Annotated in this window: 57 protein-coding genes, 6 tRNA genes, 1 rRNA gene and 3 pseudogenes (1 of these 67 cut by a window edge); 48 read left to right on the top strand and 19 right to left on the bottom strand. The window is 59.4% G+C overall.

All coding sequences use genetic code 11. From position 1 onward, the window contains the following. From rplN to BC380_RS00735, 24 genes are all read left to right on the top strand, one after another. On the top strand, nucleotides 1-59 hold the end of the coding sequence (gene rplN / locus BC380_RS00860) for a 50S ribosomal protein L14 (RefSeq protein WP_075047744.1). The gene continues 310 nt to the left of window position 1, outside the view; 59 of the gene's 369 nt are visible here — the last part of the coding sequence; its start codon lies off the left edge, out of view; its stop codon occupies nucleotides 57-59. Beyond that, nucleotides 56-628: a 50S ribosomal protein L5 gene (rplE, locus tag BC380_RS01325; RefSeq protein ID WP_075047743.1), complete on the top strand. Its 573-nt coding sequence runs from the start codon at nucleotides 56-58 to the stop codon at nucleotides 626-628. The genes rplN and rplE overlap by 4 nt, the downstream gene beginning before the upstream one ends. Continuing rightward, on the top strand, nucleotides 628-933 hold the full coding sequence (rpsN, locus tag BC380_RS00850) for a 30S ribosomal protein S14 (RefSeq protein WP_075047742.1): 306 nt from the start codon (nucleotides 628-630) through the stop codon (nucleotides 931-933). The genes rplE and rpsN overlap by 1 nt, the downstream gene beginning before the upstream one ends. Before the next feature lie 3 nt (nucleotides 934-936). Next, entirely contained in the window at nucleotides 937-1344 is a 408-nt protein-coding gene (gene rpsH / locus BC380_RS01320; RefSeq protein WP_075047741.1) for a 30S ribosomal protein S8, read from the top strand. Nucleotides 1345-1525: 181 nt separating this feature from the next. Then, a complete protein-coding gene (gene rplF, locus BC380_RS00840) occupies nucleotides 1526-1897 on the top strand; it encodes a 50S ribosomal protein L6 (protein ID WP_222702546.1) in 372 nt (123 codons plus the stop codon). After that, the gene (locus BC380_RS01315) at nucleotides 1894-2208 is read left to right on the top strand and encodes a 50S ribosomal protein L18 (RefSeq protein ID WP_075047740.1); all 315 of its coding nucleotides are present in this window, start codon (nucleotides 1894-1896) and stop codon (nucleotides 2206-2208) included. The genes rplF and BC380_RS01315 overlap by 4 nt, the downstream gene beginning before the upstream one ends. Nucleotides 2209-2261: 53 nt before the next feature. Further along, nucleotides 2262-2675, top strand: a complete 414-nt coding sequence (locus BC380_RS00830) for a 30S ribosomal protein S5 (protein ID WP_245634866.1) — start codon at nucleotides 2262-2264, stop codon at nucleotides 2673-2675. After that, nucleotides 2672-2872 (top strand): uL30 family ribosomal protein, encoded by a 201-nt coding sequence (locus BC380_RS01310; RefSeq protein ID WP_075047738.1) that lies wholly within the window; start codon nucleotides 2672-2674, stop codon nucleotides 2870-2872. The genes BC380_RS00830 and BC380_RS01310 overlap by 4 nt, the downstream gene beginning before the upstream one ends. Then, nucleotides 2869-3255, top strand: coding sequence for a 50S ribosomal protein L15 (gene rplO / locus BC380_RS00820; protein ID WP_075047737.1), 387 nt, complete (start codon nucleotides 2869-2871; stop codon nucleotides 3253-3255). Before BC380_RS01310 ends, rplO begins: the two co-directional genes overlap by 4 nt. An 81-nt stretch (nucleotides 3256-3336) precedes the next feature. Beyond that, entirely contained in the window at nucleotides 3337-3603 is a 267-nt protein-coding gene (gene infA / locus BC380_RS00815) for a translation initiation factor IF-1 (protein ID WP_075047769.1), read from the top strand. Nucleotides 3604-3607: 4 nt separating this feature from the next. After that, complete coding sequence (rpmJ, locus tag BC380_RS00810; protein ID WP_075047736.1) at nucleotides 3608-3724, top strand: 50S ribosomal protein L36; 117 nt, start codon at nucleotides 3608-3610, stop codon at nucleotides 3722-3724. Further along, a complete protein-coding gene (locus BC380_RS00805) occupies nucleotides 3685-4089 on the top strand; it encodes a ribosomal protein uS13 (protein WP_320408706.1) in 405 nt (134 codons plus the stop codon). The genes rpmJ and BC380_RS00805 overlap by 40 nt, the downstream gene beginning before the upstream one ends. Continuing rightward, a complete protein-coding gene (rpsK, locus tag BC380_RS00800) occupies nucleotides 4089-4481 on the top strand; it encodes a 30S ribosomal protein S11 (protein ID WP_075047768.1) in 393 nt (130 codons plus the stop codon). Before BC380_RS00805 ends, rpsK begins: the two co-directional genes overlap by 1 nt. Before the next feature lies 1 nt (nucleotide 4482). Beyond that, nucleotides 4483-5091 (top strand): 30S ribosomal protein S4, encoded by a 609-nt coding sequence (rpsD, locus tag BC380_RS00795; RefSeq protein WP_075047734.1) that lies wholly within the window; start codon nucleotides 4483-4485, stop codon nucleotides 5089-5091. Continuing rightward, the gene (locus BC380_RS01305) at nucleotides 5085-5750 is read left to right on the top strand and encodes a DNA-directed RNA polymerase subunit alpha (protein ID WP_075047733.1); all 666 of its coding nucleotides are present in this window, start codon (nucleotides 5085-5087) and stop codon (nucleotides 5748-5750) included. Before rpsD ends, BC380_RS01305 begins: the two co-directional genes overlap by 7 nt. Nucleotides 5751-6033: 283 nt before the next feature. After that, on the top strand, nucleotides 6034-6549 hold the full coding sequence (locus tag BC380_RS01300; RefSeq protein ID WP_075047731.1) for a shikimate kinase: 516 nt from the start codon (nucleotides 6034-6036) through the stop codon (nucleotides 6547-6549). Continuing rightward, the gene (locus BC380_RS01295) at nucleotides 6519-7643 is read left to right on the top strand and encodes a 3-dehydroquinate synthase (protein ID WP_148702249.1); all 1125 of its coding nucleotides are present in this window, start codon (nucleotides 6519-6521) and stop codon (nucleotides 7641-7643) included. The genes BC380_RS01300 and BC380_RS01295 overlap by 31 nt, the downstream gene beginning before the upstream one ends. Beyond that, nucleotides 7585-8250, top strand: coding sequence for an ATP phosphoribosyltransferase (gene hisG / locus BC380_RS00770; protein WP_320408705.1), 666 nt, complete (start codon nucleotides 7585-7587; stop codon nucleotides 8248-8250). Before BC380_RS01295 ends, hisG begins: the two co-directional genes overlap by 59 nt. Before the next feature lie 14 nt (nucleotides 8251-8264). Beyond that, a complete protein-coding gene (locus BC380_RS01290; protein ID WP_075047729.1) occupies nucleotides 8265-8888 on the top strand; it encodes an imidazoleglycerol-phosphate dehydratase in 624 nt (207 codons plus the stop codon). Then, on the top strand, nucleotides 8818-9480 hold the full coding sequence (hisH, locus tag BC380_RS01285) for an imidazole glycerol phosphate synthase subunit HisH (protein WP_148702247.1): 663 nt from the start codon (nucleotides 8818-8820) through the stop codon (nucleotides 9478-9480). Before BC380_RS01290 ends, hisH begins: the two co-directional genes overlap by 71 nt. After that, complete coding sequence (locus BC380_RS01280) at nucleotides 9450-10202, top strand: HisA/HisF-related TIM barrel protein (protein WP_148702246.1); 753 nt, start codon at nucleotides 9450-9452, stop codon at nucleotides 10200-10202. The genes hisH and BC380_RS01280 overlap by 31 nt, the downstream gene beginning before the upstream one ends. Then, the gene (locus BC380_RS01275; RefSeq protein ID WP_148702245.1) at nucleotides 10133-10960 is read left to right on the top strand and encodes a HisA/HisF-related TIM barrel protein; all 828 of its coding nucleotides are present in this window, start codon (nucleotides 10133-10135) and stop codon (nucleotides 10958-10960) included. The genes BC380_RS01280 and BC380_RS01275 overlap by 70 nt, the downstream gene beginning before the upstream one ends. Next, a complete protein-coding gene (gene hisE, locus BC380_RS01270; protein WP_420885282.1) occupies nucleotides 10845-11603 on the top strand; it encodes a phosphoribosyl-ATP diphosphatase in 759 nt (252 codons plus the stop codon). Before BC380_RS01275 ends, hisE begins: the two co-directional genes overlap by 116 nt. Nucleotides 11604-11961: 358 nt before the next feature. Continuing rightward, nucleotides 11962-12033 (top strand) — tRNA-Tyr (locus BC380_RS00735). On the opposite strand, the gene BC380_RS00730 is transcribed toward BC380_RS00735, so the two are convergent. Beyond that, nucleotides 12034-12105: transfer RNA gene (locus BC380_RS00730), tRNA-Lys, on the bottom strand. It abuts the tRNA gene before it with no gap. A 370-nt stretch (nucleotides 12106-12475) separates the two neighbouring features. Between BC380_RS00730 and dnaX the strand changes: the two genes are divergently transcribed. The 7 genes from dnaX (at nucleotide 12476) to BC380_RS00670 (ending at nucleotide 20597) form a co-directional block, all read left to right on the top strand. Then, complete coding sequence (gene dnaX, locus BC380_RS01265; protein WP_148702242.1) at nucleotides 12476-13666, top strand: DNA polymerase III subunit gamma/tau; 1191 nt, start codon at nucleotides 12476-12478, stop codon at nucleotides 13664-13666. A 78-nt stretch (nucleotides 13667-13744) separates the two neighbouring features. Continuing rightward, nucleotides 13745-14014, top strand: coding sequence for a nucleoside-diphosphate kinase (locus BC380_RS00715; RefSeq protein ID WP_148702241.1), 270 nt, complete (start codon nucleotides 13745-13747; stop codon nucleotides 14012-14014). Nucleotides 14015-15270: 1256 nt separating this feature from the next. Next, nucleotides 15271-16488: a GTPase gene (locus tag BC380_RS01260; RefSeq protein ID WP_075047720.1), complete on the top strand. Its 1218-nt coding sequence runs from the start codon at nucleotides 15271-15273 to the stop codon at nucleotides 16486-16488. 41 nt (nucleotides 16489-16529) lie between these two features. Next, the gene (locus BC380_RS01255; RefSeq protein ID WP_148702239.1) at nucleotides 16530-17306 is read left to right on the top strand and encodes an ATP phosphoribosyltransferase regulatory subunit; all 777 of its coding nucleotides are present in this window, start codon (nucleotides 16530-16532) and stop codon (nucleotides 17304-17306) included. 282 nt (nucleotides 17307-17588) lie between these two features. Then, a tRNA-Met gene (locus BC380_RS00685) sits at nucleotides 17589-17661 on the top strand. Between the two features lie 1578 nt (nucleotides 17662-19239). Then, complete coding sequence (locus BC380_RS01250; RefSeq protein WP_148702256.1) at nucleotides 19240-19452, top strand: aminotransferase class V-fold PLP-dependent enzyme; 213 nt, start codon at nucleotides 19240-19242, stop codon at nucleotides 19450-19452. A 743-nt stretch (nucleotides 19453-20195) separates the two neighbouring features. Then, complete coding sequence (locus tag BC380_RS00670) at nucleotides 20196-20597, top strand: iron-sulfur cluster assembly scaffold protein (protein ID WP_245634865.1); 402 nt, start codon at nucleotides 20196-20198, stop codon at nucleotides 20595-20597. 522 nt (nucleotides 20598-21119) lie between these two features. Here the strand turns inward: BC380_RS00670 and BC380_RS00660 are convergent. After that, a pseudogene (locus BC380_RS00660) lies at nucleotides 21120-21278 on the bottom strand (peptide chain release factor-like protein); the annotation flags it as partial. A gap of 929 nt (nucleotides 21279-22207) precedes the next feature. Between BC380_RS00660 and dapA the strand changes: the two are divergent. Further along, nucleotides 22208-23137, top strand: a complete 930-nt coding sequence (gene dapA, locus BC380_RS00645; protein WP_075047711.1) for a 4-hydroxy-tetrahydrodipicolinate synthase — start codon at nucleotides 22208-22210, stop codon at nucleotides 23135-23137. Here dapA and BC380_RS00640 read toward each other — a convergent pair. The 6 genes from BC380_RS00640 to BC380_RS01240 all read right to left on the bottom strand — a co-directional run bounded on the left by BC380_RS00640 (nucleotide 23114) and on the right by BC380_RS01240 (nucleotide 25820). Next, nucleotides 23114-23320, bottom strand: a complete 207-nt coding sequence (locus tag BC380_RS00640; protein WP_075047710.1) for a cold-shock protein — start codon at nucleotides 23318-23320, stop codon at nucleotides 23114-23116. The two genes, dapA and BC380_RS00640, sit on opposite strands and share 24 nt — an antisense overlap. A gap of 44 nt (nucleotides 23321-23364) precedes the next feature. Then, nucleotides 23365-23529 (bottom strand): 50S ribosomal protein L33, encoded by a 165-nt coding sequence (rpmG, locus tag BC380_RS00635; protein ID WP_075047709.1) that lies wholly within the window; start codon nucleotides 23527-23529, stop codon nucleotides 23365-23367. Further along, nucleotides 23522-23731: a bL28 family ribosomal protein gene (locus tag BC380_RS00630; RefSeq protein ID WP_075047708.1), complete on the bottom strand. Its 210-nt coding sequence runs from the start codon at nucleotides 23729-23731 to the stop codon at nucleotides 23522-23524. The genes rpmG and BC380_RS00630 overlap by 8 nt, the downstream gene beginning before the upstream one ends. Nucleotides 23732-23760: 29 nt before the next feature. Then, nucleotides 23761-23831, bottom strand: a tRNA-Met gene (locus tag BC380_RS00625). A 751-nt stretch (nucleotides 23832-24582) separates the two neighbouring features. Next, nucleotides 24583-25407, bottom strand: coding sequence for a hypothetical protein (locus tag BC380_RS01245; protein ID WP_187148780.1), 825 nt, complete (start codon nucleotides 25405-25407; stop codon nucleotides 24583-24585). Between the two features lie 167 nt (nucleotides 25408-25574). Then, nucleotides 25575-25820: a glutamine amidotransferase-related protein gene (locus BC380_RS01240; RefSeq protein WP_075047706.1), complete on the bottom strand. Its 246-nt coding sequence runs from the start codon at nucleotides 25818-25820 to the stop codon at nucleotides 25575-25577. Nucleotides 25821-26313: 493 nt separating this feature from the next. Here BC380_RS01240 and BC380_RS00605 point away from each other — a divergent pair. The 3 genes from BC380_RS00605 to BC380_RS01235 all read left to right on the top strand — a co-directional run bounded on the left by BC380_RS00605 (nucleotide 26314) and on the right by BC380_RS01235 (nucleotide 29322). Further along, nucleotides 26314-26384, top strand: a tRNA-OTHER gene (locus BC380_RS00605). Nucleotides 26385-26389: 5 nt separating this feature from the next. After that, nucleotides 26390-26460, top strand: a tRNA-OTHER gene (locus BC380_RS00600). 1188 nt (nucleotides 26461-27648) lie between these two features. Next, nucleotides 27649-29322, top strand: a complete 1674-nt coding sequence (locus BC380_RS01235; RefSeq protein WP_075047702.1) for an aspartate kinase — start codon at nucleotides 27649-27651, stop codon at nucleotides 29320-29322. A gap of 370 nt (nucleotides 29323-29692) precedes the next feature. On the opposite strand, the gene BC380_RS00580 is transcribed toward BC380_RS01235, so the two are convergent. After that, nucleotides 29693-30517 (bottom strand): 2,3,4,5-tetrahydropyridine-2,6-dicarboxylate N-succinyltransferase, encoded by an 825-nt coding sequence (locus BC380_RS00580; protein WP_075047701.1) that lies wholly within the window; start codon nucleotides 30515-30517, stop codon nucleotides 29693-29695. Between the two features lie 120 nt (nucleotides 30518-30637). Between BC380_RS00580 and rpsB the strand changes: the two genes are divergently transcribed. Continuing rightward, the gene (gene rpsB, locus BC380_RS01230) at nucleotides 30638-31294 is read left to right on the top strand and encodes a 30S ribosomal protein S2 (RefSeq protein WP_148702237.1); all 657 of its coding nucleotides are present in this window, start codon (nucleotides 30638-30640) and stop codon (nucleotides 31292-31294) included. Nucleotides 31295-31889: 595 nt separating this feature from the next. Here the strand turns inward: rpsB and BC380_RS01225 are convergent. Then, a complete protein-coding gene (locus tag BC380_RS01225; protein ID WP_075047697.1) occupies nucleotides 31890-32321 on the bottom strand; it encodes an SsrA-binding protein in 432 nt (143 codons plus the stop codon). A 472-nt stretch (nucleotides 32322-32793) separates the two neighbouring features. Between BC380_RS01225 and aroC the strand changes: the two genes are divergently transcribed. The 11 genes and pseudogenes from aroC to BC380_RS01200 all read left to right on the top strand — a co-directional run. Then, nucleotides 32794-33882: a chorismate synthase gene (gene aroC, locus BC380_RS01220; RefSeq protein ID WP_075047695.1), complete on the top strand. Its 1089-nt coding sequence runs from the start codon at nucleotides 32794-32796 to the stop codon at nucleotides 33880-33882. A 253-nt stretch (nucleotides 33883-34135) separates the two neighbouring features. Further along, a complete protein-coding gene (infC, locus tag BC380_RS00545; RefSeq protein ID WP_148702236.1) occupies nucleotides 34136-34801 on the top strand; it encodes a translation initiation factor IF-3 in 666 nt (221 codons plus the stop codon). A gap of 1 nt (nucleotide 34802) precedes the next feature. Continuing rightward, the gene (locus tag BC380_RS00540; RefSeq protein WP_075047694.1) at nucleotides 34803-34982 is read left to right on the top strand and encodes a large ribosomal subunit protein bL35; all 180 of its coding nucleotides are present in this window, start codon (nucleotides 34803-34805) and stop codon (nucleotides 34980-34982) included. Between the two features lie 12 nt (nucleotides 34983-34994). After that, complete coding sequence (gene rplT / locus BC380_RS00535) at nucleotides 34995-35327, top strand: 50S ribosomal protein L20 (RefSeq protein WP_075047693.1); 333 nt, start codon at nucleotides 34995-34997, stop codon at nucleotides 35325-35327. Nucleotides 35328-37128: 1801 nt separating this feature from the next. Continuing rightward, nucleotides 37129-38598, top strand: coding sequence for a GTP-binding protein (locus tag BC380_RS01215; protein ID WP_075047691.1), 1470 nt, complete (start codon nucleotides 37129-37131; stop codon nucleotides 38596-38598). A gap of 3011 nt (nucleotides 38599-41609) precedes the next feature. After that, a complete protein-coding gene (locus BC380_RS01210) occupies nucleotides 41610-41954 on the top strand; it encodes a 30S ribosomal protein S6 (protein WP_075047684.1) in 345 nt (114 codons plus the stop codon). A gap of 107 nt (nucleotides 41955-42061) precedes the next feature. Beyond that, nucleotides 42062-42232, top strand: a pseudogene (gene rpsR / locus BC380_RS01050) (30S ribosomal protein S18); the annotation flags it as partial. Further along, nucleotides 42222-42665, top strand: coding sequence for a bL9 family ribosomal protein (locus BC380_RS01065; RefSeq protein WP_148702234.1), 444 nt, complete (start codon nucleotides 42222-42224; stop codon nucleotides 42663-42665). The pseudogene rpsR and the gene BC380_RS01065, both read left to right, overlap by 11 nt. Beyond that, nucleotides 42647-44032 (top strand): replicative DNA helicase, encoded by a 1386-nt coding sequence (gene dnaB / locus BC380_RS00475; RefSeq protein ID WP_281179019.1) that lies wholly within the window; start codon nucleotides 42647-42649, stop codon nucleotides 44030-44032. The genes BC380_RS01065 and dnaB overlap by 19 nt, the downstream gene beginning before the upstream one ends. Further along, complete coding sequence (locus tag BC380_RS01205) at nucleotides 44025-45245, top strand: homoserine dehydrogenase (RefSeq protein ID WP_075047681.1); 1221 nt, start codon at nucleotides 44025-44027, stop codon at nucleotides 45243-45245. Before dnaB ends, BC380_RS01205 begins: the two co-directional genes overlap by 8 nt. Further along, nucleotides 45245-45466: pseudogene (locus BC380_RS01200) on the top strand (threonine synthase); the annotation flags it as partial. The gene BC380_RS01205 and the pseudogene BC380_RS01200, both read left to right, overlap by 1 nt. Before the next feature lie 524 nt (nucleotides 45467-45990). On the opposite strand, the gene BC380_RS01045 reads toward BC380_RS01200, so the two are convergent. The 5 genes from BC380_RS01045 to BC380_RS01370 all read right to left on the bottom strand — a co-directional run bounded on the left by BC380_RS01045 (nucleotide 45991) and on the right by BC380_RS01370 (nucleotide 50902). After that, nucleotides 45991-46200 (bottom strand): hypothetical protein, encoded by a 210-nt coding sequence (locus BC380_RS01045; protein ID WP_245634863.1) that lies wholly within the window; start codon nucleotides 46198-46200, stop codon nucleotides 45991-45993. A gap of 641 nt (nucleotides 46201-46841) precedes the next feature. Next, nucleotides 46842-48200, bottom strand: a complete 1359-nt coding sequence (argH, locus tag BC380_RS00455) for an argininosuccinate lyase (protein WP_075047678.1) — start codon at nucleotides 48198-48200, stop codon at nucleotides 46842-46844. Nucleotides 48201-48987: 787 nt separating this feature from the next. Then, nucleotides 48988-49596 (bottom strand): SAM-dependent methyltransferase, encoded by a 609-nt coding sequence (locus BC380_RS01195; RefSeq protein ID WP_075047677.1) that lies wholly within the window; start codon nucleotides 49594-49596, stop codon nucleotides 48988-48990. 469 nt (nucleotides 49597-50065) lie between these two features. Then, the gene (locus BC380_RS00440) at nucleotides 50066-50371 is read right to left on the bottom strand and encodes a hypothetical protein (protein ID WP_075047676.1); all 306 of its coding nucleotides are present in this window, start codon (nucleotides 50369-50371) and stop codon (nucleotides 50066-50068) included. A gap of 381 nt (nucleotides 50372-50752) precedes the next feature. Beyond that, entirely contained in the window at nucleotides 50753-50902 is a 150-nt protein-coding gene (locus tag BC380_RS01370) for a carbamoyl phosphate synthase preATP-grasp domain-containing protein (protein ID WP_478210200.1), read from the bottom strand. Nucleotides 50903-51903: 1001 nt separating this feature from the next. On the opposite strand from BC380_RS01370, the gene BC380_RS01190 reads away from it, so the two are divergent. Further along, entirely contained in the window at nucleotides 51904-52569 is a 666-nt protein-coding gene (locus BC380_RS01190) for an exonuclease domain-containing protein (RefSeq protein WP_075047674.1), read from the top strand. 345 nt (nucleotides 52570-52914) lie between these two features. Here BC380_RS01190 and rpmA read toward each other — a convergent pair whose 3' ends face one another. From rpmA to BC380_RS00410, 4 genes are all read right to left on the bottom strand, one after another. Continuing rightward, complete coding sequence (rpmA, locus tag BC380_RS00425) at nucleotides 52915-53169, bottom strand: 50S ribosomal protein L27 (RefSeq protein ID WP_075047673.1); 255 nt, start codon at nucleotides 53167-53169, stop codon at nucleotides 52915-52917. Continuing rightward, the gene (locus BC380_RS00420; RefSeq protein ID WP_075047672.1) at nucleotides 53129-53491 is read right to left on the bottom strand and encodes a bL21 family ribosomal protein; all 363 of its coding nucleotides are present in this window, start codon (nucleotides 53489-53491) and stop codon (nucleotides 53129-53131) included. Before BC380_RS00420 ends, rpmA begins: the two co-directional genes overlap by 41 nt. A gap of 49 nt (nucleotides 53492-53540) precedes the next feature. Further along, nucleotides 53541-54515 (bottom strand): 16S rRNA (cytosine(1402)-N(4))-methyltransferase RsmH, encoded by a 975-nt coding sequence (gene rsmH, locus BC380_RS01185; protein WP_420885284.1) that lies wholly within the window; start codon nucleotides 54513-54515, stop codon nucleotides 53541-53543. A gap of 28 nt (nucleotides 54516-54543) precedes the next feature. Next, nucleotides 54544-55537, bottom strand: a 23S ribosomal RNA gene (locus BC380_RS00410); the annotation flags it as partial.

The raw sequence follows: 55537 nt of genomic DNA, 5'->3' as shown, positions 1-55537 counted from the left end.
GAGAGGTTAAGCGGTCGCGTTTAATCAAAGTAGTGACATTAGCCTCGGAGGTTGTATGATCCCAATTGCAGGCGATGGAGGCCATGCTGCAGACAATGGTCACGATGGTCTCTACAGGTACTATGCCGCCAGCGTTGCGCCTCGCCTCCTAGGTTCATACTCAATGGAAGTGCCTAGGCTATGGAAGGCCACCCTTAGCATGGGCGTAGGCAGACTCAGGGGCAGCGCACCTAGTGTGCGCTGCATGTCTGAAGCGCTGGCCTCGATAACAGGCCAGCGCCCCATGCCAACCCGCTCGTCTAGGTCCATATCCAACTTCAAGGTCAGGCGAGGTGATACCGTGGGGCTGAAGGTAACGTTAAGGAGCCGCAGGATGCACGAGCTAACGGACAGGCTCATACACCTGTATCTGCCTAGGGTGCGGGACTTCAGGGGAGTGCCAGCAAGCTCAATTGACGCAGGCGGCAGCATTAGCATCGGCGTGCGTAGCCTGTCAGTGTTCAACGAGGTTGAGTACACGGCGCCCGAAGCGAGCGGGCTGTGCGCCACACTTACAGTTCGCGCAACCTGCGTCGCCCAGTCTACGCGACTTCTGAGTCGCGTATCCTTTCCACTGATCCCGCAGTGATGTCGAAGCTTTCCGTAGTAGAGAGGGAGAGGAAACGCAGCGCTATTAGGTTGAGATACCTAAGCATCAGGCGGCTCATGCTAGCGCTGCTGCGGTCAACCGCAGTGCCCGAGTGCGATAAGCGCACGGTGAGGGACAGGCTGCACAGGCTGCCAAGGGACTCCAGCCCTGTGAGGCACAGGAACAGGTGTCATGCGACAGGACGCGGTCGCGGCTACCTTAGGCTATTCGGCCTGTCCAGGATCTGTGTCCGCGAGATGGCTGCCCGGGGTGAGATCCCAGGCGTAACAAAGGCCAGCTGGTAGAATATGGGCACGGTGCGCCTGTCTGACACCCTGGCTCACATTAGAAACTGCATGGCAGTCCAGAGGCGCTACGCGCGCCTACGCATTACATCAGCCAACGTTTCGCTCGCCAGGGCCCTCAACCGCGCAGGTTGCGCGCCTGGGTTCTGCATCGCTCACGACCTGGCGCCTGGAGGCAGGCAGAGTCGGTGGCTGCGGCTAGAGCTGCGCAGCGCTCACGCATCACCCGCAATGCTTTCGCTCGTGCCAGCGTCGAGGCCTGGGCTCAGGGTGCACGCAAGTGCTGCAAGCCTCAGGCCCAGCGTATACTGCAACGGTATGGCTATAATCAGCACTTCAAAGGGTATGCTGACTGGCAGCCTCGCCAGACGCCTTGGCATAGGGGGCGAGGTTGTGTGCCATGTCGTGTAGACGCGCTATGGAGCCTCGCCTGGCGCGCAAGGCGTCATCGCTGGCCATCCCATCTGAATGTAGCATTGTCCTTTCCGATGGTGCTATGGAGGCATGGGGGGCGGGTGGCTCCATGCGCATTGCTCTCAGCGCATCCGTTACCGCGTGCATTGCAGGTGGGTGCATACAGATAGAGCCAAGGATGCGGTCCAGGAGGGGAGGGGGCATCTGTGGTACCACCATTGCTCTCATCGCTAACATGACGCGTGGGGTCATAAGCGGTCACAGCAAGACCATCATACTTTCAGGCGTAGGGTATCGGCTGGAGCTAAGGGGCTGCAGGCTAACAATGTTCATCGGCTACTCCCACCCCGTGCAGCACGCGGTGCCAGAGGGTCTGGCAGCGACGCTACAATCTCCCACGGAGCTGACCATATCAGGCACGGACAAGCAGCGTGTGGGTGAGGCTGCTGCGGACATAAGGAGGTACAGACCAATGGAGCCATACAAGGGCAAGGGGTTCCGCTATGCCGACGAGGCAATGAGGCTCAGGGTGCGCAGGAGGTCGAAGTGAGTCTACAAGTAGCGCACGAGCCGAGGAGGCCCGCGCTGCTTGTCCGTAGCACGCATAAGCACGTCATGGCTATAGTTAAGCCATGCCATGGAGTTTGCGCCGCTGCCACGGTCTCGACGCACGGCATGGATAAGATCATGCAGCGCGCGCTCGGAGGCCTAGCGCGCGCTGCTGCAGTTGGCGCGCTAGTTGCGCGCCGTGCAGTGGCATCTGGCATGGGCACTGTGTGGCTATGCCGCGGCAGCCATAGGTACCTCGGTATTGTTAGTGTGCTGGCTGACTCCGCCAGGCTTCATGGAATGATGCTATGACAGCAAGCACAGCCCATGGCACTGCTGCAAGGCCGTGCACTGACCGGCTCATAATGCTTCGGAGGGTTTCCAAGGTTGTCCGCGGCGGCCGCGTACTTGGCTTCTCTGCTCATGTGGTCACCGGAGACGGCAATGGCAGCGTGGGCCTTGGGAAGGGCCGCGGCAAGGACTTCTCCACCGCGTTGCAAAAAGCCTCCTGCGATGCGCGGAAAAACATGGTGCTAGCGCGCATCGCCAAAGGCACACTCGCACACGAGTCCAGGGGTAGGCATGGCGCTTCCACTGTAGTGCTCTTGCCAGCAAGGGCAGGGCGCGGAATCGTTGCAGGCAACCACGTTAGGTCTGTGCTCGCAGCAGCGGGCATAACGGACGCAGTTGCAAAAAGGCACGGTTCAAGCAACCCAATTAATGTTGCAAGGGCTGCAATAGATGGACTTCTAAGGCAGCATCCGCGAGGTGAGGTATGAGCATTGCGCGCGAGGGCAGAACGCGGGGGCACATAAGGCTGCAGCTAGTCAGGAGCCCCATATCGTCTACGCGCCGGCATAGGCTGTGCGTAAGATGCCTTGGGCTGCGCAGGATGTGGTCCATGCGCACGCTGCCTCTAACGCCGCACACCCTAGGCGCTGCGTCGTGCGTCCAGCACTTGGTTAGAATACTGTGAACCCAGCTGATTGGTACCCTCTACGCCAGCCATCGCCACGTCGTACGCTAGTTGGTAGGGGCATTGGATCGGGTCATGGAAAGACGTGCGGCAGGGGTCACAAAGGTCAGCTCTCTAGGTCGGGCGGATTCAACAAGGTGGCGTTCGAGGGGGGTCAAACTCCGCTTCACAGAAGGCTACCTAAGCGCGGTTTCGCCAGGAGGGATCGTCAGGGTCACAGCGTCAGGATGTGCCAGCTACAGCGCGTTGCACAGCACAACGGCCGAATCAATGCGCCCACGCTGCGACAGCATGGGCTGCTTGGCAGCGGCGCATGGGGCTTGAAGGCCTACGGTACCAGCAGCGACACGCCCACGCCGCGCGCTCGGCGCGCGGCGCCATGAGCCTCACCGCGCGCCGCGCAGTATGAACACACACAAACGTCGGGAGGCATGCACAACGCTGGCTTTTCGCAACGCCCACTTATGCCAGTGGGCAGAGGCACGCTGCGCTGCCCAAGAAGCAAGGGCGGTGCGCTGAGGCATGATGTCGAGCAGGCGCAGGGCATAGTGATGGAGAGCCTCTCCAACGCAAACTTCAGGGTCAGACTAAGGGATGAGCGCATGGTCACTGCTTATACATCAGGTCGGATGAGATTACACTCAATAAGGATCCTGCCAGGAGACAGTGTCGTGGTAGCGCTGACGCCATACGACCCAGCGCGTGCTAGGATAGTGTTCAGGCTGAGGTAGGCAAGTGCGGGTAGCTTCGTCGGTAAGGGCCATTTGCAAGTCGTGCAGAGTGCACAGGAGGCACGGAGTACTTAGGGTAACATGCAAACACAGCCCCAAGCACAAGCAACGCCAGGGGTAGGCATGAGGGCGATGGGCGTGGACATACCTGGCAACCTCAGCCTGGAGATGGGGCTGACGCGTATACACGGCATAGGGCGCGCATTGTCTGCTCGCACGTGCCTCGCTGCGCGCGTAGATCTGCGCAGGGCGGTCCGTACTATCAGGGATGCAGATATTAACAGGCTCAGGCAGGCGCTGGGTCAGCTAACGCTTCAGGACGAACTGAGGCGTCGCGTATCAAAGTGCGTAAGGAGACTCGTGGACATAAACTCCCTAAGAGGCCTTAGGCACGGTAGGCATCTACCAGTAAGGGGGCAGAGAACAAGGACGAACGCAAAGACGTGCAAGAGGCGCCGACCTGGCGTCGCCAGGGCAGCCACATGATGGGCCATAGCATCGCACAGGGCCTGGATAACATGGGCAGGGATGGCGCGCAGGATGGGGTGGCACACATTCGCACCACCTTCAACAACACCATGGTAACCGTGTCCGACGCGCAGGGCAACGTTGTGTTCTGGACAAGCTCCGGCAAGCAGGGGTTCAGGGGCTCGAGGAAGTCAACGTCGTTCGCTGCGCAGTCCGCAGGCGAGAGCGCTGCTCGGGCTGCCCTGGAACGCGGCATGAGAACGCTTAGGGTCAGGGTAAGCGGCCCCGGCACTGGGAGGGAGTCAGCAATAAGGGCTCTATACTGCTCAGGAATCAAGATAGCGTCTCTTGAGGACGTTACTGCCACACCGCACAACGGATGCAAGCAGCCCAAGCGCAGGAGGGTGTAGCATGGCGCGATACCTAGGCCCTAGACAGAGGCTCTCACGCAGGGAGGGGGTAGATCTCCTCCTGAAAAGCGGCGCAAGGCCGTTCGAGGACAAGTGCAGGTCTGGCGCCAGGCCTGGGCAGTGCAATAGGCACCAGGGACATAGGCCAACCACATACTGCATGCAGTTCAGGGGAAAGCAGCGGATTAAGAGGTACTACGGCGTGCTAGAGCGACAGTTCTCAGCATACGTTAGACGTGCTGCAAGCGTGCCGGGTCACGCTGGAAGCAGGCTTCTTCAGGCCCTCGAGTCGCGCTTGGACAACGTAGTCTATCGTATGGGCTTTAGCACTACTCGTTCAGCTGCTCGTCAACTCGTGTCGCACAGGCACGTCACTGTAAACGCCGCCGTGGTGCACACGCCGTCCTACGCTGTGCGAGCGGGGGATGTAGTAGCAGTGCGCAGCGCGCTATGCTGGGAATCCGCTCGCACTATGGAGCAAGGCTGCCCCTACGCCTGGCTGCACGTGCGTGGCGACATTGCTGAGGGTGTATTCAGGCGAGCACCCAGCGCTGCTGAGCTTCCGCACGGGCTGCATACGGATCGTGTAGAGGACCTTTACTCGTGCTGAGGCCAAGGGTTACTGCGGTGGTACGAACTGGCCTTTCTACCGCCTCTATAGCTATCGAACCGCTGGAGCGTGGCATGGCGAGTACCTTAGGTTGCTACGTCAGGCGTTCGCTAGTTGCACATGCTCCGGGACATGCAGCTTCGGCGCTACGCTTGCACCATGCTGTGGGTCAGCTAGACCACATGCCCGGTCTAGCTGAAGACGTGCCGGGCCTAGTGCTAAACATCACTCGCATTGTGTTCAGATGCCACAGGCCGGGCGCAGTGCGCCTATGCCTTCGCACCTGCTCCCATGGCAAGGTTGCTGCCGGCGATATACCAATGCCACCACGGTGCGAGGTAGTAAACCACGAAGCAACGCTTGCTTACCTTTGTGGCGGAGTGCTGGGGCTGACGCTAACCGTAGAGCGTGGCCGCGGGTACCTAAGGCCAGGCCTTAGGCACGATCGAACGCCTGGCCTTTTCCATCTGGAGGCAGCCTTTACGCCAGTGCGCGGTGCGTCTTACGCAGTAGAGACGACGAGGCTGGGGTGCGGCCGAGTTTGCGAGAGGCTGGTGGTTTCCATTGAGACCAATGGCTCAGCATCGCCACTCGCCGTCCTTACGGAGTGCGTGCGCGCCCTAAGAGCGCAGCTTGGCCTGCTGGGGCGCAGCGCATGAACCATAGGCGTAGCCTGCCCAAGCTTGGCAGGGGCGGACCCCATAGGCTAGCAATGCTGAGGAATCTCTCCAGATCTCTAGCGTTGCACGGGATTATTCGCACCACAATGGGCCGTGCCAAGGCTCTACGCCGCATCGTGGGGCCAGCAATTGTAGCCAGGGCCTGTGGCTGGGCGCAAACTGATGGCTCCAGAGGTAGAGCGCGCGGCACACGCGTCATAGTGAGGAAGGCTTTCCTCAGGCGAGGCGACCTGGCACCAATGTGCAGCGTAGTGCTAGCGTAATGCGCACTGTATTGTACCAGGTAGGATGCTGTGTTCCAGCCATTGCGCTGGTGGGACCAATGGGTGCTGGTAAGACAACCCTAGGCTGCATTGTATCGCGCGCGCTTCGCGTGCAGTGTACTGACACTGACTTGGCATTGGAGGTCTGCCTGGGTGTTCGCATATGGCAGGTTTTTGCGAACCTGGGTGAGTTGCAGTTCAGAAAGTGGGAGTTCCAGGTGGCCGCATGCTCATTCGCCCCTGTGAATTCGTATGGTGGTGGCATAGTATCGCTGTCGCAGTGCAGGTACAGGCTAAATTACACGCTCGGCGTGCACGTAGATGGCAACCCTGGCGACATTACGCACAACGTCGGGGCATCGTGCAGGGAGCGACCGCTGTACCGTGCGTTCGACAGGCATCTTCGCGCACTGCGCGACCCCATGTACAGATCGAGCGCAACGGCCTCATTGCCGCTCGGTGGGCTGACTGCGCCCCAGGTAGCATGCAATCTACTGCTATCTGTGCAGCCTTGATGCCCGCTATGCGGGCCGTGCCTGTGCGTAGTGGTACAGGCACGGCCTTGGTGGCATACCACGCAGGGTCGTCGCAGCCAGCATGCCTGCAACTGCGCCCTGGGGCTGGGCTGGTCATGGTCACTGACGTCAACGCAGGCGCTATGGTAACCTGGGGCAGGCGCCGTGGCGATTACAGTGCGTCAGGTCGTAGGCTTAGGGTCGTGCTTGGAACTGGCGAGAGCTACAAGGGATTTCTTTACCTAAGGCTCATACTACGGGCCATGCTGCGGGCTGGCATTGGCCGTGATGCCGTTGTGCTATCGCTTGGCGGCGGCGTCGTGGGGGATGTCGCCGGGCTAGCCGCAGCGTGCTACATGCGAGGTGTGAATATAGTGCAGCACCCCACCACGCTGCTTGCCTGCGTTGATTCAGCCATGGGCGGCAAGGTGGGCATAAACACCGGTGCCTTCAAGAACGCTGTTGGGTGCATACACCCACCACGCTACATGGTAGCGCAGATGGGCAGGGTAGCTGCGCTACCATTGAGGCAGTGGAGGGCTGGCTTAGCTGAGGCTACCAAGATGGGCGCATGCCTTGACAGAGACTTTTACTGCTGGATGGCAAAGCATGCACACGACGTGGCAAGACGAGCAGCGTCTGCTGTTGCTCGCATGGTATCGCGCTGTGCCGAGCTGAAGTCCTACGTCACCGCTCGCGATGACGTTGAGGCAGGAGCTCGCGCATGCCTCAACCTGGGCCATACCATTGGCCATGCAGTTGAGTCAGGCATGCGCTACAGGCACTGGCTCCATGGGGAGGCAGTTAGCCTGGGCATAGTACTAATGGCACACGCGTCACACAGGCTGGGGCTGCTGCCAAGGGCTGATGCTGCTCAGATAGTGCGTATGCTCGCCTCGCTGCGACTACCTGTGCGCAGACCGCTGGGCGTTGATGCGGCCAGGCTAGCCGATGCTTTCTCTGCGGACAAGAAGAACCGGGGCGAATCAGTGTGCGTGGTGCTGCTAAGGGGGATAGGTGATTGCGTCGCACGCGATGTGCCTCGCGACGCCATGCTATGCGCATGGTCAGATGCTGTCCATCGCCATTCCTAAGGGTCGCATTTCTGAGCAGGCTGGGGATTTGCTGCTCATGCTGGGCGTGGGGGTAAGACGCTCTGAAGCTGGCATGCTTCGGAGGGCACTCCTTCTTCGCACAACATCGCGCAGCGTTGCAGTCGTGGTGTGGCGTTGCCACGACATTGTAGGCTTTGTCATGAGGGGGTATGTTTGCGCAGGCTTTGTTGGAGGAGACGTAGTGCGCGAGTCGCGCCTTTGTGTGCCTTCGCCTGTTGATTTACGCATTTCACCCTGCAGGTTGTCCCTAGCTTTACGCAGGCAGAATTCCATATTGCAACCACGCAAGCTCAGGGTGGCCACTAAGTATCCTAACGCTGTAAAGGTATTCCTAGGCTATAGTGAGAGCGTAGCTTACGTGTCGCTGCGAGGTGGGATGGAGGCTGCTCCATTGCTTGGAGCAGCGGAAGTGGTAGCCGACATAGTGGACACAGGTAGCACTCTGGCAGCCAACGGGTTGTCCGAGGTAAGGCGTATGGCGCCTGTGACTGCGAGGATAGTGCTGAACGAATGCATTGCCAGGCTTAGGCCCCGGGCAATGAGAGTAGTCACGGACATGCTGAGGCTGGCTACTGCTTACCTCTAGCTCAGCGCAGCAGAATGCTGCGCGCCTTGACGCTCGGTGCAGAGTTATTCAGGCAGTCACGTGAAACGAAGGTGCACATGACGCTGGCCCAGAGCGCCAGGTGCCGTGAGTGCATAGCCACGGGCGTTCCTTTCTTTGATCACTTACTCCAGCAGTTGGCTTTCCATAGCGGACTTATGATGCAAGCAAGCGCAGTAGGCGATTGCTTCCTAGACAAGCACCATGTAGTCGAGGACGTGGGCATTGCCTTCGGCACAGCCCTTGCTCGGCTGCTGTGCAGCCTGGCGAGAAGCAACCGGTACGCTTACTTCTATGCGCCGTTGGACGATGCTCTAGCGCGCGCCGTTGTTGATTTGTCGGGCAGGCCAACGCTGTGTGTCGGAGCAGGAAGTGCCGGTAGCGTGTGCAGCTTCAACGCTAACCTGGTCGTAGAGTTCTTCCGAGCGGTTTCTCGCGCGGTGGGAGCATCGTTGCATATTGACGTGGTAAGAGGCCTCGAGCGCCACCACAGAGCCGAAGCCATGTTCAAGGCATTCGGGAGGGCGATGAGACAAGCAACAAGCGTGGATGCTAGCAGAGCATCATCTACGAAAGGCTTTCTTACAAGCGACAACGAGTATGGACGTCGCAATAGTTAGCCTAGGTGCCGGCAATGTGCACTCCCTTTACCGTGCATTCAGGCGAGTGTCAGGCTGCACGGTAGCGGTAACTGACTGCCCAAAGTTAGTGCGCGCGGCGGACAGGGTCGTAGTCCCAGGGCAAGGAAGTACGCTGGCATGCCTGTCGTATTTGCAAGCAAGGCCCGGCCTGCGTACCAGCGTCATGCACGCGCTTAGAACGAAGCCTGCGCTTTGCATTTGCCTGGGCTTACAAATGATGGCAAGGGGAACGCACGAGGGCATGGGGGCATGCCTTGGTATCATGGATAGCTATGCCATTCCCCTACCACATTGCACCAGGGTACCGCACGTTGGATGGCGCACGGTGCGGATAACCGAGCGGCATAGGGTGATGGACGGCCTGGCTTGCCGTCCGCGCTTCTACTTCGCGCATAGCTACTTCGTCAGCCCCGGCCTGCGTGGTCGTACCATTGCAGTAGCAATACATGGTGGGCTGCCATTTCCCTCAGTGGTAGTAAGGGATAACATCGTGGCAACGCAGTTTCATCCAGAGAGAAGCTCGCGCGATGGCATGGCACTATGTGCCAACTTCCTGAGATGGAAGCCGTAGTGATCCTGGTTCCGGCAATCGACGTGCGGAGCGGGTATTGCGCCAGGCTGCTCAATGGTTCTCCCACCATGCCTACCGTGGTACGCGCAGCGTTCAGGGAGGCAGAGCGCCTTGCACTACTACGCACGCGCAGAGTGCACATCGTAGACCTCGATGGCGCAATGGGTTCAACGCGATCTGCCGTAGCCAGGCTGCTGTGTCGGCGCGTGTCTGCAACTGGCTCCGCTGCTCAGGTAGGCGGAGGTGCTCGTTCAATCAGTGCCGTCGAGCACTACCTTAGATGCGGAGCATCATGCGTCGTGCTAGGTACTGCTGCAGTGCTTCGTCCGTGGTTCCTCCTGTCAGCATGCGCTGAGTTCCCTGGCAACATAGCTCTGGCTAAGGACGTAAGGCATGGCGCGTCTCTTACGCACGGATGGCTCAGGCTCGGCGGCGTGCCCGTCCGCCGAGCCTCCCTGCTCCAGAACCATGGTGGCCAGATTTGCACAGCAATCACAGACGCAACTTCGGACGGCACCATGCAGGGCATCATGGCACAGGCAGGCGCTTTCCATGCTGGGGCTACGCCTGCAGTCATCGGAGGGGGTCTGTCGTGCGCGGAGGAGCTTGCAGGGCTACTCCGCGCAGGGCGCGGACGGGCATCCTGTGTAATATGCGGCAGCGCAGCTTATGGGGGGCACATGCCGCACTGGCCGCCCAGCGCCAGGCCCATGGTGGGATAGGCGCCGTGCATGCTAGGGTAGTTGCATGCCTTGACGTACTACACAACAGGGTGGTCAAGGGCGTGCGCTTCGTGGGTCTGAGGGTTATGGGTGGGCCTGTTAGCACGGCCCACGCCCACATCCTAAGCGGCGTAGAGGAGTTGGTAGCGCTTGACATAGGCGCCACGGTAGGCCACCCTAGCGACATGATGCACGTGGCGCATGGCGTTTCAGTCCACGCCAGCGTTCCTGTCACGCTAGGTGGGGGCGTACGCCAGGCAAGCAGTGTACGTGCTATGATGGGCGCCGGGGCTGATAAGGTCAGCGTCAACACGCACCTTGCCTCAGGGCTATGTCTGCTGCCCAAGCTTGCAGCAAGGCACGGAGCGCAGTGCCTTGTTGGCTGCGTTGACGCACGCATGGACAGGGCCTGCATGGCATGGAGCGCAGCCTGCAGGGGTGGGAGCATCGGACTGCGAGCACGTGCACAGGACTGGGCGAGTGCAATAACTAGCAGTGGAGCCGGTGAAGTGGTGCTAACTAGCATTGACAGGGATGGCACTCGTACAGGGTTCGATGTGCCACTGGCGAGCTGCGTTGCCGGTAGAACGCATGCTCCTTTCGTCATATCAGGAGGCGCTGGTGGGTCCCGAGACTGCCTGGATGCCGCCAGCCTGTGCAAGCCTGCTGGCGTACTGCTTGCTGGCGCGTTTCATGAAGGCACCGTGCGCGCTGATGCCCTCAGGGCATACATCAGGTCGTACGCCCCCCATGAGTAGCTCAGGTTATTGCTGGTGGGCAGCAGTAAGGTGGCATGGCGCCGTGGTGTCTGTGGTGGTGCAGGACGCAGACACTGGCATGGTCATCATGCACGCAGCTCTGAACCGCGACGCGCTGGTTGGGTGCCTGACCACAGGGCGCGCAGGATACACTGCACGCGCATCGGGAGCAGCATGGCGCAAGGGCGCCGGCTCTGGGCAGGAGCACCATGCAGCCGAAGTGCGCATGGACTGCGACCGTGACTCCATGCTGCTAATGGTGCATGCAAGCGCCGCATCGTGTCACATGGGGTCGTTCTGCTGCTATAACTGGCTGCTTGGCTGCCCCTACCATCTTTGCACCGGGAGCGTGCTGAGGGGAGTAGCCCTTGCGCCATGCTCCACGTCCCATACGTCAAGGCTGGTTCGCAGCGGAGGGCATGGCGCACTTAGGAAGCTGCACGAGGAGCTTGCAGAGCTATCTGCTGCTGCGAACCCGTCAGCCCCGCCCATTCTTGCAGTCAAGGAGGCTGCTGACGTATGCTACCATGCACTAGTGGTACTCATGGCGCGCGGGGTTCACCCGCATGCAATGAGTACAGAGCTTGCCGAGCGTGCAGGCATGCCAGGGGTGAGGGAGAGGTGCTCTAGGGTCTGTGTTTAGGGGCATGCCGGCCCAGGCCATGGCGCTATGCGCTGTGTGCCTGTGGTGCTACGACAACTGCAGTACGCCGTGCCTGGCGTTTCGCAGTTACCTGGTTAGCCGCGTGCAGGCCAGCTGCATGGTGGTAAGCCTAGGCCAGCGCGCCGTAATGAACCTCACGCTGCACGGTGATGCTGCTACCTTCGTGGCAACGTTCTCGGGGGATGCTAGGCACTTGAGCATAGGCTACAGCTGCATGGTGGCAGCTTTCGCACAGGAGACAGGGTGTGGGCTCCTTCTGCACGGCGGTGCTTACCACCCAGAGCGCCGTGCTGGTGCCCAGCTGCTGCGCTCTGGGGTCGCCTTGCGAGCTGAGCATGCCGACTTAGCTCATAGGTAGAGCGGTTAGAGTGTAAATAACAGGGCGTAGGTTCGACCCCTACAGTCGGCATGGTGCGTGAGTGATTCGAACACGCGGCGCGCGGATTAAGAGTCCGCCGCTCTGCCGCTGAGCTAACGCTCCCTGCACGCAATGGCACCAATGATCGGCGGAATGTCCGAGTCATAAACAAGGACACTCTAATAGGAAACCTGGGCTTGGATCCTATGCACAGCACCCTGGACAATGTAACTGCGGTGTCGAACATAAGGGTAGCTACCTCCGATAGGTACAAGGGCAGTAGCACGGGGGAGCTAAAGGAGGAGACGGAGCGCACAACGTGGTACTCTTCGGCAGGCTTGCTGAAGAGTGCAGTAGCATCCTCAGGCGAGGCACGTGCAAGTACGTGAGGGTAGTATAATGACTAGGCGATGGAGGGGCAGGGATGGCGCAGACAGGTACACCACTGAGATAGTGGGCTCAGTCCTTAGGGTTCTGGGCGGAGGGCGCTCCTATGGCTCAGTGCGCGGTGCAGAGCGCCGGTATGGCTTGCATGGCAGGCATACAGCAATACCTAGGTTCTAGCAACGCCGTGCAGACCATTGGCAGCAAGCTCGGCACGATGGGCAGACCGGCGCTCTGCACTCTAGCAGCAAGGCTTAGGCCTTGCTGCTTCGACGACATTGTGGGGCAGGATAGCGCAGTGCGCACACTACGGGCTAGCATACATTCCGGCGGCGCACAGAGCGTTTACTGCTTCATGGGTCCGCGGGGCACAGGCAAGACTAGCATGTCACGCATCCTGTCCAAGTGCCTTAATTGTACGCACGGAGTTACAACCACGCCGTGCCACTCATGCCCCACATGCTTAGACGTAGAAGAGGGCAGGCGGGTTGACTACGTTGAGGTTGACGCAGCCGCAAATCGTGGGGTCGATCAGATGTGCACACTGCTCTCTTGTAGCGCATACGCTCCAGTCGCAGGGCGCCATAGGATATATGCCGTAGACGAGGCGCACATGCTCACATCGCACGCCCTGTCCTCGATGCTCAAGACGCTAGAGGAACCGCCGGCACATGTGAAGTTCATGCTATGTACCACAGATGCCGCCAAGATACCACACACAGTGCTATCAAGGTCCCTGGCGCTACGACTGGAGCCCTTGACCACTGAGGCCCTGTGCCGTCTGCTGCGCAGGGTGCTTCGCTCTCACGGCGTGCCGTTCAGGAGCTCTGCGCTTGTGCCAATTGCAGCAGCATCTGGCGGCAGCGCGAGGGATGCCCTAGCCATGGCAGAAGGCGCTGCTGCCATGGAGCGTGGGAGAGTGCTTACACGCGCCGCTATGTGTGGCTCTGAGGCATGCCTGGCGCTACGCATGCTCGAGGCAATAGCCTGCCGAGATGCAGTTGGCGTTCAGGCTGCGCTGCACGCAGCCATCGAGCAGTGCTCCAGCCCATCCATCCTACTAGACCTGATGATGCGGTCGCTCAACTCAGCAGCATTGCTCCAGTGCTCGCCTGGCCTAACCCCGCCCCATGGCTCTGAGCTCAGGGCGGCGTCGCGCGTAGCGCGCGCAGTTGGCTCGCGCGGGGCGCAGGCAATGTACAGGACACTCCTGTTCGGTAAAAGAGAGTTGAGATTCTCTTGCAGTGAACACATAGGCCTCAGCATGGTGGCGCTACGTGCACTGGCGCATGAACACTGAGCGTGGGAATTTTCGAGCGAACGTTGTACATCAAAAGCCCGACGCTGTGGGAAGGGGGCTGGTGCGAGCAGCGAGGGCATGGCCCTGAGTATGATGCACGCCTGCATGCAATTCTTCGACCGACTGAAGGAGTTCATGACGTCCGGTCTTGTGGTTGTACAGGTCCTGTGCGGGCACGACGTAGTGCACAGGCCTAGGGAGCTTATCGGCAGAGCTAGGCCGTGCGAAGCAGCCGCTGGCACCATTCGTAGGCGCTTTGGTACAAGCGCAGAGGCAAACGCCATACACAGCTCTGACAGCGCAGCAGCTGCGTATCGCGAGCTGAGCGTTGTGCTAGCTCTGCCGTGACGTTGCGCTGTCAGATGGGCTACGTTGGCGTGCGCATTGCGCCCTGCGTGTCGTGTAAGCGGCTGTCAACGGATGGTACGCTTAAGGCATCCTGCACAACGAGTAGGGGCCTTTGCCTAGAGAGCGTTCTAATGCCCATGGGATGGTCGCGCGAGCTAACGCTGTGCGCATCGACGCAGGTAGGATGCGCAGTTAGGTGCAGGTTCTGTGCAACCGGCAGGAGGTCTTGCGCGCAGCGACTGTATGGGTCGGAGATAGCAGGGCAGGCGGTGAGGGCATCCAGCATGCTGGGCCCGGCTCTGCGCAATGGCGCAACTTATGGCTACATCGTGCTGATGGGCATGGGTGAACCAATGCTGAACTACGGCGCCATGGTTAGGGCCTTGGCTGTAATCGCAGCGTGCGGACTGCACGGGGTTCGATCGACAAGGGACATAACAGCATCGACGTCTGGCATCGCGCCTGCGCTCTACAGGCTGTGCCGGGACATGCCAGTATCCATTGCGCTCTCGCTACACCTGCACGACGGCCTTGCCAGGCGGCTTTTAGTGCCATGCTTCTCTAGCAATGCGGTGCTGTCCATGGTTGATTCCTGCTGCTACTACCTAAGGGTCGGCGGAGCTTGCAGGGTCACCGTCGAGAGCTGCATGGTGCGGGACATTAGCGACAGGCTGAGCCAGGCCAATGGCATGGCTCGCTCCCTGGCACGGCTATCGTGCATGGTAAACATTATCCCCATGAACAGCATGGGTAGTGGTGTATACTCTCCGCCGCGGAGCAAGTGTACCGCATGGTTCGCCCTAGCTGCAGCGCAAGGGCTCTCTGCCATAGTTCCCAGGATCCCGCGCGGCCTCGACGTGCGCGCTGCGTGCGGGCAGCTAAGGGCATGACAGCCTAGCGCCGCCATGCTAGCTGCAGCTCAGTGCCGTAGAAGGAACCTAACTGCCCAGGCTTCGATGGGCTTGGCCCGCAGAGCCCTAAGATACGAGGGCTCTGCGGCATAAGTAAGCTACCCTGTTGCAGCGCATCTTTCACACGCAGTATGCTGGTGCTTCATTGGAGCTTACTTATGCAGCAGCGTAGCAGAAGCGCAGCTTGGAAACGTAGCCTGCAAGCAGCCTTCGTTGGCTGTGTATCTAGGAGCAAGGCGCGTCTATGGTAGGTACAGGTTGCGCCCACGGTGCTGAGTGGTCCTGTCGGCGTAGCAGCATACGTTTGTCACCCAGTGTGCCACATGCACCGTCCCAGCAAGAGCAGTGATACCAGTGATATCCATAATAGGCGCGCCCAACGTAGGCAAGTCTTCGCTGTTCAACCTGGTAACGCATGGCGAATGCACACCGGTTAGCCGCATACCAGGCACCACGGCCTGCAGTAGGTACGGAGCTGGTAGGCTGTACAGGAGGGCCTTCGGTGCTTACAATGTCGTAGACACTGAAGGCTACGGGGCAGTCCGCCACAGCGCGTGCGCCGCCTTAGATTACCATGCAGCCATCATGGTGCTGGATGCTTCAGTAGGTGCGTCCGCCGAGGATGCAGCAGTTGCAAGGCGTGCGATAAGAGAGGGGCGGGTGCTGTACGCTGCAGTGAACAAGTCTGACCCCGGGCGCAGCGTGCGAAAGCCAGCTACACTGCCTTCGCACGGGGTTTTCTACACTTCTGCAGCACACAACACTGGGGTTCGTGAGCTAATGATGGCGGTCCTGATATCACTATCACGGTGCCTGACCCCATGCTGCCATGCACGGCATGCCAGGAGGCTGCTGTGCGACGTGCGCGTAGCAGTTGCTGGCAGGTGCGTATCTGGCAAGACTACCCTCATGTCAGCACTGGCAGGCGCCGGTACTGCGCGCAGCGAGGGTCTATGGTGCAGGGCGCTCCACGTCATGGTAGGCAAGCAGACTTGTGCGCTCCTGGATGCACCATGTGTAGCAGCATGGGCGCACGGCGCAGGCACGCACAGGCTGCCACTGCTGGCAATGCTTCGGGCCATAGCGTCGTGCGACGTGGTGCTTCTAGTAATAGGCAACCCGCGCAGGCTCCATCCCCAGGACGCCCTAGTGCTAGGATACTCTAGGAGGCGGAGGAAGCCCGTTGTTGTTTGCTCCCATGGCGTCGGTGCCAGGGCAGCAGCGCAGCGAAGAAGCACTGCTCTGCGATCCAAGGCCTCCGCGCTGGTGCGAGCCCTGCACGGAGTCGCGTGCAGGGCGCGCAGGCTATCTCGGCAATCTCTGGAGAGCCTACGCGCATCGATCAACTCGCGCCTAAGGTCCGAGGGGATCAAAGGAAGGGCAGGGTGCGTAAGACAGGGCGGCAGCATACCGCTGAGGCTCATAATAACGTGCCGCAACCCTTCAGCTATGCGGCGCAGGGCAGGTTGCATTAGGGCAGCGGCACAGGACGCTTTGCCAGGGTGTGCGCACGTTGCTGTTCTGGACATTAGGGAGGACAGTTGCACATTGGCACGGGCATAGCACGGAGCGCTGCAGCCCTGGTTGCAGCGTACCTCGATAGCATGGGTTACCTGTTGGTACGCCCCCGCCTTGCTGGCTGCACTGCGGGCGGCATTGCTGAGGCCTACCTCTCCTCGCAAGTGGCCTTCCTGCAGGTGCCGCAACCCTACATTGCTGCAGCGTGCAGACGGCAGTACTACATGACGCCCGTGCGCATAGCGCACCACGATGGTCGCCGGAGGGTGGCTCGGCAGCTTGGCATAGAGCTGCTGAAGGCGCGCGGCATGTCAGATGCTACGGAGGCAGTGCAAGTTGCAGCCGACGTCATGGCGCTGTGCGGAGTACGTAACCACGCGCTTAGCATTAGCGCACCAGCAGTTGGGTGCACGCTAGTTAATGCTCTCGGAGGCAGCCTAGCCGCATGGAGGGGCTTCCTTACGCAGGACCTTGGCAGCATTGCGCAGCGAAGGTGTGCTATCGCGCTGCCTTGGCTTTCCTCAACATATCGTTACCTGTTCGCCTCATCCATCGTTGGCCGTGCCGAGGTGCTGCGCATGGCGCACAAGGCAGCGTGCACGGCAGATTGGCCTTGCGCGCCGGTACTGTGCTTCATCGCGCGCATTGCATTGCGCACGATGCAGGGTCGCATCCTTATTGACTATACGCAGGATGCTGGCTTTGTCAGACATAGTTGCCTGGCGCTGCGCGCATACTGCGGCAAAAGTGCAGCGCCCATGGTACAGGGTGGGAGCTATGCTGTCAGCGACGGTAGGCTGTCTGTCGGTGCAATAGGCCTTTCCCTGCCCATTGACGGCCTCTGCACCCACACCCAATCCTAGCGGTAGGATTTTAACTTACTGCCTTCTGATACCAAATCAGAAGCGCTGCCCGGCTGCGCCACGCTCCGCCCCCCCCCAGCGCAGCCGTCCTTAGCTCAGCGGCAGAGCAGCGGGCCACACCAACGAATCGTGTAGGACGGGAGGGCGCGCTGCATGTTGCTGCGCAAGGCAGCACAGCCGGGCCCAGATGATCGTAAACCTGCAGGCTCTGCCATGCTGCAGCAGCAGGCGGCAGCATCCCGAGACTAGGCTGCGCACTGCCTTAGATGCCAGCATGGCTGTGCGGGATAGAGCAGCTAGGAAGCTCACCGGCTCATAACTCGGAGGCCGTGGGTGAAAAATCCTACTCCCGCTACATTGCTGCACTTGCGTCTTTGTGACACCTGAGCGCCGTCGGGGCTGGGGCAGGGTATGTGTGCCTACTGGCCTTAGCAGTGACTATCGGGTCGTATCATCAGGATGGCATAAGCACTTCAGGCTGGATTGCAACAGGGTTAAGCGTACTCCATCTCACGGAAGCATAACGCTGCAGTAATTATTAATGTTAGATTCGATGTTCGGATTTCAGAGGGTAGGAGACATGGGCCTAAGGCGACATGCGCAATAGGGGGTTTATCATTGGCGGACGTAAGGCAGGACAAAGCTATGCTGCGAGTTGCCTCTGGCCACCCCAGCTCCTAGGGTTCAACCCTGCCGGAGCATGGACGCTTTTTGCTACGTCGCCCGGCTAAACACCGCCGTACTTGCGCACCACAACGCCAGGGGAGCTGCGAGGAGACTGTGGATCTCCTTCGATCCGGCCAGTGGTTGCGCTGGGTGGGTGGTAAGGGCTGGCGCCTGGAGCTCGACCAGCTTAACCTAGATGCTGTGCGATGGAGCGCTTGCGCTGCGGTTGCGGTCGAATCTGAGCTACAGGCGTAGCCCAGCAGCAGACTACACCAGCCTTTAAGGCCAGGCCTTACCATGCACGCAATGCTCGGCTGTACGCACCTGGTACGGGCGCTCGATGTACGCGCAGGCCTTATTTGGCAACGGCAGCAGGTGCAGAGTGGCGACGCCCCGGCGTGCGCGGGGCTGTAGCCAGGCCTAGGGTGCGCGCTAAGGTCCCGCAGCTCGGGCTTGGGGGTAGCATCGCCGTTTCCAGGGGGCATGTGGGCAAGCTGCTGGCAAATGGCAAGCAGCTGGTTTCGCTGGAGTCTGACAATAAACAAATCTACGTGCCGTGCTGCAGGCACGGGATGGGTGCTCGGTTGCCGAGGTGCTGCGTGCTTGCAGAGGAGGCGGGCAGCACTGCTCGTTGGCGTGCAGCCAGAACTGCATGCCTCGGATGGCGTAGCTCCTGCGTCGACTGCGCGGTACACTCGCAGTGCGCTGGTCCGAGGGCTGCAAGGCGAGACGACCAGGCGCAAGGGGATGCCCCGGAGCATGGATATAGGCTGCCACTGAGCATGAGGCCATGGCTAGTTGCACTCTGCTCAGTCCTGGCGGTGTCGGAATATTTTGACGCCTGCGCGCTTAGAATTTGGTGGGCTTAGCTGAGAGGAACGCCAATTGCGCAAGGCTAGCCCCTGGCAGCAATGGGCTGGGCTGGAGGGCAGCTGCGTGGCGCGCTGCCTACCACTGGGCTGGTGTTATACAGTGCACGGGCCGGATAGTGGGGTGTCGTCGGGTCGTGAGCAGAGCTACTTTCCAGTTCGGTTGCGCTGGGAGCTGAGCTGGCCGAAATGCTGTGCTCGCCTGCGCATTGCTCTGGCGAGCTGGCGCAGTGCAGTTAGGCTGCCAGTATATAGGGACCACGGTGCTTCTACGCCAGTGGACCCGGCCGTGGTGTCAAGGATGCTGTGCAGGCGCTTTCTTAGGTGTCCGGCAAACCGTACTCTGATTCGCACTCGCACGGAAGGCGTGCGAGTGGCGCTGTTTAGTCGGCGCTCGGCTGGTTGGCACCTTCCGAGCAGCGGATGTGCATGGCGTCATTTGGACCTCCGGAGCAACTGAGTCGAACAACCTGGCCATAAAGGGCATAGCCCAAGCGCACACTAGCCGTGGCAGGCACATCGTTGCATCAGAGGCAGAGCATGAGTTCCACCTGAGAGTCCTTGAGTTCATTGAGTACGAGGGGTACGTAACGTCCAGCGCCAGGCGTTGACGGCGAGGCGTAGTTGACTGCGGCGCGATCCTTAGGGCTGTGCGCACTAGCCCCGTCCTTGTGTGCATGTCGCACGCTAATGACGGGGGGTGTTGCAGGACGTCGTGCGCGTGTCTAGGCTGTGCAGGTCGCATGGCGTTGCGCTGCACGCCGCCCAGGCAGTGGGCGGCTGCGGTGCCGGGTCACGCTGGGCGCAGTGTCCCTTTACGCCAGGGCACAGCCAGAAGGGGGTAGGCGTGCAGTATGTTTCAGGTGAGTCCCTGTCTTACATCAGGCCAGCATGGAGGCGGGCAGCAGGGCGTAATCCTAGCTGGGACTATGCCTACCCACCAGCTGGTCGGCATGGGCGAGGCGTTAAGGATGGTGGCCTTTTGCGGCGCTGCGGACCACAACATGGCACGGTAATGTCTACGAGGCTAGTGGGCGGTGTGCTGACACTAGGAGCAACCAGGCTTAACGGTAGCGCTAGGCGCAGGGTCCCTCACGTCGTGATTGCCAGCTTCGCCGGCGTGGAGGGCGAGTCGCTCATAATGCGCAACGTGTCCGTGTCTACTGGGTCTGCATGCACCTCTAGCTCCCTTAGCCCCCTCCCGCATCCTTAGCGCCATGGGCAGGACGTGGGGCGCTCGGCATAGCTCCCTCAGGTTCTAATTCGGCAGGTTCACCAGCGCGTCAGAGGTTAGAGTACACCATAGAGGCCGTAAGGAAGAGAGTCAGGGAGCTGAGGGCTCTGTCACCTACGAATGGTGATGGGAGTGTATAGCAAGAGGGTGATTAGATACTGCAACTACAGTAGAAATATAGGGTCACTCCCTGAGCATGCCCGTGATGTCGTTACTTGCGTAGCAGGCGAGGAGGCCTGCTGCGACGTAATGAGGCTGCAGGTTAGCATTAGGCACGGCATGGTGGATGAGGTGAGGTTCCAGATGTACGACTGCGGCTCAGCGAGCTGCGAGAGCTCACTGGTTGCGCGGTGGATAGAGGGAAGGCCACTTGAAGAGGCGCTCGCGGTCAGGAACAGCGCGATAGCGCACGAGCTAGGACTGCCGCCAGTGAAAATCCACTGCTCAAGACTTGCCTCGGAGGCACTAAGGGCAGCGGTGGCGGACTATAGGAGCAAGAACGCCCAGCAATGTGGAGGTTAGGCCTAACGCGCGGCGCTGTACAGCGAATAGGCGACTCGCTTGGCGCTGGGCGGCTGGTTTGCGCGCACATTGCACCGGGGGGGTGTAGCGGCATGCTGTGCATACTAGCTACTGATGGCTCTGTGCGCAGACATGACATTCTGTGCATATCGCATGGCATGGTCGCAGCGGTACGCACCAAAGCTGCTGCTCCAACGTCACAGCTTACCGTTATAGTCACTCGACGTAGCGCCGGCTGCCTCGAGGTGCACGCAAATGCAAGCTATGGCGTCTGCGGATGCGGCAGGTCGTTCGGCGCATAGGGTGCTGGGGAGGCGGTGAGGATGCTACAAAGCATACTGCTGCAGCTGTTAGATCGCAGGGTGCGCCTAGGCACCATGCTGTCATACTGCAGCGCTATGCACGGGATACCCATGGGACGGCTGGAGCTGCTGAGGCAGCCTACGCCAATTCGGATATCTTGGGCTTGGCAGGACACTGCAAGTAGCACCAGCTAAGCTAACCGCGCGGGTTGCCATGACGTGCAGCCGACTTGTTCCTGTGCTGTGACTTATCGCTCTGGCCCTGCACTACAATCCCGGTAGTAGTGCGTTGCAAGACAGCAGAGTCAGTCTTGTTCACATGCTGCCCGTATGCCCACGATGCACGGAAGGTGTCTATGCACCCTTCGGCTGGGTCTATACAACGACGACAGTTGCCTGGTGTACAGCTCACTTAGTGCGCCATGGTATTATGCCTCAGTTTGGCTGAGCTGTAGGGAACTTCTGATCAGCGGGTGGCAGCCTGACTCAAGCCGGAGGTAGCATGTTGCGCAACATGCTAGGGTGCGCGCATTATGCTACGCACCGTCGCCCTCTCTACGACGTACACCCTCCATCCACTCCTGGCAGCATAACGAGCGTACTCTGCTTCCCAGTCGCACGCATCGAGCCAACCGGCTCCTGGCATGACCGTTGCACCACAGGAAGTACTCGGGAGGGCGCACAGGTTGAACCTGCACCTCACCGCCCGCGCATTGCGCCTAGCCATGGCGCATGCAAGGCGCACCAGGGCGACGTGCCCGTTATGGGCACGTCCGTGCACCGCAGTGCTGCCAGCAGTGCAGCCCTGGTTGTGGTAATCGCGCGCCATGCAAGATGCCTATGGATGTCGTGCGCCTTGCGCTGCAGCTTGGCCTTTGCGTCCGCGCGAGGCGTTACGGTGAGACCATGCCATGCATCCGCGCCCTATGGTGCATGCGTCGTGCATACCTGCAGGCAGATTGGTGGCTGTCAAGGCAGCCTGGTGGTGTGAACACGTGGTTGTACTAAGTCCGAGCATAGCACGTAGACCCTGGGCAGCCAGTCGGCTGCCTTGGCGTAGCCCTGCACGTGAGCATACCTGCGCAGCGTCATTACATTGACGGGCGTAGCACCATGCCAGAAAGACGCAGCATGACATGCTGGATGCGCGCAGCGCAATGTGCTGCTGGCCTGTGCCAACCATGCACAGGTTGCGGTAGGGTAGCCATGCAGGCAATGGGAGCTTCGGCGCTAGGCCGGGACGCACAGGGCTGAAGGCCAGCGCAGCACGATGGCGGTAGTAGCATTGTAACCCCAAGGACTTCAGCCATGCAGCTAGTGCACGGGGTAATAACTGCAATTGTAACGCCCATGATGGAAGATGGCACCATCGATATAGAAACGTTCAGGGAGCTTGTGTCGTGGCAGATAGAGTTAGGCGTGAGGGGCATTGTCGTAGCTGGCACCACAGGTGAAGTTTCCACCCTATGCCATGGCGAGCACATTGCGCTGGTTGGGGAGGCCGTGCAGATAGCACGGGGACGCGCATGCATCATTGCAGGGTCTGGCAGCAACTCAACCAACGAGGCCATTGAGCTTACGCGGCATGCGAGGGATGTTGGCGCGGATGCTGCCTTGCAAGTCGTGCCGTACTACAACAAGCCCACGCAGGATGGCCTATACCATCACTTCAGAGCAATTGCCGAGGCTGTCGACATTGATCTGGTCCTGTACAACGTTCCGTCTAGAGTTGGCACCAAGCTGCATCCGTACACCACTGCCCGTTTGTCGCACGTGCCAGGCATTGTTGGCGTCAAGGACACAGAGCCTAGCATGCTCTCAATGTACAGGCTGCTGCGAATGCATGGCGTAAGGCATGGGTTTAAGGTGTATAGCGGCGATGACATGACGTCCCAGGGGGCCGTGCGCCTGGGTGCTAACGGCGTTGTGTCTGTTGCCTCCAACCTAGCGCCAGCGCTTTGCTTGCGCTGGCACGAAAACGGCTCAGCCTGGGGGCCAAGCGATGACGCGCTACTGCCAGACTCGTTGCTGCGAAGAATGTTCGCGCACGCGAACCCCATGCCAATAAAGCATGGGCTGCACGAGGCCGGCCTGGTAAGAAGCGGCATTAGGCCGCCGCTTACATGGCTGCCATGCACCCCAGGTATAGAGCTGTGCGCCATCGCCAGGCGCAGCGCATGCAGCGTTGGGGATTGCGATGAATCCCCGAGCCTGCTACTCCCTGGTCTGGATGTTTGACGCCTGCTTGCCCTTTGGTCCCTGTATAACGTCGAACGACACCTTCTGTCCTTCCTTGAGTGTCTTGAACCCCTGAACGTTAATTGCAGAGAAGTGAGCGAACAGGTCCTCACCGCCTTCGTCTGGCGTGATGAATCCGAAACCCTTAGCGTCGTTGAACCACTTGACTGTGCCTGTTGCCATATAGTGTAGCTCGTGTAATTTGGTTTCGCAGCTTTGCCGTGTGCCTATCTTTCCTTCTTCTCTGTATACCAAGTGTGCTTTCTTCTCTTGGGATCGAACCGCAACACCATAAGCCTACCCTGCCGCGACCTCCTCCTTCTAGTGGAGTAGAAGTGGCCGGTTCCGGCGCTCGAGACTAGCCTGATGACAGCGCTGCTTGGCCTAGACATGGACTAGCGCCATGCCTGCCTTGATGTACGTCCTTAATCCAGCGCAGGATAGCCTGGCCCTGATCAACCTACGCCTTATAGCGCACCAGATCCTCCGACGGTGCGAGTTGACCATGAAGCGCCTACGTGCCTTGTTCTGAGCGTGCGAGACCGTGTTTCCTAGCAGGTGTGACTTGTGTGCAATGCCGCAGTGTAGTGTCATCGAAGTGTGCTGTCGCATAGCTGGCGCTGTGGCGAGTCTGGGAATAGAACCCAGGCCTGCGGATTATGACCCCGCCGCTCTGCCTCTGAGCCAACTCGCCATGCGTTGCTCATGCCGGCGCCTCCAGCGCTACCCATTCGCACGCCTATGCCATCCATCCAGGTTAGCACGCTCTGCGTGGCGTGCTATGCAAGCGCTAGTGTCCACCCAGCGCATGGATTCTGCCTGGAAAGCGTGCGAATGGACTGCCCGACAGCGACCACCAACTAAGCGGCTCCAAGAGCACCAGGCCGCCGTGCAACCGCCTGGTGCTCTGCGCCTATACCAGACTCCACCACCACGGCACAAGCCTTTGGTAGAAGTTACATGCCTCATGAGGCTGCACGGAAGTCAGAAAGGCACGTCGCCGATCTCTGCTGTTTCTGCCAACGACGCTCGGAGCCCGCGGTGCAATCTTGGCAACGTCGGCTTTGGCTGCACCTCTACAGTAACCCCAGCACTGCGTTGGCAGGCTAGCACCGAGCGCATATTGTTGATACCTGGCATGTGATGCCATTAGCAGCACCACGTCGCCCTAGCCCACATCCCTAAGTGAAGGTAGCTCCGACCATGCGCCCATCGACCTGGCCTCTGCCATGCCCGCCGAATAGCCTATCCTCCGTAAGGACATACACGCATCTTGCCCTCTTCAGCCTAAGCCAGCGCGACACACACACTATACCGAAGCGCTGGCCCACCCGCTTCACCTACGACACCTCGTACATCCGCCGCTGCAATACGCAATCTGCTTGCAGCGGCCATGCCAGTGCGTGCTCCGCAGCTGTGCAGTAGTGAGGTGTCGTAGGTGTTGCTCAAGGCGCCCTTGCGAACTCTGCGGCACCCCTGTACGCCCACCCTTCGCTGATCGTTGTTATTGCAGCGCGGGCCGCATGCATTTTTCTAGAGGACGAGTTTCCCAGGCATGCCTCAGCAATACCGCGCACTGCGCTGCAAACATGCAGCATAGCAGGATGTTCCCCTCCGCACAGGATTGCAAGCTGTGCATCGACGTGGTCGGAGGGTACAGGCTCGCCACGGCTTGCCTCTGCCCAAGCCAAGGCGCCTGGCATATCTGTGCGTGTGATCACTGCTCCAGAGTACATGTGCGCAATTAGCGTACCACCATGTACCGAAACCTCGTCAACCGCGCCTGCGCCATGCACGCACAGCGTGCTAGCACATCCAGACCGTGCAGACACTGCAGCCATGCTCCGCATGAGCCCAAGGCTATACGTGCCAAGCAAAGTTGCTGTAACACTGGAGCTACAGGTTAGCGGGGCAGCTGCGCTAACAAGGCCAGGCCGGAGCGCTTTTCTCCTAAGTCGCGCAGTCCTGGAGGCGTGCGGCAGTCTGGCGCTGGATAGCAGGAATCCACACCCCGCCTCAATGAGCCGCAAGGCATAAGTGTAGCCAGTTGTTGCATAGCCCAGCAGCCCCATTGCGTTAGCACTACCATGCCTACGCGTTATGCCAGAGCCCCCGTGCTTAGCAGCCAGGGCTCCCATTGAAGCAATTGCCACTGATGCTAGCGTTGACTCGTTAAGTCGCCTCGCCCTTCCGCCCCCAGTGCCTACAGAATCAATCGACGGGGCGCGGATTGTTGCTCCATCCCTGCACGGTCCAATATTTCTAAGCATACGCGCAGTTCGAAGCAGCCCATCAGATGGAGCGAAGGCGTGCAGCGGTTGCTCCATAGCGCGCAGCGAGTACTGTGGGGAACCGTGCACCAGAACCGCTAGCTTCGCTGTGACCGATGGGGTGCATGGACCATCTATGCACGCATGGCTTGTGCTAACGCTGCTGCTCACGTCGAAACGAGAGCCTGGCTGACCATGTTGGCGAAAATAGCGCCCCTGTACTGCGTGAACTCGGACTCTGGGTGGAACTGCACGCACTGCGTTGGCAGGCTGGCATGCCTAACGGCCATGCCCTCGTGCGAGCAGTGCACAGCGAAGCTGCATAATGCTGTGCGAATAGCTCTCTGTAGCATGCGACTGTGCGCCGTGCTGCTGCGATGTCCGCATGCTGCGCTGCAACCGCAAGGGCGCACCTGACGTGAGCCCTAGACAGGAGCGCAAGGCTTGCATCAGGCACGCCGGGGTGGTCTGCATGCGGGCTAGGCATCCTGCATCGGCACCTTCGTTCCACATGGCATCATGCCCCAGGATGCCATGCGCCCAAGCTGCAGCTCGGTGCGCGTGCGTAGCGGCCCTAGTGCGTATGCCTAGCCTGCCTGCCCACCTGCAAACAGCGCGCCCCGTGTAGCCATAGTAAGAGGATGTGCACAGTTTTGGCGTACGTTGTCTAGTGCACCTGACGCAGCGCTCGAGCACCGGGGCAGGGCTGCGAGTTCTTACGTTTTTGCCTAGCACAGGGCCAACAGCTGCGCACAGCAGGCCGATGCCTACAGTGCGTGCAGTAGATCCGCGTTCCATGGCCCTTCCTTAGAGCGTGCGGGTCTGAGTGCAGCTGCACCCGACCAGTGGTGTGCAGCCTTCTCTATCCAGCTCGGATGTGCTTCGAATCATTGTATGGACAGTGCCGGGCATGTAGCTCAGCGGTAAGAGCAGTCGACTTTAATCGACCAGCAGTTGGTTAGACCCCAACCAGGCCAACGTAGGGGGTATAGCTCAGTGGCAGAGCGTCTGCTTGCACGCAGAGTGCCGTCGGTTCGATCCCAACTACCTCCAGTATAGAGAGATGGATGAGAGGTCTAAGTCGCACTATTGGAGGTCGTGTATAGATCAAATCTATCTGGTGTGAGAAGAACCCCTCTCTCCGCACCATGCTGCGCAGCAAGGTGCCCATGAGACGCGCATGGTGCCTGCAAACGACAGCCGCCGTGCGAACCGAGCACACTACGCCATGCGCACAGACTATGCTACACAGCCCGGTACGCTGGGGCCGATTCTGGCACCAAGGTGCCATAATAGGCATCCACGACACTGCGGCAAAGCGCATCGCCCCGCTGCATGGGGGTTCGCGCGGCGGAGCCAGCTTATACACCTGCGGCATGACAGCACGTGGGCCGTGCCACCTATGCCCACGCCCGCATTCTAGCACTGTTCGATATGGCCAAGCGCTGGGCTGCCGGCGGCTGGGATGCACCACGTCCATGCCAGGATGTGACGCAATGTTTACGCCCTACGCACCATGCGCCGCCCAGATGCACGCTTCTTGCAAGGCAGCGCGCTTCGTGCATAGCTTGCACACAGTCTCTGCATTGGCTGGCTTAACGTAGCAAGCGCTTACTTCGAGCCAATGGCCTCTAGGTTCATGGAGCCTATGCTCTCCACTGCAAGGCTGCTAGTAAGCGCAAGCACACAAAGTGCTTTACAGGCGCTGTGGCCTTCATGCAGCCAGGTGCCCAGGCTATGGCGACGGCCCTAGGCTTGTCATCACGCACCATAGGCACCCTCCATACAGGGTGCTGACTTCGCGCTATGGGCAGCGGCGTAGTGGCGATGCCCCCCGCCTATGTGGCATGCTCCTTATGGCGCAGGCAGGCCCGGATGGCACACAGAGTGCCGTCGCCATGTTTTGCGGCATATTTGGCGGGAGCACGACGTGCACGAGGCGGACAATATCTCAAGTACCGCACCACGAGAACAGCGCAGCCCAGGCCAGATGCCTTGGCTGCTACATCGGCGGCACGCTCTGGGTTCACCACGGCCACGTCATGCTGGGGGGGGCGCAAGATGTCGGGCTCGCGCTCGTACGCCACCTGTGCTACGCGCGCTCAGGGAACTCCGGAGCGCGCGCGGTGCGCCTGTGCCTCCTGCTAACGCACTACAGGGCGCAGGCAGCTGCGGACCTGGCTGCATGAGGCTAGCCCTACGTGCGCTAGAGCGCATGGCAGTAGGCTACCTTACGCCATTATGACGCCAAGGCAGCCGACTGGCGCGATGAGCGTGCAGCGTGGCTTGCGGGGATGCATGTCCAACGACCTCAACTCGCAGCGGCCTGCGCACGCCATTGGCCCCATGCAAAGGTCGTGCTGCGGCATCAGAGATAGACTTCAGATTGCTGCGCTAACGGTTGCAATGGGCCTAGGTTGCTACTGCGTCGCCCAGTACCAAGCAATGGGCAACGCCAGGCGAGCCAGGCGCATAGGCATAAGGATCCAGCGCGCTGCCTTGCAAGAGGCCTACCTCTACGCAGACATGCTGAGGCATACCGCAATGGCGGGAGGCGTAGATGCAGAAGGCTCGGCGCTCACGCTCCGAGCCGCAGGCACCCATTGCTGGGCGATAGAGCTCCTAGCACGCACACAGCCGTTGGTACTATGCGCAGGCGCATGGCGTGAGGGCATGCCAATGCATGGCGTTGTGGTGCGCAAGTACGGCGGTACGTCCGTGGCAGGTGCGCTGAGACTGGCAAGGATAGCCTCAGCAGCCCAACGGCGCCAGCTGTCTAGGCGTAGGGCTGTTGTCGTAGCGTCTGCAATGTCAGGCGAGACTAACAGGCTAGTTAATGCGCTCAGGCGAACGGTGCGCGAGCCTGAGCCTATTGCTGCTGACGCAGTCGTGTGCACTGGAGAGCAGGTAACCATTGGTCTCCTGTCCGCAGCGCTATGGGAGCGCTGCGTGAGCAATGCAGCGCTAACTGGGTGGCAGGTGCCCATCGTAACTAATGGTGCTCATACCCGCTCACTAATATCCTCAGTAGGCACCAGGCGCCTTTACACCGTGCTCAGAGTGTCCGCTGCCACGATGGTTGCTGGTTTCCAGGGCGTAGACGAGCGCGGTTACTCGTCTACGCTGGGGAGGGGAGGGTCTGACACGACCGCAGCCGCCCTGTCCAGCGTGCTGCGGTCGCCGTGTTTGATCTACACTGACGTGCCAGGGGTTTGCACAGGAGACCCCAGGCTAGTACCAAGCGCGCGTGTCATCCTTAGGATTTCATACGAGGAAATGTGCGAGCTTGCTGGGTTTGGCTCCAGGGTAGTGCATGACAGATCGCTTACATTGCAGGGACGAAGCGCAGTTGGCATGTCCGTGCTGTCTAGCTCGTCCGGCACATGCAATAACGAAAAGTTACGCACGAGCATTTTCTTCAATCTCGGCAGGCTTATGCACATGGACAGGCCGCAGGCCACCAGTGTATCATACAGAAGATGCAGAGCATACGTTTACGTGCGTGCATTGGGAGGTGGCGAAGTCATCCTCACGCTGGGCGCCTTGTGTGGTGAGAAGATTGAGCTGCTTTGGTGCCAGCACGACGGCTCGCGAGGCGTGCGAGCAGCGATGACTTCGCCTGCAGCCTCCGCGCCGGGGCTTGAGGGCGCACTGTGCCATCTCCGTTGCAGCACAAGGCTACGCAGGTCCCAGTGCGACGCTGCGTCGTGCGATGTGTCCACGGTAGGGCTAGGCATACGCTACGCCCAGGTTGCCTGCAGCATAGCCCTCCCCATGCTCCGCAGCGCCCATGCCATTGCTACGTCAGAGATCCGGATCACGCTCTGCCTAAAAGAGCGGGACCTGCGTAGTGCTGTTGTACGTATGCACTACGCCTGCCTGCACGGAGACTGGAGACGTGGCCTCGCTGACTAAGGCCTACTTGGCTATAGTAGTTCCCATGACCCGGTCGTTGGTTCGAATCACACCGTCGAGCATGGCAGTCTGCATGCCGTAGTCTACTTCGTCTAGCGGTCGGACGACACCATTTCACGGTGTAAACAGGGGTTCGAGTCCCGTCCGCAGCGCCGCAAGGTGCTGCAAGTAGGCCTAAGCCTGAACAGGGGCGGCGGCACAGTGCGCGAGACTGTGCAGCACTGCGCAGCGAGGTTGGAATAAGGGCCGCATGGCACGGCGCACGCTGGGAGTGCTGGCTAGGACGTCGCCCCTGCGGTCTGCATCAGCGGGCAGCCAGTAGCCTGTTCGCAGCAGTCGCTCTAGATATTGCGCATGAGTAACGAGGAGCTTAGCCCAGGCTGCGGAGCGCCTCGTTAAGGGAGACCTTTGACGCTGTCCTGCCGTCGACCCTCTTGACTACCACGGCGCAACTCAGTGCGTACCTCGCGTTCCTTATGATACCCCCAGGCACCACAACAGAGCGCGGTGGTATGTTGCCATAGCTTACGCTATCCCCCTCTCTATCGTACACCTTGGTGCTAGAGCCTAGGTGCAGTCCCATGGCCAGGACTGAGCCCTCGCCGACCAGCACTCCCTCTGCTACCTCTGACCTAGCGCCTACGAAGCAGCCATCCTCGACTATCACAGGCCGGGAACCTATTGGCTCCAGAACGCCGCCAATGCCCACGCCTCCCGATATGTGCACATTCCTGCCTATCTGAGCGCATGATCCAATTGTGGACCATGCGTCCACCATGGTGCCTTGGTCAACGTAAGCGCCAATGTTAATAAAGGAAGGCATTAAAACGGCGCTTCCTGCAACGAAGGCGCCGGACCTGACAAGGCTCGGAGGGACGCACCTGAACGCAGGTAGCACTCTGTTCGCTAGGGCTAGCTTAGGAGGCACTTTATCGCGGTATGTAAGATCACCGCACCTTATGTTGCACGAGGCCTCCGACATAAAGTACAGGAGGATAGCCCGCTTGATCCAGCCGTGAACCACCCACCGCCCCGACTCCCTAGAGCACACCCTCAGCCTGCCTTTACCAAGGAGCGATACCACGCTGCGGAGGACCTCTAGAGCCTCCCTGCTACTATGGACAGAGCATAGCTCCTCTCTCCTATCCCATACGCTTTCCACTACCTCTGCCAGTTCATGCTCAGCATGCTGCATGCTACGCTGCCCCGGTGTGGTTAGTTACAAAAACAAAGTAACAAGGCCAGCGGTGCAACCGTCCAGAGTGGCGGATACGGTTGCACAGGCACTGGGCGCGTGCCTTCTGCGCCCTACACGATGCACGGCCCTAAGCCCAGGCATGGCTTGCATGCTACCTGGGCACAACCACTGCAACCCCTACTAAACATGAGGCATGGCGTCATAAGGAAGTTTCTGGAGTTCGGAGCTCACATCGGCCATACAAGCAGCACGCTGCGAGTCGGCATGGATAAGTACATTCTATGCCTTCGCGGCCCACAATGTATCATAGACCCTGCAAAGGCTGTGCTCAGGCTCCGGTTGGCTGCTTCATTCCTAAGAGGGCTGGTTTGGGAGGGAAAGGTGGTGCTCTTTCTTTGCACTGACTTAGGACACTCTCAACACGTGGCACGCTTTGCTGATCGACTGGGAATGCCCGCTATAACTGACCGATGGCGTGGCGGAACTCTAACCAACTTCTCCACTCTCGCGCCTAGGCTCAAGGCATACTCACCGAGCATGAACAGAATGCCAGATGCTCTGTTCATTGTAGGCCTTCGTCGGCATGCTATAGCATTACGGGAGGCTAGGAAAGTTGGCGTGCCTGTGGTTGCCATAGTTGACACCAACTGCTCTCCATGTGGCGTCGACTACCCCATACCTGGCAACGACGACTCAGCACAGGCAGTCAGAATGTACACCTCTAGCCTTGCTCAATACATTGACCGCTGCCATGCCTTGCACCAACCATGCTAGCTCTATGCGGGAGCTGCGGGGGCAATCACCGGCGATCCAGCATGAGCAAACGCACTCGCTAATGCTAGCTACGACTTGAGCTCCGCTCTTGCGGCGCTCTCAGACCAGAGTGGCGGCGCCCGCATAGAGCTGCGCTACGATTACCCGAGCGATGCGCTGCATCCGTGCCTGATCTTCAACCAGCACGGTTGAGGCACGGTTCACCACAGACTTCGCACGGAGCAGGTCGGCAGAATAATAGCCCTTCTGTCAGGCTGTGCGCACAGCCCATGCCTCACTGAGCTGCGACCTGCTCCGTGCCGCGCCCACAGCAGGTCCCACTGCTGCTGCTGCCCTGGCTGCACTTGCTGCAGGGCGCCGCTCAGTAGCATTGCCTGGCTCTCCATATCCAGGGGCAGGGGGTTGCATGGCCCACAGACTGCAGCCATGCTATTCCGCGCCCTGCCTGTAGCTGCAACGGTTCCGGCAGCATGCTACCCTGCACGCACAGAGCACAGACTTTCGGTGCTGTGCCCTGCTGCTGCTTTACTGGCCCGAGTGCTGCAAGGCAAGGATGCGATAGCGTAGTCTAATGCAGTCGTGCAGGGTAGCGCCGCTAGTCTATACCTGGCCAGCGCAGCGTGCAGAGCGCTGACGTGGCCGTGTGTCTTACCCCTATCCTCCTGCCAACAAGGATAAGGCACTTGATGTACCCACTTTTGTCGTAAAAGGCCGCAGGCATGGCTGCATCCCCCTTGCGCCTTAAGCAGACCTCCATGCGGATAGTCTCTGCTTTGTGGAGCAGCAGAGGTATGGGCCTCGCGCTGCGTGGGCACCGGGCGCAGGTGGGGCGTGGCGTTATGCCCAGAACGCCGTCCAGCACAGGCCGCCCAGCGGCAAACCGTAAGGTAGCACAGAGCAGGCTTGCCGACGATGCTCTTATAGAGCTGACCTCCCACCCACGCAGCGCCATACCAGCCTCGTATTTGCACGCTACGGCAATGCGTGAGCTGCATTTTTTGTTTTCGCCGAAAACACCCCGGTTCATATGTTATATGGGACTGTGTATGGCTTCGCTGTACGCTGTTGCGCGTTTGCTACTAGCCCAGTGCTTTAGCCTTGCGCAAGGCTTCTGCCTGCGCTGCATCAGTGGTTACTATTAACGATAATGCCACCAGACCCTGCGCTCCGCGCACAGCCTGAGGCGGCCTCGGAGCTCGCAGGATAGGCGTGCTGCAGTTGCATGCGCAACAGTTCCCACCCATGCACACGCCGTAGCGTGGCATGCAGCCCGATGGCACTGCAACCTGAGGCAAAATAGGAGCGCTGCATGCACGCTTGAGCCGTAGGGATCTCGCGCAGGCAGAAGCAGCAGGATACCACGCGGTGCCGTGGGCTACTGCAGAACCCTCGGGCACTTCTAGCAGGAGCGCACACCTTAGCGCTGCATGCAACCGCGCTAAGGTTGCGAACATCCTACGATCAAGGATGTGGTGCGTAGCACATACCCCAAGGAACGCATGAGCAACAGGTTCGGGTGCACCTTTGCGGTATCTACTTTCGGCGAGTCTCATGGTCCTGTTGTGGGGTGCGTGGTAGATGGTTGCCCGCCCGGCGTGCGCATGGTCGACGTCGGAATACAGGCTGAGCTCGATAGGCGGAGGCCTGGCAGCTCCCAGTACGTCACCCAGAGGGCGGAGGCTGACAGAGTTGTCATAATGTCCGGCGTGTTCAGAGGGGCTACCACAGGCGCGCCCATTGCTCTCGTGGTACGCAGTACAGACCAGCGCAGCTCCGACTACCGCGGCATACGCCATGCGTTCAGGCCTGGCCACGCAGACTATTCATATCATGTGAAGTACCACCACCGGGACTACCGAGGCGGCGGCAGGTCGTCAGCAAGGCTAACGGCGCCTGTGGTAGCTGCAGGTGCCATAGCCAAGGCCTACCTAGCATGTTCACACGGCGCTAGAGTCAGGGGCTGCATGCTGAGGGTAGGCACACGGCGCGCGCGGTATGCCCACTGGTGCTACGTAAGGTCCAACCCCTTCTCCTGCTGCGACGCCAGGACATCCGGAACAGCTGAACTGTGCATGCTGCGTGCGCTGCAGCATGGCAGCTCTGTAGGAGCTGCGGTGCAAGTGTGGGTGGAGGGACTGCCTGCAGGTCTTGGCGACCCCCTGTACGCCAAGCTTAGCTCGTGCCTGGCTCACGGCATGATGTCAGTGAACGCAGTGAAGGCAGTCCGGATCGGATTTACCGGCATGGACTCGTGCGGGTACCGTGGCGACATGCTCACGCAGCGCGGCTTTTTGTCGAACAGGCTTGGCGGCATTGCAGGAGGCTTATCTACTGGGCAGGACGTCGTAGCCGCTGTTGCTATGAAGCCAACCCCCAGCTCGTGCAACTACCGCAGATCAACAAGCAGGGATGGCTTGCCGGTATTCATGAGAACTCGAGGCAGGCACGATCCCTGCGTTGGCATGCGAGCGCCGCCAGTCCTGGAAGCCATCGCTGCGTTGTGCTCTGCAGGTGCGTCCCTAAAGTTGCGAGCTTCTATATCCGGGCATCGCATACCGTCCCAGCACCCAGCTTCGTACCTTTATTAGCGTTGCTCAGGGTGCTAGCGTAGCATGGAAAATGCGGAGGACGCTGTTGCGATACATGCCAGGCCCATTGTACTGCCTAGGGTGCAGAGCTCACGGCAAGCCTGCCGGTCGCTATGCAGGCTGCACACCATCTCCTCCAGGCCAATGCATGCACACGGGGCTTGAAGGCATGCGCCTGACATGCTGTACGCCGATCATACTATACTGAATCTGCGCTGCTGCAGTAATAAAACCGCTACTGGATGTGCGCCGCATGCTCTGGCTCGCGCTGGCATTTTCGTTGGCCTGCTACGGCACCAGATTGCGGCTCAACCAATATAGCCTACGTCAGCGCAATGGCAGACGTAGGTTACACCAAGGCATAGGAGGGCACATTAGCACAGGCAGGACAACGAACCGTGTCAATGGGGACATCACGGGGACAATGGTGAGGGTAATAGGCCTTGACGGCAAAGCAATGGGCGTCATGAGCACAGAGCGGGCGCTCCGAGCATCAAGGGAGCTCGGCACAGATCTGGTGGAAGTGGCGCAAAATGGTGCCCCGCCAGTATGCCGTATGATGGATGCAGGTAAACACAAGTACCAGATCTCAAAGAGGCTTCACAGAGTTAGGTCCAGACAGAGGGTCGTACAGGTCAAAGATCTTAGGTTTTCTATCTGCATTGGCGCAGAGGACTATAGAATTAAGGTGTGCAAGTGTATTGAAATTCTCCGTTCAGGGGATAGCGTAAGGGCCACGGTGCACTTCAGGGGCAGGGAGATGCGGCACCAGGGTGCAGGAGCCCAGTTGCTCTCGCGCATAGGCTCTGACCTCTCGCCCCATGGCATCTCACGCGGCAACGTGAGGAGGGAGGATAGGCAAATGTCTATAATGATTACACCGCTCAGCAGCTCTACAGTGCGCGAATGCCAGGGCTAGGATGAGGAGCAGCATCTCTAAGAGACTGAGGCTAAGGCCCAGCGGCTCCATCAAGAGGGGCTCAGCAGGAAGGAGACACCTTATGACGGACAAAACCATGCGCAGGAAGCGGAGGCTGAGAGGTGCTCACAGCGTTCACTATAACGACATGGCGCGGATAAGGCGCGCCATGTCTGCCTGACGCAGCTTAAATATGCCAAGGGTCAAAAGGGGCGTCGCAGCAAGGTCGAGACACAGTCGTATAGTACGACTGGCGCGCGGTTACAGAGGCCGTAGGGGCAGTGTCTACCGGGTAGCCATGCAAGCTGTAACCAAGGCCCGGAGGTACGCTTATTACGACAGACGGCTTAGGAAGCGCTACTTCAGGGCGCTATGGATAATGCGCATAGGTGTAGCTGCACGAGAGGCTGGAACCAACTACAGCACTATCATCGGGCGCATGGCGCGCGAGAGGCATGGAATATGCCGCTGCACCCTTGCTGCCTTGACAAATGATACTGCAGAGAAGCTGCAGTATGATGGCTAAGCTCACTGCGTAGCAAAGTTAACTGTTCTAATCAACGATATTCCGACAGGGCTTGTAGCAACGACTCGCTCTAGCTAGTGCTCAGAGCGAGTGCCTACTGCTACCATCCAGAAACACCAGCAGCAGCATACGTTAGCCAACGGGCGCTTGAGTTATATAAGCAGCCCCCCTGGCAACCTAGGTAATGCTGCAAAGCCGGTGAGCCAAGCTGCCCTAGGCTCACTGTCCTTCTTTGCAGCCTCATGCTGCATCCCATGCGAACAAGCGCCGTTGGGCATAGGGCAGAGTGCCGCGTCAGCGTAGCCTGCGGGGCTTGTCACTGAAGCCAGCATCGAGGGTAAGCAACGGGCATAGAGCCGCCAGTATATTTTTGCGTGCTGCACAAGGCAGCAGGCGAAGCAGCAGCAGTATCCAGCAAAGCTACCGGTTGGTTTGTATTTACCAGTACTTGTGACTGCTTTTTAGCAGTCACAGCACCAGCTGCCGGTATGGCATGTGCCGCAAGTCACACTCTGACCAGTATCTTGGCTGCATCGACGCAAGTGGTGCCATTCAACATTCGTACAACGAAGAGCAGAATTAGCAGCACTGCCTGGCTAGGGCTACCTACAGCAGAAGCATGGTACCACTTGTAGCTGGATCATATGCACAGGCGAGCTTACGCCTGTGCTCACATAGTTCCGTAGGCAGTGTAAAAACCATCGGTATTTAAGCTGCGCTATGATTTACTTTCTGAGCGGACCCTACACGCGATCCTACTGCAAAAAACCAGGCATTGCGTTCAGCATGCACTACATAAGACCTTCAGTGCATGCGCCCATCTTGGTAGCCTTCATAAATCGGCAGAGATTTGCAGGCAGCATAGCATTGCACTGTAAGAGCCGGAGCTAATGATAAGCTTCGCTTAAGGAGGAGTTTGCAGCACAGCTAACAGTACAGAGGCATACTTCTATCGGCGGGGCTATAGTTGCCAGGGCATGTTCAAAGGCATACACCCGTAGAGAATAGACAGCCTACATTGCAATGGTGCGTGCGTAGCACGGGGGCTCTAATCGAGAGGGGCTCAGCACTACTGACCTAAGCTAGATTGGTGAAATGCAGCTCTGACATAGGTCTCAATGGAGCTGCTATAAGCAAGGCATGCGACCAGGCATCCAGCTCCGAGCCACCGTTAGAGCCAAGCACGCTGTTTCATCCGGAACAGCAGCGCTCCGAGCTGATGTAGCGCATAACCCTGAATCAGGCAATGAGGCACTGAGCTACACTTTGTGCACTGCAGCTCCAAGTCCAGCGCCAGGACATGGCGAGCCTACAGTCTGGCAATTGCGCCAGGCGTTCGTGTAGTCTATTCCGGACCATAGCCAACAATGCTGCAAGGAAGTTCAATGCTAGGCTTCACGGACTGTAAGAGCAGCACAGCGCGCATTAGCCGTAGCCGTCTCAGATGCATGGTCGGCGAGTGTGCAGGCGCCATGGGATATATGCCATGCTGCCTGTGGTTGCACGGAGGTGGCATAGCAATGGGCATACGCTCAGGACAGCGACTAGTGCAGGCCCGAGAATGCTCCGAGCTACAACACCACTTGTCACGGATTCTGGAGGTGGCAGGAGTACGATGCAGCAGCCTAACGGTGTCTGCACACAGGCCGGCATTTGCAAGACGCCACCCTCCGGCCAGTATTGCGGCTTGCGACGTACGTTCAGTCTTCGCGCCGAGGAACTCGTGCCTATGTAGGCACGGACAAATACAGTGCCTATAGAGCCACGGTACTGGGCAGGCTCCCCTGCTGGTTTGGCATCGATGGCACATAGGCCTGCCGTAGTAGCATTCGCCGGGCACGTAGATCATGGCAAGACTACCCTCATGTCAGCACTGGCAGGCGCCGGTACTGCGCGCAGCGAGGCTGGGGGCATAACGCAGAACGTATGCGCATATGACACAACTGCCCACGGCACTAAGTTCGTACTTGTGGACACGCCAGGGCACAGCGCCTTCGCACCATCGTCGAGGCGCGGGATCGCACTTGCCGACATAGTAGTCCTGGTGGTTGCGGCTGACTCGGAGCCTGATGAGCGTAGCGTGCACGCTGTGCTCGCAGCAGTCGGTCGAGATAGGCAGCTCGTTGTAGCTATAACAAAGGCTGACAGGGACGCAGCGAGCACCGGAGCCCGTCGAGTCGTGCGCAGGTGCGAGGCACTGATTAATGCAGGCAAAGCTCGTGTGCGACCAAGATTCGTAAGCCTATCCGCGCAGATCGGCTCTGGCATGCCGGAAATGCTGCAGGCGCTACGCGCTGCAGCAGGCAACCTGCGACTATTGACTGTGCGAGGCGCACCTGCGCACGGCGTGATCTTGGATGCGACAGTGTCTGGACGGGCTGGCGTAGAGGTTACAATGCTCGTACAGATGGGCGAGCTTTCCATAGGAGACAGGCTCACAATACGCGGCGCATGCGGCTGCATTCGATCACTCACTAGCACCCGAGGCTCCCCGCTAGATCGCGCATTACCGTACTCAGTTGTAGTGGCCCAGTGCATGGCGAGGGCTCCACTCCCTGGGCTGCGGTTCATGTCAACCTCGCGCCGGCAGGCTAGGCAGCAGGTTTACAGGGCAACATACAGATGGCATCGCACACCTAACGCCAGCGCAACGCGGTACGCGCTCGCGCAGCGCGCTCGCTACGTTGTTAGGGCCAGAAACCATGCGTTACTGGGTGCAGCGCTTCGAGTGATCCGCTCATTGCACGCGGACAAACCAGTGCCCATGGTGGTGCGCGCAGGCCTTGGTCCTGCCTGCCCCAGCGATGCCGCCATCGCTGGAGCAACAGGCGCCGCCATAATAACCATAGGTATGGCCGAACAGTCAAAGCGCCCATCCTGCGATCCATGCGCTCAGCGCTTCTGTACAGTGTATGAGCTGCGCAGCGCGCTTATAGCACGGAGCGCGCAGCATAACGTTCGGCTAACCTCCCCAGCCTGTAGGGCTTGCGTGGTGCGCCTGTTCGGCCATGAAGTCCGAGGTGCCATACTGGGCTGCCGGGTACTGTATGGTACGCTCCGAGCTGCATGCCATGCTAGAATACTGAGGTCAGGCGCTGAGGTCGGGCGGTGCGAGATCGGCTCCCTCCGGCTTTTCCGGGAAGATGTCATGGAGGTCCAGAGCGGTGCCGAGTGCGGCGTGTGCGCCCAAGGCATACGCCCTACGGCGCTAGAGCTATCCGTAGGGGACGAGCTAGTTGTTCACAACAGCAATAGCGATGGCGGCACATAGTGAGAGGCATGGGCCTAGGCACATGGCGCGCGCCATACTAGCGCGCGCCATGTGGGGCTCGTGCGGCCTCGGCTCTAGCTTCGTAGCAATGCACGGCACGGCGGCGCCCTCTCGCTGCGCGCTATGTGTGCGATATAGCGCTGCGTTTGGCGACAGGGAGAGCCTAGAGGCCCGCCTGTTCGCTGAGGCTGCCAGAGTTGCAAGGCATGCAAGGGAGCAGCGCGAGCCAAGGCTAACATTCCACCCGGCAGAGCAGCATGTCGCTCCTGCTATATAAGCCGAGTAGGCCATTGCAGCGCAGCGCGGAGCTTGGCCATACTGGCAACGGCCACCTGCGCACTTGTAGCCTTGGAGCATTCCATGCCATAACGCTAAAGCTGGTACGGCCAGACGTTCCACGCCCAAGCGCATGCGGCTGACTAACGTGCACCGTGGATTGCTAGGTGTACGTCACGAGCCTAGGCCTAGTTAGCTGCTTGCGCAGCCGCCCCATTGGGCAAGCCGGCTGCGCTGCCCATACTCAGCGTCCAACCGCAGCATAGCAACCTTGCACGTTAGCGTTATGGCTGTAGTCTTACCGAACGGTATATGGTCGGAGCGTCTACCCGAGCTCTGCGCAGCGCTCACGCTAATATAGCCCCTGGCACATACGGGAAGCGCTTGGCAAAAGCTCCAAGTCTGTGCGGCATCATGCGTCGTGCTGCTGCGATGTGAGCACAGGGGCATGCTCAGCGCGCTGGATGTAGGCTAGTTTGCCAGGATGGGGGGGGAAGCTACTTGCACTGTACGATAGCCTAGCTATCCTACGCGCCAACGTGGCACAGGCTTCTTTAGATCTATTCATAGCTGCAGCAGGTTCCAAGTGGGGCCTTCGGTGATTCTTCCGCACAGGCAGGATGGAGAGTTTGCCCGACAAGGCCCTAGCAGCTGTTCCACACGCGGCTAGGGCATGCAGTGCGCTGCGCCGGTACCCCTGGTAGTTCTCAAGCCCCAAGTCGCTCCTCAGGTGCAGTGCCCCTAGTACTACAGGGTTGCAGGCATGGGTTCAGGGAAGCCAGCGCGCCCAGAGCACGGGGTGCGCGCTTGCTCACCCGCAGCGCGCTGTACCCCATGCAGCTCGAGGCCGTTGCTGCCTCGATGGACGAGCATGACGCTCGGTGGTATAGTGCAGGAGGCGCAGCGTAACGTTACGCGGCCTGGCACCAGGCTAGAGTTCTCATCAAGGAGCGACTAAGTCGGGAGTCGCTCGGAGCTGCGAGTGCTGCAATGCTGGAACATATGCCAAGGCCATGCGCAGATGGGTGATGTGCATCAGAATGGTACCGCAGCTGGCTGAGTCTGTGGGCCATGCAATGGTGCTCAGGTGGCGCAAGTGTAAAGGCGAGCTTGTGGTCAGGGTGACGTCGTTATCTAGCTTGAGACAGACAAGAATAGAAACGCGCCAGCGTCAGGCGTCGTTTCAGGCAGGTAGATGGTTAGCACATGGGCAGCTGCTGTTCGCGATAAGCACGCCGCAGGTGCAGCATGCGGCGTCAGATAAAGCAGGCAGGTGCCCCTGCCTGCTTTGACGCAGCGTAAGCAGCGTCCATATCGGCGTGGGAGCGCACGGTCCCCATGTCCACCTCACGCATGCTAGCATCTTCGCTGTTCATAAGGTCGCAGGCCTCAGGGGGTGACTACAATCGGGCAGTTAGACAAGGGGCGCTTGCGTTCAAGGACAGGCTAGCCATTGCTGAACCTGCGTCAGGCTAGGCCTTGCCTGCTTCTTATTGTCCGCCTCTGCGCTGGCCTGGTTGTCAATACAGCATGGCGAGGGGGCAGCGTGGTAAAGCTTCGGTTGCCATGCACACACCGCACTGGCTCCATGTTATGGTAGCGTGGCTGCCAGCATAAGGCTAACCGTGCGTGCCATGATGGCACTCTCGGCTATAGCTACTACTGCTTCGGCACTTTCACAGTGTCGAACTGCGGCGTGTTCGCTACGCCAATACCAGCGCCAGACCAGCAACGGCCGTGCTGGGGAGTGCACAGCATAGATAGGCGCCCGGTGCTTGCGCATGGTATTTGCGTGGCGGTGAGTGCACGTAGCGCTATCCTACAACAACCCATAGTTGATGACGTGATGCATACGATTCCTGATGGCGATAAAGGACATGGTAGATAATCCGCTAACTCTAGCGCATGCACCGGATCGATGGATCGCACGCAGGCACGCTCCCTATGGAGCACGACGTGCACTTACTGGGCGTTAGGGCCAGGGGGGCTACGCTTGCGCAGCATGGGCGGCTTGCGTATGGGCGTGCTGTGTTAACAAGGCCAGCGCAGCAGGGCAACCCCCTGCTTGGCTGAACGTAGGGTGCATACCATCAAAGGCGCTGCTACACCCCCTCATGAGCAGCAGTGTCAGCTGCGTACGGTCTGGCATGGCATCATGCTGGATGCGCTGGCCTGAACGGAGCGCAGGGAAATGCTAAGGAAGCGCAGGGTGGTAGATAAGATTGGCAACGGCTATGCTAAGACGGCAGCATACGATAGGCTACTCTGCACAGGGCGCACCCAACACAATGCTGCGTGTGTGAAGAAGGCCAGGCAGGGGGTCGCCCTGTGCAGGTCATCGGCACCTGGCGCGTACGCCGTTTGCGATGCAGTGAGGGGACCAATGCTAGTAAACAAGGCATCTGAGGAGGGCCACATGGTGGGCCTTAGCAATGTGCGGCCTAGACACAGCGGAGACTAAGCCAGCATTTCGCACGTTATTGACACCGAGGTTTGGCATAACAGGGCAGAGGGGTTCGTTAAGGTGGTGGCTATGAGCAGCATCGTACGTTGTGCTGGGCGCCCATATAGTGGGCACAGCGCCTCCTAGCTCATAGCCACCTTCGTGCTTGCAATGGCGCCGCGGACACAGCCACAGACATAGCGGGAGCGTGCTTCGCCCACTCCACCATAGCCAAGTCGATTAAGGAGGCGGCGAAGCGAGCTCGCTCTAAGGCGTACCAACATCAACAGAAATGACTTCCTACGATATAGCGTATATAGTTGATCCTAGGTCACAAGATCCGGCCTCACTTGAAAGCGATATAACCAGGCACGTAACTGCCTGTGGCGGTGTCGTGCATGGCCTAGAAAACTGGGGCGTAACGGTACTAGCGCACCCTGTAAATGGTGCAACGCGAGCGGTACGGTGCCAAGCTGGCATAGAGTGCAACAACCGAGCTCTTTCATCCATCAGGCGGACCATGGCGCTGCGCGCCATGAGGGTCCTGGTCATGAGGAGACGGCGCAACATAGAGGATGCGCTGCTACTGGCCCTTAGGGCAGCTTCGGAATGCAACAGCCCAAGGAGGCGCAAGTGACGTCGAGCAGGGGGTTGCATGCTCCTGTCCCGCACGACGCAGACTCGTCGCCCCACAGCCTGCGGGAGCTGCTGACAAGCGTGCCAAACCCTAGGAGCGCCCGCGTTCTCAGGTCATTTATTACAGAGTACGGCAAAATCATGCCAGCAAGGATGACAGGACTGCCTGCTGCGCTTCAGAGGAGGCTAAGGGTTGCCATAAAGAGGGCGCGTTACATGGCGCTGCTACCATACACCAGCCGCCATGCTATAGCACAACTTCGATCGGATGGTGGGTAGTGTGGGGAGCGTCAGGGTGATATTACTATGCGCCATAGTAGGACTGGGCAGCGCTGGGGATGTGGTAACAGTGCGGCGCGGCAATGCCATCAATCGCTTGATACCCTCAGGCGCAGCGGTCCCATGCTGCAGGGCGCTCCGCGCCCCATCTAGCGCCGACGCTTCTGATAGGATCGGCTGCGCTGCAGCCCAGCGTATCCCGAGGTACCTGTTCTTCAGGAGGGTCTGCGCGCACGATGCTGCGTGGGACGTAGGCCTCAGACCCCATGACGTCGTGTCGCTGCTCAGGGCGTTCGGAGTGAGCGTATGGCTGGACCAGGTGGAGGTCATACGCCCTGCGCGCGGCGTCGTAGAGCACACCGCGCTCATACGCTCACCGCAAGGAGCTATCCGCAGCGTCAGGGTAAGGGTTACGTGCTCTGTCAGGGCGTGAGTTCGCATCCAGTCCAGGACGAGTCGTGCCTGGTATGTAATGCCGCGGAGCGCATCGTACTGGGCCGGCTACTGCAGGATGCTGGCCTGGTGGCTGCTGTGGATGCCGTGCTTTGCGAGGAAGACTTCTGCACCGCACGCCATAGGCTAATATACAGGTGCATAGGCAGCGTTGCGGCCAAGCACCTCGCTACTGATCCGCTCCTTGTATACGACGCCGCCCTGTCACACGGGGGAACCGAGGGCATAGGCGTGATGGGATACCTTGCCGAGCTTGCTGCAGGCGCTGACAGGGCGGCCGACGTGCGCAGGTATGCTGAGCTAGTTAGGGACAAGGCCATAGCGCGACGGCTTGTGTCGGCGCTAGATGGGGCGCTACGCGATGCCATGAACCCACAGGGAAAGGGTGTGTGCGAGCTGCTCGCAGGGGCTGAGGCTAGACTAGCCGAAGTGCGCAGAGCGCACGACCTCAGGCACCATGCAGGCACGGACGTCAGGGGCATACTGCAGGATATAGTGGCACGTGCCGGGCAGCAGCAAGGTCAGAGCCCAAGCAGGGCCCAGCGTGTTACGGGCCTGCCTACAGGGTTCGACGAGCTGGACGACATGACTCTTGGACTGCAGAGCGGAGAGCTAGTGGTCATAGCTGGCAGGCCCTCCATGGGAAAGACGGCGCTACTCATGAACATTGTTGAGCACGTCGCCATAAGTGAGAAGCTGCAGGTTCTGGTGTTCTCGATGGAAATGACGTCAGGGCAGCTCGTCACTCGCATCGTAAGCTCGGCTGGCATGATAAGGCAGAGGAGCATATGGGCAGGCGGGCTGGATGGCAGGGAGCTCTCTAACCTGGCAGAGTCGGCCAGGGTTGTGGGAGAGGCGAGGATTCTCATAGACGACAGGATCAACCTCAGCCCAACGGACGTACGAACCAGCATAGTCAGGATGTCCGAGCTGCACGGCAAGATAAGCCTGGTAGCCATAGACTACATACAGCTCATGGTCAGCGCTAACTGTGCAGGCAACAGGTATGCCGAGGTTTCGGATATCTCGCGCTCCTTAAAGAACATCTCGCGCGAGCTGAGCGTGCCAGTGGTAGCCATCTCGCAGCTCAACAGGGGTCTGGAACAGCGAGCGAACAAGAGGCCCGTAATGTCTGACCTTAGGGAGTCCGGCGCCATAGAGCAGGACGCCGACCTCATACTATTCATATATAGAGACGAAGTCTACAACCCCCACACCAAGGACAAGGGCGTGGCAGAGATAATTGTGGGCAAGCATAGGAACGGCCCAACTGGCTCAATAAGGCTCAACTACCTTGGGGAATACATGAAGTTTCTGACTCCAGCCAGGCCCAAGGAAGATGGCTAGGCTGGTACCCTTGACAATCCTAGGCTATGGCACGGTCGGGCGGGGCGTACTTGAGGCACTGCATGCCAGGGCTCCCCTTGCGCCTGGCGTTGATGCAAGGGCATGCACAGTATGTACCAGGTGCTCCGGTGCCACCCCTTTCAGGGTATACAGGTCACGTGCGTCCTGCGCTCTGGCACGGTCAGAGAAAAGGTTCGGCGTAGTTGTAGAGGTCATGGGTGGCACCGGAGCCGCACGCAGCGCAGTGCACTCCCGCGGAGTGCTGGCGTGCAACCCCTTCGTTACTGCGAACAAGGCACTCCTGGCGTGCTACGGGGCAGAGACACGCCAGTGCGGGCTTGGAGTTCTTGCCGAGGCTGCTGTTGCGGGAGGCCTGCCTGTCATTGCAGTGGCCCATAGGTGTACTCCCGCGGCGCGCCTTTCGCACGCGGCAGGAGTGCTAAACAGCACCGCGAACTGGGTCCTAACGAGCATGTGCCGTTACGGCCTCCCCATTAGGCGCGCTATGCTTGAGGCCTTCGCACGAGGATACGCTGAGGCAGATTGCGCGTGCGACGTTGATGGTACAGACGCTGCCCAGAAGCTAGCAGTGCTAGGCTCGTGGTGCCCTGGAGCTCACATAATGCCAAGGAGCCTGTATACCGAGGGCATGCGTGGCGTACGAACGCCAGAGTGTGTGTGTGCCAGAGCGCTTGGTCTTGATGTCAAGCTACTGGCGCTTGTTTCGCACGGCGGTCCTATGGTAGCACAGGTGCGCCCCTTCATGGCTTCATCCAGATGCCCTGTCGCATGCTGCGTAGGCGTCACAAACGCGGTGTTTCTTGCAGGAGATAGCACCGGTGGAATGTGGCTATATGGCCGTGGCGCTGGCAGGAGACCAACTGCAGCTGCCGTGTGCTCGGACGCAGTAGCCGCTGCGCAAAGCGCCGCTGCTAGGTCGCGTGCTGCAGCGTGGGCATCGAGTGGGCGGAGCGCCAGCGCTAGTATGAGTGGCCAGTGCTACTTACGCGCATGCTTCATAACGCAACCTGCATGCAAGGAAGCGCTGTCCCGGTGCCTGCGCTGCAAGACCATCACCGCTCGGCTCGTGCGGTCTAGCTGTAGCACGGCGTGCGTAGCGTTGTTTGGAGCTATGCATGATCTTGTCCTGATGTCGATCGTGGCAGATGATCCCGATGTCCGCTCTGCTCGTTTCATGAAGGTAGTCCTTTAGTGTACACTTCCACACGCACAGGGCCCGCGCTGCCTGGCATGTATTTTTCCCGGGCCTTGCTTGCCGGCATGGCATGGGATGGAGGCCTGTACATGCCCGCCGCCTACCCCACGCCGATTGAAGCGCCAGCATGGCGCTTCATGGCGTACAGCGAGCTTGTCTTTAGGGTGCTAAGACGTTTCGCGCGCGGTACGTGCCGCACATTGCTTAGGTCCGTTTGCAGGACAGCGTATCGCCGTGGGTTCGGGTGTGCTGACTCAAACGGGGGCGCAAGGGATGCCGTAGGCGCCTCGTGGATATCGGGTCGCATTTACCTGGGCGGTCTATCATGGGGGCCATCTCTATCATTCAAGGACCTAGCAATGCAGGCGCTCGGAGTTGCTTTTGCGTGCGTAGTTTTGCGCCACTACCACATCGTAGGCGCTACTTCAGGAGACACCGGAGGAGCCGCATGCCGCGCCATCGCAGGTAGCAGGAAGGTTGGGCTACTGGTGCTCTCTCCTGCTGGCGGTGTGTCTGCCTTCCAGGCGGAGCAAATGTATGGCACAATGGCCGGAAACGTTGTAAATGCCTGCCTGCACGGAGGGTTCGACTGCTGCCAGGACGTAGTGAAGGCGCTACTTGGCATGCGCCGAAGGGATGTAGGCACAGCAAACTCCATAAACCTGTCCAGGCTGCTGCTTCAATCGGCATACTACCTGGCACTGCGTGAGAGGCTGGTTACCTGGCCTGGTGAGCGCTTCTGCTACCACATACCTTCGGGCAACTTCGGGAATACCTTCGCATGCCACATGGCCATGATCTGTTGCACGCAGGGCTTCCATGCCACCGTAGCCACGAACGAGAACAACGTACTGGACTGCTTCTTGAAAGGTGGGGTATGCGTTCCTCGCAGCACTGCGGTAGTGAAGCGAACTACCGCACCGAGCATGGATATTTCTTGGGCATCCAACATTGATAGGCTGCTGTACGATGTTCTGGGACGCAGTGGCAGCATGGCAGGGCGGGCCGCTCGCGCACGTTGTAACTCCGCAGCGTGGGTTCTACTTGCGCACGCTAGTCACAGGTGCCTGAGGTCGTGCGCTGTTTCATCGGACGCCTCGTTGCACGTAGAGAGGTCCATGCTTGTCGAGCTGATGTACCGACGGCATGGCGTGGCAGTAGACACTCACACCGCAGCAGCACTAAAGTCTGCCATGCTGGCAGCAAGGGGGGACGTCCAGGTTGCTCTTGAGACCGCGCGGGACGTCAAGCTGAAGGCAGAGTTGCACGGATCGTATGGCAATTGCTACAGGCACGCAGTTCCTCGGCGCGCAAGGCATGCAAGGCACGTGCGCCCGGCTTGTGCGCACGTTCGCCGGCTCCTTGGTATACCTGCAGGTGCTTGGTCAGCGCAGGCTCCTAGTGTGAACGACTGGACCGCGCCTGGCAAAGGCGCGGTGCGTGGACGATGAAACATCCACTTTCAACATGGGGTACGCTGCACAACCAGTGTTGATCGGCGCCTTTGGCGCCAGTGTGGACCTGGTCAGAAGCGTCAGGCAGCCTGCGGCGTCGTGGAACGTCGCTGGCCTGTACCTCGCGTCCTGCATTGCCTCACGCCCTCCTCATGGCCCTGAAGGACCACTTGGGTGACGTGCCCCCCGTAGCGTCCTTGTAGAACGCTGAGCACCGAGCGTCGGGTTGCGCTATGCGCGCCAGCCGTGCAGCCAGCATGGGCGGCACTACGCCCCGAGCGCGCCGGGGCAGCGCGCGGAGTCCTGCATGCCCAGCTCGAATAGCTAACCCTACTGCCCTGGCTACGGCCTCGTGCGAGTCGCGGAACGTCATGCCATGCCATACTAGGCTGTCCGCAAGGTCCGTAGCTACTGCGTAGCTGGACTCCAGCCTTCTGCGCAGCCTAGACTTGTTAAGACGCAAGCTGAGTACCGCCAAGGCCATCACCGAGAGAGACCTGGTAACTGCGCGCGATGCGCTCAGGAGTACGGCCTTGTCTTCCTGGTTGTCCCTGTTATATGCCAGACCCTGCGCTTTCATTACGGCCATGATGCCCATGGTGCCACCTATAAGTATGGCAGCCTTTGCCCTGACAAGCTCAAGTATATCTGGGTTCTTCTTCTGCGGCATGATGGATGACCCTGTGCAGAGCGCGTCTCCGAGGACTGCGAAGCCGACGAGAGAGCTGCTCCAGGCTATCATGTCCTCAGCCAGCCGAGACATGTGGACCATTAAAACGGCACAACACAGCGCGTACTCCATGACGAAGTCTCTATCTGACACGGCATCCAGTGAGTTGGGGGATACGCAATGGAGGCCCAGCATGTCGGCAGTCGTGTACCTGTCGCCGCCGTGGTTAGTTCCAGCGAGCGCGCCAGATCCAAGAGTCAGAACACAGGCCGAGCGTGTGCATCGGACTAGCCTAGCGCGGTCTCTCGCTAGCATGCAGCGATACGCAGCGAGATAGTGGGCGGCTGTTACAGGTTGTGCGACCTGCATGTGCGTTAGCCCGGGCATCATGGTGTTAAGGCATGCGCGGGACCTTGCTGCCAAGGCCAGCTCTAGCTCCTCCACCCGGCAGATTGCTGCGCCTGCCATGTGCCTTAGCCATACCCTTGCTGAAGTGGATACCTGGTCGTTGCGCGACTTGCCAGTGTGAGCCATCCTGCCAGCCTTGCCAACAAGTTCAGTAAGGACGTGCTCTACGTTCCGATGTACGTCCTCCAGCTCCGGCCGCCATGATATCGCTCCGGCCCTAGCCCCCATCGCTACTTCGCTAAGCCCCCTCTCAACATCGGCAAGGTCTGCAAGGCTCATCGAGCGCCGCATGAACAGAGACCTACAGTGTGCCGCAAGCACCGCAACGTCGCAGTGGCACATAGCCCTGTCGAAGCCCACCGAGGCTGTAAACCTCTGAACGGACGCACAAACTGGGCTTGAGAATCTGCCCGACCACATAGTGCATAGTAGTAGTCCAGGTGGCGGAACTGTATACGCGCTAGTAACAGGAACTAGTAAATCGGTAGATTTAAAGGAGGTTCAACTCCTACCCTGGACATATAGCTGTAGGATGCAGGCACGCAGGCAAGTCTGCGTGTTCCATGCGGTGTGCTCGCTGATATGGAACAAGCCATGGCTCATCGCAACCCTCTGGCACGATGCTGTGAGGTCGTACCGCAGTATGCATTAGCGCCTGGCGCTAGCCCACTGCGGCGCTCGGCTGGACTGCATGGACCAGGGTTGCGCGTACGCCTGGCGCTGCTTGGCATTGCCTTCGACTAGCGCTGGACTGGCTGCAGGTCCTGCGCAACGGCTACTCTTGCAGTAGATTCTGCAGGCGAGTTCTGCGTGCATGCCTGCTTACGCGCCCCCCGCGCTCTGCAGCAATCCGCTACCAGCCCTCCCACGCTGCTTGCACTGTCAGGCTGACAGAATAGGCAAATGACTACGCTCGAACGCTGCCTTTGCTCTACTGGCTTGATAGTGCTGATGCCTATATCGCATTGCCTGCTATTCTATACACGGCTTCCCAGTGCCTTCCTCTATCTTTCGGATTACCATGCAATATACCAAGCCTTTACCCTTACATCATATGCCTGAGCATGATTCCATGCCTCGTACCTGATGGCCTGCCTTCACCTTTACCCAGGCTTCAACATCATGGTCAACTAGGCTCTCCCTGTGGCTGTAGCTCAGTTGGCATACCTCAGGATTGTGGTTCCTGAGGTATGGGTTCGAGCTCCCATCAGCCTCCAACGCACAACAGGTAGGCCTCCGAATTGAATGACCTTGAAGACGAATCCCTATACACTTCTACGCTAGAAAAGTGCCTTTCCATTACGCTAGCTATATGCTCGGCTCTAATAACGAAGGTCTTGTGCAACAGAGCTCCTCCATCTAACAGAAACCTGCGCGACACCATAATCAGCGCATCCGCAACTTTGGCCGTAGCTATGCTGTCCTGGTACCGTTCGCAACTCGTGGTTGGGCATATGTCGGACAATATTAGCCCAACACCGCAAGGCAGCCTCGACGATACCTCGGCAATGGTTTCTGCCTCTGTTATATCACCATGTACGAAACTTACGCCTCGCACGCTCACCGTTGCGTGCGTGTCGACTGACACCGTGCGCCACGCCATCCCTGACACGCGCCTTTCGTACGAAATGTACTGGCTCCACCCACCGGGGCTTGAGCCTAGCTCCAGAACGTCGCACTGGCGCGACGTTAGTCCGTACTTGGCGTCCAGACGCTTGAGCTTGCAGGCTGCCCTAGCCCTGTAACCCCAGGCCTTTGACGTGCGTACGAACGAGTCTCCAACGTGCCGAGCGTACCACTCGCTGGTTCTGCCCATGTCAGACCCTCCGCGCTATGCGCAGCTCTTGCAGCCTTAGAGGTAGCAAATCCACGGGCTGCGCAAGCCCCTCCATGAGAGCCAGGCAGCCCCTTATGGTAGAGCACACCTGAAGTGTGCTGCCTGGCTGGGGGCGATGGGAGCTATCCACTGCCATCCTCTGGAGCAAGCACTAGGCGGTGACCACTTGCGACGCCCCTTCGCAACATTACGCCCTGCTGTAGGCTGCCCTAGTGCGCTCTGTGCAGCACGACTCTACGCCAGCCTGGCGCATTAGGCGCGCAGCCTGCAAGCATTGCGGTCGTGCTACCTAGCATGCTTTAAGCGCGCTGACCTGGCGCCCTTCCGCCACCCCACCGCTTCCTGCAACTTAGAAGAACCTGCGCACATGACCTACCAGTGGACCCGAGCAACGTAACTGCGAAGGGGTTGCGTACGGTAACCTGGATAATGCGAACACAGCCTTCCTTCACGCAGAGTACAGCCCGTCGGAGCATCCTGGTATTGGATACTTCCTGTCCCTGCACGCCGCAGGAATGTTGGCCATGCAGGCCTTGGACACGAAGGGCAACGTCAACGATGCTCTGGGGTTTACCTCTATGACATAGACCGCCTCCATTGCGCTGCGGGGTCGGAGCACGGCTAACTGTATGTTCATCAGTCCTACCACCTCTAGCCTACGCGATAGAGCCAGAGCTATGCGGCGCATCCTGCCAGCGATGCTGGGCCTAGGGAGTATGGCGGCGTGCAGCATGTCGTCCCGGTCGCACTCCATGTCGCACGGCTCAGCCTTGGAACTTAACTGCGACCGCGCTGCGCACTACCTGCATGCACAGACAGCTCAGAACGTACGAAGGGCGCACTAGGGCTGGGAATCCCACTCGCGACGATAGGCTGCCGCATCCTCTGGCCCCCACATTATGCAGCCCAGGGCGACACGGGCTTCGTCTAGCACAGCCTTGAACCTGGACCAATCTTACGCCGAGGCTATGGTGTAAGCTGGAGTGCCTCGTATCCATCTGCGCCGCAAGGAGGCTTAGCGGTGTCCGCCCTACGAACTGCAGAACTGTACCTACCGCAGTTCGTACAGCACCACCGACTCTATGTCGTCCATGGTCAGAGGCGCATGCTCGGCGTCGAAGTAAGTGGACACGGTCTAGGTGTTGCAGTTTACCATTACCGTGCTCTGCCCTACACGGGCATCGGTGGCTGTGGCATGGACGCCGTCGAACTCGATGCCCTGGCCTATTGTTATGCGACCCGCACCTAGCACGGCAACCGATCCAACGTCGCTACGCCTAGGCATGAAGCCAGAGGTTGCTGCGCGCATACTGCGCGCAGCACTTGCATGCAGCTGGATCGCGCAAACCCTGAATGGTCGGCGCGATCAGAGAGATGTGCGTCACCGCCATCGCCTAGGCTGCTTGGTCAGTGGCGTAGCCATGGTTCTGCGGCACTACACGCACAGCACGGCATGCAAGGTTCCATTCTGGTTTGTTGCGGTGACCTTGCCCTGCCTGGTTGTGGCGCACTGCTCGAGTCAACCTGGTGGCAGGAGGCACAACGCCGTGCAGTGATGCGAGCCATGCGCAACGCTGAGCGCATTGCGCGGGCTGCCATGGCCATTAGAAGCAACGGCGCAGTGGAACCGGTACGCAGCATCGTGGGGAGGCAGGCACGAGGGCAATGCCGCACAGCCAGGCTAGCATTCGGGATATGCCCATCTTAGCCCCCATGTCCAGGCGCAACGCTCTGGGTCTCCAAGCTTTGAAGACGCTGGCGCATGGCATGTAAGCAATGGGGCGCAGAGTGGTGCAGCCTTGCTATTGACAGAAGGACCGCCCTGAACCTGCGGACGTGTTTAGGCGCAAGCAGGGCGTCCTAGGGCCCTGAGGGACAGAACGAGCGCCCTAGTATCCATTCGCGTCTAGCAGTATGGCACTACGAGCGAGCCGGATGGCGCGCCATTGTGCTCCCGGCTAAGCACACACACGCATGCGGCGTGTGTGTGCTTCATATTAAGCATGGTACGCGCTTGCTCCAACGTTGCAACGTGTAGCATGTAGGCCTTCGACCTGACGCTGAGAGCTGGGGTCCGTAACTATCTCCTGGTATCCTTATTAGAAGTGTCGTACACAGTAGCGCCGAACGCAACTCACTCAGCACCCCAAGCGAGGCCCTGCATGGCAGCCCGCGTGTCAAGCACCATGGCTGCAAGGTGGCTACGCCGCATGATGTGGCCGTGGTGTGTGAACTCAGACTTTACGTTGCGGCACTACAGCCTATGGCGACACCCGGAGCTCAACGATGCACACACGGTACGTAGTATTAGACACTGAGACCACCGGCCTCAGCCCTCGCTACCATAGGCTGGCCGAGGTGGGGTGCGTGGAGATTGCGCGCGGGAGCATCACTGGAAATTACTTCCACGCATACATAAACCCTCGGCAGAGCATGACTCGGGGGGCCCAGGCTGTGCATGGCCTGAGGGACGAGTTCCTCGCTACGCAGCCCACGTTCAGCGCAATTGCCCAGCGGCTGCTATTTTTCCTGTGCAGATCGACACTTGTTGGACACAACCTGTCGTTCGACCTGAACTTTCTGGATGCAGGGCTAGCATCAGCTGGTTTCATGCCTACGGCGAGATACTGCCATGGCGTCATAGACACGATGCTTCACCTTGCGCAGCGAGGCAGCAGGCGTAGGTTCTCACTGGATTCCTGCTGCGATATGCTGGGAGTACGGAGGGTGGATAGGGCAAGGCACGGCGCCCTGGAGGACGCCGTGCTTCTTGCAGAGGCATTCGTCGTCGCAAAGCGAACCCAACCACCAATCGGCTACCAGTGCGAAACCATTGGCCTGCACTGCAGCTTAGGGCGACAGCCAGGTTTGCCAGTTGTGCAACCTGGCTCTGATGACCTGAGGGCGCACGAGGCTATTGTAAGCCGTATACGACGAGGGCATGCTGTATGACGTTGCAGGCTGAGATGGGTGCTATGCCCATACGATGGCAGAACCCTGGCCGGCCGGTGGTCCATTGCCTGGCGTGAAGCTGAACTATGAACCTGCACAAGATCATCAGATCCGCCGTCTGACGCATCTGCCAATGATGCTATCCCTGCTACAAAAGCTAAATACCCGGTTGGTACCAAAAACACTCTCGAGTGGCCAACGCCAGGGGTTAAGCACGGCATCGACAACAAGGCTAAGCCGCACATCATCTGGCTCTGCGACCATACAGGCCGCAGACCAGCCGGGAGTCATAAATATCATACGTAACCCCCGGCTCCCAGGCGCTGGGTGGCCACTGTAGCGGGGCTAGGCAGACCTTGTTACTGCGACCGTGCGGTTATTGCCTCGCCATCCGAAGCGTACGGTGCCGGGCACGAGGGCGTACAGCGTGTGGTCCCTGCCCATGCCTACGCCTGGACCGCTGTGGAACCTGGTACCCCTCTGGCGCACTATGATGCGGCCTGGCTTGACGTAGCCGCCGCCCAGCATCTTAACGCCAAGCATCTTGGCATGCGAGTCCCTACCGTTCCTGGTTGTGCCTCCTGCCTTCTTCTGTGCCATCGTGCGGGTATGCTGCTTGGCTTACTATAATAGCGGTGCTATGCTGCCTGTGCGTCATGCTGCTACGATGATGCTTCCTGCGCCTGTGCTTCGTTATAGTAACCCTGGGGCACTTGGGGTGACCCAGGACTGTGGCCAAGGCGTAGCCGCAGCGTAGGCTAACTGATGTTGATGCCACAATTGGCTCCAACGTTCTAACGTAGACTTCCATTCCTACCTCGATGTCCAGCCTAGGGAGCACAAGCATAATGCCTGCGAGCACTATGCGCTGCGTCCCCATTATCATTCCAACCTTGGCAGGATGGTGCTGCTCGGGAGCCATATGGCTTGCGTGCGCAAGTTGCGGACACGCGGCCTGATGGTCGCATGTCCTAAGTTGCTGCGGAGCGCGGGTTACCCGTGCGAAGCAGCACGTGCAGCAGAGAAGACCTCGCGCCTGGATTAGTGGCTACCTCACGTTGCGTTGGGGAAACTGTGCGCATGAGGACGAGGCTGTGAGCATGCTCGATGGAGGCCCTAACCAGGCGCGAGCCGTACGAGTCGAAGGTTAGGATAAGGAGTCTACCCCCAGGCTTCAGCACAGCGGGCGCATTGCGCACTAGCGACCTTAGGCACTGAGGCTCTGAGTTGGCCATGGACCTAAGTGCCCTGAAGGCGTCTGCTGCAATGTGCATGCCTTGGGTGTGCAAACAGCATGCGGCTGTAGCAACGTCAAGCGTAGTGGTGTAGCGCGCTTGACGCACTATTTGCAGTATGCGAGATGCTGCTGCCTTGGTGCGCCCATAAAGTCCATGACCTCTTAGCGATGAGTGTAGGGTGCCAAGCTCTGTGCGCCTGATACGGCCAGATAACGGTGCGCTGCGCGTTGGGTCTACCCTCATGTCGAGAGGGCCAGGGTGCAGGTAGCTTAGGCCGCGCTGCGCATCGTGTACCTGGGTGGCAGAGACCCCTAGGTCGGCTACAATGCCATCTGCGCAGTATATCTCAGCACAGCGAAGGTACCAATCGAGCTCGAGGAAGTTTGCATGACCTGCGGCTGCCCTAGGATCGGACGTACGTGCGAACCTTATGCTCTGGTCGCAGTCCAAGGCTATTACCCTGCCCTTAGGCCCTAGGGACCCCAGCAGAGCAGTGCTATGCCCTCCGGCGCCATAAGTGGCGTCAACGTACAGGCCTGATGTGTTGGTCAGGAGGTTGTCCACGACCTCCTGCATCATTACGCTATGGTGCTCGAGTCGCACCGTGGTCCCGACATAACCTGCTTTCGCACCGGGCACGCCGGCACTATCATCGGCCGCGCGCTGTGTCACATTTCTGTTCGGAATGGTCAGCTGTGGGTCCAGCATCATGGCGCGTCAGGACTGTATAGCACATAGGATTAAGTCTAACGGGCGCAATTAGTACTGGTCAGCTCAACGTATCGCTACGCTTACACACCCAGCCTATCAACGTTCTTGTCTTGAACGGCCCTTCAATTATGGGATACCTAATCTTAGGGTAGGCTTCCTGCTTATATGCCTTCAGCAGTTATCCCTGCCAAACGTGGCTACCCGGCGATGCCATTGAAATGACAACCGGCACACTAGAGGTTTGTCCACTCCGGTCCTCTCGTACTAGGAGCAGCTCCCCTCAGGTATCCTGCGCCCACGGTAGATAGGGACCAAACTGTCTCACGACGTTTTAAACCCAGCTCACGTACCTCTTTAAATGGCGAACAGCCATACCCTTGGGACCTACTTCAGCCCCAGGACGAGATGAGCCGACATCGAGGTGCCAAACACCGCTGTCGATAAGAACTCTCGAGCGGTATAAGCCTGTTATCCCCGGAGTACCTTTTATCCGTTGAGCGATGGCCCTTCCATACAGAACCACCGGATCACTATGACCTGCTTTCGCATCTGCTCGACACGTTTGTCTCGCAGTCAAGCACGCTTATGCCATTGCACTTTCGGCACGCTTTCCATACGTGCTTAGCGTACCTTTGTGCTCCTCCGTTACGCTTTGGGAGGAGACCGCCCCAGTCAAACTGCCTACCATGCACTGTCCCAGCGCCAGGTAATGGCGCTGGTTAGAGGGTTGAGGCGAGGTGAGTGGTATTTCACCTGCGACTCGGCAGGGCTGTTGCCCTGCTTCATAGTCTCCCACATATCCTACGCGCCCAGCCTCAAAGCTCAGTACAAAGCTGCAGTAAAGGTTCACGGGGTCTTTCCGTCTAGCCGTGGGTAGATTGCATCATCACAACCACTTCAATTTCGCTGGGCCTCGGGAGGAGACAGTGTAGCCATCGTTACGCCATTCGTGCAGGTCGGAACTTACCCGACAAGGAATTTCGCTACCTTAGGACCGTTATAGTTACGGCCGCCGTTTA

The organism is Candidatus Tremblayella princeps, assembly GCF_900080145.1.
Note: the sequence above shows the minus strand (reverse complement) of the source record. Positions and strands in the feature narration are given on the sequence as shown.

Excerpts from the sequence above, each read along its gene's own strand:
- rplE (WP_075047743.1), top strand. The coding sequence starts at position 56 with ATGATCCCAATTGCAGGCGATGGAGGCCATGCTGCAGACAATGGTCAC.
- rpsN (WP_075047742.1), top strand. The coding sequence starts at position 628 with ATGTCGAAGCTTTCCGTAGTAGAGAGGGAGAGGAAACGCAGCGCTATT.
- rpsH (WP_075047741.1), top strand. The coding sequence starts at position 937 with ATGGGCACGGTGCGCCTGTCTGACACCCTGGCTCACATTAGAAACTGC.
- rplF (WP_222702546.1), top strand. The coding sequence starts at position 1,526 with ATGCGGTCCAGGAGGGGAGGGGGCATCTGTGGTACCACCATTGCTCTC.
- BC380_RS00830 (WP_245634866.1), top strand. The coding sequence starts at position 2,262 with ATGCTTCGGAGGGTTTCCAAGGTTGTCCGCGGCGGCCGCGTACTTGGC.
- BC380_RS01310 (WP_075047738.1), top strand. The coding sequence starts at position 2,672 with ATGAGCATTGCGCGCGAGGGCAGAACGCGGGGGCACATAAGGCTGCAG.
- infA (WP_075047769.1), top strand. The coding sequence starts at position 3,337 with ATGCCAGTGGGCAGAGGCACGCTGCGCTGCCCAAGAAGCAAGGGCGGT.
- BC380_RS00805 (WP_320408706.1), top strand. The coding sequence starts at position 3,685 with ATGCAAACACAGCCCCAAGCACAAGCAACGCCAGGGGTAGGCATGAGG.
- rpsK (WP_075047768.1), top strand. The coding sequence starts at position 4,089 with ATGGGCCATAGCATCGCACAGGGCCTGGATAACATGGGCAGGGATGGC.
- rpsD (WP_075047734.1), top strand. The coding sequence starts at position 4,483 with ATGGCGCGATACCTAGGCCCTAGACAGAGGCTCTCACGCAGGGAGGGG.
- BC380_RS01300 (WP_075047731.1), top strand. The coding sequence starts at position 6,034 with ATGCGCACTGTATTGTACCAGGTAGGATGCTGTGTTCCAGCCATTGCG.
- BC380_RS01295 (WP_148702249.1), top strand. The coding sequence starts at position 6,519 with ATGCAATCTACTGCTATCTGTGCAGCCTTGATGCCCGCTATGCGGGCC.
- hisG (WP_320408705.1), top strand. The coding sequence starts at position 7,585 with ATGTGCCTCGCGACGCCATGCTATGCGCATGGTCAGATGCTGTCCATC.
- BC380_RS01290 (WP_075047729.1), top strand. The coding sequence starts at position 8,265 with ATGCTGCGCGCCTTGACGCTCGGTGCAGAGTTATTCAGGCAGTCACGT.
- hisH (WP_148702247.1), top strand. The coding sequence starts at position 8,818 with ATGCTAGCAGAGCATCATCTACGAAAGGCTTTCTTACAAGCGACAACG.
- BC380_RS01280 (WP_148702246.1), top strand. The coding sequence starts at position 9,450 with ATGTGCCAACTTCCTGAGATGGAAGCCGTAGTGATCCTGGTTCCGGCA.
- BC380_RS01275 (WP_148702245.1), top strand. The coding sequence starts at position 10,133 with ATGCGGCAGCGCAGCTTATGGGGGGCACATGCCGCACTGGCCGCCCAG.
- hisE (WP_420885282.1), top strand. The coding sequence starts at position 10,845 with ATGCCGCCAGCCTGTGCAAGCCTGCTGGCGTACTGCTTGCTGGCGCGT.
- dnaX (WP_148702242.1), top strand. The coding sequence starts at position 12,476 with ATGGCTCAGTGCGCGGTGCAGAGCGCCGGTATGGCTTGCATGGCAGGC.
- BC380_RS00715 (WP_148702241.1), top strand. The coding sequence starts at position 13,745 with ATGGCCCTGAGTATGATGCACGCCTGCATGCAATTCTTCGACCGACTG.
- BC380_RS01255 (WP_148702239.1), top strand. The coding sequence starts at position 16,530 with ATGGGTTACCTGTTGGTACGCCCCCGCCTTGCTGGCTGCACTGCGGGC.
- BC380_RS00670 (WP_245634865.1), top strand. The coding sequence starts at position 20,196 with ATGGTGATGGGAGTGTATAGCAAGAGGGTGATTAGATACTGCAACTAC.
- dapA (WP_075047711.1), top strand. The coding sequence starts at position 22,208 with ATGCAGCTAGTGCACGGGGTAATAACTGCAATTGTAACGCCCATGATG.
- BC380_RS00640 (WP_075047710.1), bottom strand. The coding sequence starts at position 23,320 with ATGGCAACAGGCACAGTCAAGTGGTTCAACGACGCTAAGGGTTTCGGA.
- rpmG (WP_075047709.1), bottom strand. The coding sequence starts at position 23,529 with ATGTCTAGGCCAAGCAGCGCTGTCATCAGGCTAGTCTCGAGCGCCGGA.
- BC380_RS00630 (WP_075047708.1), bottom strand. The coding sequence starts at position 23,731 with ATGACACTACACTGCGGCATTGCACACAAGTCACACCTGCTAGGAAAC.
- BC380_RS01245 (WP_187148780.1), bottom strand. The coding sequence starts at position 25,407 with ATGCTTAGAAATATTGGACCGTGCAGGGATGGAGCAACAATCCGCGCC.
- BC380_RS01235 (WP_075047702.1), top strand. The coding sequence starts at position 27,649 with ATGACGCCAAGGCAGCCGACTGGCGCGATGAGCGTGCAGCGTGGCTTG.
- BC380_RS00580 (WP_075047701.1), bottom strand. The coding sequence starts at position 30,517 with ATGCAGCATGCTGAGCATGAACTGGCAGAGGTAGTGGAAAGCGTATGG.
- rpsB (WP_148702237.1), top strand. The coding sequence starts at position 30,638 with ATGCACGGCCCTAAGCCCAGGCATGGCTTGCATGCTACCTGGGCACAA.
- BC380_RS01225 (WP_075047697.1), bottom strand. The coding sequence starts at position 32,321 with ATGAACCGGGGTGTTTTCGGCGAAAACAAAAAATGCAGCTCACGCATT.
- aroC (WP_075047695.1), top strand. The coding sequence starts at position 32,794 with ATGAGCAACAGGTTCGGGTGCACCTTTGCGGTATCTACTTTCGGCGAG.
- infC (WP_148702236.1), top strand. The coding sequence starts at position 34,136 with ATGCTCTGGCTCGCGCTGGCATTTTCGTTGGCCTGCTACGGCACCAGA.
- BC380_RS00540 (WP_075047694.1), top strand. The coding sequence starts at position 34,803 with ATGAGGAGCAGCATCTCTAAGAGACTGAGGCTAAGGCCCAGCGGCTCC.
- rplT (WP_075047693.1), top strand. The coding sequence starts at position 34,995 with ATGCCAAGGGTCAAAAGGGGCGTCGCAGCAAGGTCGAGACACAGTCGT.
- BC380_RS01215 (WP_075047691.1), top strand. The coding sequence starts at position 37,129 with ATGGCACATAGGCCTGCCGTAGTAGCATTCGCCGGGCACGTAGATCAT.
- BC380_RS01210 (WP_075047684.1), top strand. The coding sequence starts at position 41,610 with ATGACTTCCTACGATATAGCGTATATAGTTGATCCTAGGTCACAAGAT.
- BC380_RS01065 (WP_148702234.1), top strand. The coding sequence starts at position 42,222 with ATGGTGGGTAGTGTGGGGAGCGTCAGGGTGATATTACTATGCGCCATA.
- BC380_RS01205 (WP_075047681.1), top strand. The coding sequence starts at position 44,025 with ATGGCTAGGCTGGTACCCTTGACAATCCTAGGCTATGGCACGGTCGGG.
- BC380_RS01045 (WP_245634863.1), bottom strand. The coding sequence starts at position 46,200 with ATGTTGGATGCCCAAGAAATATCCATGCTCGGTGCGGTAGTTCGCTTC.
- argH (WP_075047678.1), bottom strand. The coding sequence starts at position 48,200 with ATGTGGTCGGGCAGATTCTCAAGCCCAGTTTGTGCGTCCGTTCAGAGG.
- BC380_RS01195 (WP_075047677.1), bottom strand. The coding sequence starts at position 49,596 with ATGGGCAGAACCAGCGAGTGGTACGCTCGGCACGTTGGAGACTCGTTC.
- BC380_RS00440 (WP_075047676.1), bottom strand. The coding sequence starts at position 50,371 with ATGGAGTGCGACCGGGACGACATGCTGCACGCCGCCATACTCCCTAGG.
- BC380_RS01370 (WP_478210200.1), bottom strand. The coding sequence starts at position 50,902 with ATGCCTAGGCGTAGCGACGTTGGATCGGTTGCCGTGCTAGGTGCGGGT.
- BC380_RS01190 (WP_075047674.1), top strand. The coding sequence starts at position 51,904 with ATGCACACACGGTACGTAGTATTAGACACTGAGACCACCGGCCTCAGC.
- rpmA (WP_075047673.1), bottom strand. The coding sequence starts at position 53,169 with ATGGCACAGAAGAAGGCAGGAGGCACAACCAGGAACGGTAGGGACTCG.
- BC380_RS00420 (WP_075047672.1), bottom strand. The coding sequence starts at position 53,491 with ATGGCTCCCGAGCAGCACCATCCTGCCAAGGTTGGAATGATAATGGGG.
- rsmH (WP_420885284.1), bottom strand. The coding sequence starts at position 54,515 with ATGCTGGACCCACAGCTGACCATTCCGAACAGAAATGTGACACAGCGC.